The following is a 56,263-nucleotide window of genomic DNA, read 5'->3' as shown; positions in this document are numbered from 1 at the left end:
GGGACGCTGTCGTTTCTCGAGGTGAACACCCGGCTGCAAGTCGAACATCCCGTGAGCGAGGAAGTGACCGGGCTCGATCTGGTACGGGAGATGTTCCGGATCGCCCGCGGTGAACCGCTGGGCTACGACGATCCACCGGCGCGCGGCCACGCGGTGGAGTTCCGCATCAACGCCGAGGACCCGGGGCGCGGCTTCCTGCCCGCGCCGGGCACGGTCACGAAGTTCACCGCGCCCTCGGGTCCGGGGGTGCGGGTCGACACCGGCGTGGAGCAGGGATCGGTGATCGGCCCCGCATGGGACTCGTTGCTGGCCAAGGTGATCGTCACCGGCGCCGACCGTGATCAAGCGCTGGCGCGGTCGCGCCGGGTGCTCGCCGAGCTCGCCGTGGACGGGGTCGCGACGACGCTGCCGTTCCACCGCGCGGTACTCGACGACCCGGCCTTCACCGGCGCGCCGTTCACCGTGCACACCCGCTGGATCGAGACCGACTTCGACAACCGGATCCCCGCGCAGGACATCGCGGGGGAAACCTCGCCCGAACCCCAGCGCGAGACCGTGGTCGTGGAGATCAGCGGCCGGCGGGTCGAGGTGTCGCTGCCCGCGCCCGACCGGATCGGAACCGGTCTCGTGGCGCCGCGACGGAGCACCCGCGCCGGACGCGGTGGACGTGGCGGTGCCACCTCGGACGCGCTGGTGGCGCCGATGCAGGGAACTGTCGTGAAAATCGCTGTGGCAGAGGGGCAATGGGTCGATTCCGGTGACCTCGTCGCCGTCATCGAGGCCATGAAGATGGAACAGCCGCTCACCGCGCACCGCGCGGGCATCGTGCGCGAACTGACCGCCACCGTCGGCACGACGGTGAGCTCCGGCACCACTGTGTGCCGTCTCGACGACTCCGGAAGTCATGCGGCATGAACGGGATTCAGGAGGTAACCATGAACGCTGCTGTCATCGTGGCAGGCGCGGGACCGACCGGGCTGACACTGGCCGGGGAACTGCGACTGGCGGGCGTCGACGTGATCGTCGTCGACCGGCTGCCCGCGCGCACCGGGGAATCGCGCGGTATCGGGTTGACCCTGCGCACCACCGAAGTGCTCGACCAGCGTGGACTGCTCGGCCGCTTCGGCGCGGTGGAGACCGGTTCGGCGGGGCATTTCGGCGGTATCCCGCTCGACCTCACGGTCCTCGGCGCACCGCTGCAAGCGCCACGCGTCGTGCCCCAGTCGAGGACCGAAGCGGTGTTGGAGGGCTGGGCGCGTGAGCTGGGCGCCGACATCCGGCGCGGACACGAAGTCGTCGGGCTCGACAGCGACGCCGACGGCGTCACCGTGCACTTCGCGGAGCACGCGCCGTTGCGTGCCGGCTATCTCGTCGGTGCCGACGGCGGCCGCAGCGTGGTGCGCAAGGCCGCCGGGTTCGACTTCCCCGGCACCCCGGCCACCACCGAACTGCTGCTCGCCGACGTCCGCGGGGTGGAGATCGCGCCGCGCATGATCGGCCAGCAGGTATCCGGCGGCATGGTGATGAGTGCCCCGCTGCCCGGCGGCGCCTACCGGATCATCGTCGGCGAACGCGGCGCCGCACCCCGGCGGCGCACCGGCCCACCGGATTTCGCCGAGGTCGCCGACGTGTGGAAGCGGCTGACCGACGTCGACATCTCGCACGCGGAACCGGTCTGGGTGAGCGCCTTCGGTGACGCCGCGCGTCTGGTCACCGAATACCGGAGGGGGCGGGTGCTGCTCGCGGGCGACGCGGCGCACGTGCACCTGCCCGCGGGCGGGCAGGGGATGAACACCGGCATCCAGGACGCGGTGAACCTCGGCTGGAAACTCGCCGCGGTGAGCCGCGGCAGGGCACCGGCCACCCTGCTCGACACCTACCACGGGGAACGTCACCCGGTCGGACAGCGGTTGCTGGCCAACACCAAGGCGCAGAGCCTGTTCATCCTCGGCGGCGAGGAGGTCGGGCCACTGCGTGAGGTGCTGCGCGAACTCGTCGCCTATCCAGAGGTGGAACGGCACCTCGCGGCCAGGGTGACCGGACTCGACATCCGCTACGACGTGGGCGGCGGGTCCCATCCGCTGCTGGGTGCGCGGCTGCCACGGCGCGGGGTCGCGCGCGGCGCGCACGCCACCGACACCGCCGCCCTGCTGCGGCCGGGCCGTGGCGTTCTGCTCGACCTCACCGACAACCCGGCGCTGCGCCACCGCGCCCAGCCGTGGACCGACCGCATCGACGTGGTCACCGCGACGGCGACCGAACCCATCGACGCCGACGCGCGCACCACCGCGCTGCTGGTGCGGCCCGACGGCCATGTGGCCTGGGCCGCCCCCGGCACCCACGACGACCTACCGACCGCCCTGGACCGCTGGTTCGGGCCGGCCCGATGAACATCCGAGAGAAGGGGAAGTCAATGTTCAGCACACTGATCGTGGCCCGCATGGACCTCGCGTCCGCGGGCGATGTCGCCGGACTGTTCCGGGAATTCGACACCACCGAGCTGCCGCACCGGATGGGCACGCGCCGCCGCCAGCTCTTCCACTACCGCGGCTTGTACTTCCACCTGCAGGACTTCGACGACGACAACGGCGGCGAACGGATCGAGGACGCCAAGACCGACGACCGCTTCGTGCGCATCAGCCAGGATCTCAAGCCTTTCATCGAGGCCTACGACCCGAAGACCTGGCGCTCACCGGCCGATGCGATGGCGCACCGCTTCTACGACTGGAACGCGCGATGAGCGCGCCCGAACGTCGCGTGGTGATCACCGGCGTCGGTGTGTCCGCCCCCGGCGGAGTGGGAACGAAGAGCTTCTGGGACCTGATCTCCAACGGCCGCACCGCGACCGGACGGATCTCGCTGTTCGATCCGGCGCCGTTCCGGTCCCAGGTGGCCGCCGAGATCGACTTCGACCCCGAACTACACGGCCTGACCCCGCAGGAGATCCGGCGGATGGACCGGGCGGCGCAGCTGGCGGTGGTCAGTGCCCGCGAGGCGGTCGCCGACAGCGGGCTCGAGTTCGACGATATCGACCCGTTCCGGACCGGCGTCACGATCGGCAGCGCGGTGGGCGCCACGATGGGCCTCGATGAGGAGTACCGCACCGTCAGTGATGGTGGGCGGCTGGAACTGGTCGATCACAACTACGCGGTGCCGCATCTCTACAACTACTTCGTCCCGAGTTCGTTCGCGACCGAAGTGGCCTGGGCGGTCGGCGCGCAGGGACCGTCGACCGTGGTGTCCACCGGGTGCACTTCCGGTCTGGACGCGGTCGGCTACGCCGCGGAAGTGCTGCGCGAAGGCGGCGCGGACGTGATGATCGCGGGCGCGACCGATGCCCCGATCAGCCCGATCACGGTGGCCTGCTTCGACGCGATCAAGGCGACCACCCCGCGCAACGACGATCCCGCGCACGCCTCGCGGCCCTTCGACGCCAGCCGCAACGGCTTCGTCCTCGGTGAGGGCGCGGCGGTGTTCGTGCTCGAGGAACTGGAGAGCGCGCGCACACGCGGCGCGACGATCTACGCCGAGCTGGCCGGACACGCCACCCGTTCCAATGCCTTCCACATGACCGGCTTGCGCCCGGACGGCAAGGAGATGGCCGAGGCGATCCGCACCGCCCTCGACCAGGCGCGGATCGACGGCACCGCGATCGACTACATCAACGCGCACGGCTCCGGCACCAAACAGAACGACCGGCACGAGACCGCCGCGGTCAAGCGCGTTCTCGGCGATCACGCGTACCGCACGCCGATGAGCTCGATCAAGTCGATGGTCGGGCATTCGCTCGGCGCGATCGGGTCGATCGAGATCGCCGCCTCGGTGCTGGCGCTGGTCAACAATGTGGTGCCGCCCACGGCGAACCTGCACAACCCCGATCCCGAATGCGATCTGGACTATGTCCCACTGACCGCGCGCGATCACCAGGTCGACGTGGTGCTGTCGGTGGGCAGCGGGTTCGGTGGGTTCCAGAGCGCGGTCGTGCTCGCCGATCCCTTCCGGAGCCGGCGATGACCGCCGCGGTGGTGACCGGGCTCGGCGTCGCCGCGCCGACCGGTCTGGGCCTGGAAGAGTATTGGCGTACCACGTTGGCCGGGCAATCCGGGATCCGCCGGGTCACCCGGTTCGACCCCGAGTCCTATCCCGCGCAATTGGCCGGGGAGATCACCGGATTCGAGGCCGAGGAGCATCTGCCGGGCAGGCTGTTGCCACAGACCGACCGGATGACGCGGCTGGCTCTGGTGAGCGCGGACTGGGCTTTCGCCGACGCAGGCGTGCGACCCGGCGAACTGCCCGACTACGCCGCGGGCGTGATCACCGCCAGCAGTTCGGGCGGGTTCGAGTTCGGGCAGAACGAACTACGCGCGCTGTGGAGCAAGGGCGGCGAGTACGTGAGCGCCTACCAGTCCTTCGCCTGGTTCTACGCGGTCAACAGCGGACAGATCTCCATTCGCAACGGCCTGCGCGGGCCCAGCAGCGTGGTGGTCAGCGACCAGGCCGGTGGGCTGGACGCGGTGGCCCAGGCGCGCAGGCAGATCCGGCGCGGTACCTCGCTGGTGGTGACCGGCGCGGTCGACGCCTCGATCTGCCCGTGGGGCTGGGTGGCGCAACTGGCGGGCGGCGGACTGAGCACCGTCACCGACCCGGACCGTGCCTACCTGCCGTTCGACGCGCAAGCGGGCGGCTACGTCCCCGGTGAGGGTGGCGCGCTGCTGGTCCTCGAAGACGCCGAGCACGCCAGAGGGCGCGATGCGCCGCAGATCTACGGCGAGATCGCCGGGCACGCGGCGACCGTCGACCCGCGTCCCGACGGTCCGGGTGAGCCCGGATTGCGCAGGGCGATCGAACTCGCCCTCGGCGATGCGGGGATCACGCCCGCCGAGATCGATGTCGTCTTCGCCGACGCCGCGGGGATCGCCGAACTCGACCGGATCGAGGTCGACGCCCTGGTCGCGGTGTTCGGTGCGCGCGCCGTGCCGGTGACCGCACCGAAAACCATGACGGGACGGCTCTATTCGGGTGCGGCGCCGCTGGATCTGGCCGCCGCGTTCCTGTCGATCCGCGACGGCGTGATCCCGCCGACCATCGGTACCGATCTCGCCGCCGGCTACCAGCTCGATCTGGTCACCGAGGCCAGGCCCGCACCCGTGCGGACCGCGCTCGTGCTCGCCCGCGGTGCGGGCGGGTTCAACTCCGCCATGGTCGTGCGCGGCCCCGAACACGTTCGCCCCTGAGGAAAGGAAAGCCCGTGTCGACACCGTTCACACTCGACGATCTGCGCCGCATCCTGCGAGAAGGCAGCGGCGACAGCCCCGGCCTCGACGGCGAATTCGCCGATATCGAGTTCGAAGACCTCGGCTACGAGTCGCTGGCACTGCTCGAGACCACCGGCCGGATCAAGCGCGAATTCGGCGTGACCCTCGATGACGACGCCGTCGTCGCCGTGACCACGCCGCGCGCGCTGGTCGACCTGGTCAACGAGCAACTGCTCGAAGCGCCACAGCCCAGCTGAGCGCGACACCGACTGACCGACAGGAGTACAGACATGACCAACGACGACAAGGTGGCCCTGGTCACCGGCGCCACCAGCGGCATCGGACTGGCCTCGGCCCGTCAGCTGGCCGGGCAGGGACACCGGGTGTTCCTGTGCGCACGCAACAAGGAAGCCGTCGCCGACACCGTCGCCCAATTGCGGGGCGAGGGCTTCGATGTGGACGGCACCACCGCCGATGTCCGTGCGGCCGAGGACATCTCGGCGTTCGTGCGGGCCGCGGTCGACCGGTACGGCCCGGTGGACGTGCTGGTCAACAACGCGGGCCGCTCCGGCGGCGGCGTCACCGCCGACCTCACCGAGGAACTGTGGTCCGACGTGATCGCGACCAACCTCAACAGTGTGTTCCTGGCCAGTCGCGAGGTGCTCACCACCGGCGGCATGCGAGACAAGCAGCGCGGCCGCATCATCAACATCGCCTCCACGGCGGGCAAACAGGGCGTAGTGCTCGGGGCGCCGTACTCGGCATCCAAGCACGGCGTCGTCGGGTTCACCAAGGCGCTGGGCAACGAGCTGGCACCGACCGGCATCACGGTCAACGCCGTCTGCCCCGGCTATGTGGAAACGCCGATGGCGCAACGGGTTCGGTCCGGTTACGCCGCGGCCTACGACACCACCGAGGACGCGATCCTCACCAAGTTCCAGGCCAAGATCCCGCTCGGCCGCTACTCCACCCCCGAAGAGGTGGCCGGCCTGGTCGGCTACCTGGCGTCCGATCTGGCCGCCTCCATCACCGCGCAGGCGCTCAACGTCTGCGGCGGACTCGGCAACTTCTGATTCCGGCCGACGAGCACCAGGAGACTTCCATGACGACGCAGACCACCCGCGAGGTCGAGCACACGATCACCGTGGCGGCCCCGCCGACCGAGGTGTACCGCCTCTTGGCCGAGGTGGAGAACTGGCCCCGGCTGTTCCCGCCCTCGGTGTATGTGACGCGGCTCGAACACGACGGCAACGAGGAACGCATCCAGATCTGGGCCACCGCCAACGGTGAACCCAAGACCTGGATCTCGCGCCGCGTGCTCGATCCCGAGCAGCTGCGGATCACCTTCTGGCAGGAGGTGTCCGCGCCCCCGGTGGCCCAGATGAGCGGCACCTGGATCATCGAACCGCGCGAGGAGGGCACCGAATTGCGGTTGCTGCACTCCTATCGGGCCATCGACGACGATCCCGAGGGGCTGGCGTGGATCGAGAAGGCGGTCGACGACAACAGCCGTGCGGAACTGCCCGGTCTCAAGGCCTCGGTGGAGTCGGCGGTGCGCACCGCCGACCTGACCCTGTCGTTCGTCGACTCGGTCGAGATCGCCGGTGCGGCAAGCGATGTCTACGACTTCGTCAACGAGGCGAACCGGTGGACCGAGCGGCTGCCGCACGTGGCCTCGGTGCAGCTGACCGAGAACACCCCCGGCGTGCAGGTGCTGCGCATGGACACCCTGACCAAGGACGGATCGAGCCACACCACCGAATCGGTCCGCGTCTGCTTCCCGCAGCACCGGATCGCCTACAAGCAGACCACCCTGCCCGCCCTGATGGCCCTGCACACCGGCTTCTGGGAGTTCCGGACCAACCCCGACGGCACGACCACCGCGTCCTCGCAGCACACGGTGATCATCGAAGCGTCGCGGATCGCCGAGATCCTCGGCTCCGCTGCCGGGGTGCCCGAGGCGCGGACCTTTCTCCGTGAGGCGCTCGGGGGCAACAGCCGGGCCACGCTGAACCACGCCAAGAACTATGCCGAAGCCCGTCGATGACACCGATGTCCTGATCGTCGGCGCGGGGCCGGTCGGGCTGCTGCTCGCGGGCGATCTGGCCGGCGCGGGCGTCCGCGTGACGGTGGTGGAACAGCGCAGCGCTCCCACCACCGAATCGCGGGCCTCCACCCTGCACGCCCGCACCATGGACGTGCTCGCCGAGCGGGGTGTGCTCGATCGGCTCGGCCCGCTGCCCGACGGCGGACCGGGACACTTCGGCGGACTGCGCCTGGATCTGACCGAAGCCGATCCGGCCCACCGGTTCTCGGGTCAGTGGAAGTGCCCGCAGGTCCGGCTGGAAGCGGTGTTGCAGGAACGAGCACTCGAGGCGGGCGCGGTGCTCCGGCGTGGGCACCGAGTCACCACCCTGACCGCGCAGGCGGGCGCTGTGCTGATCGACACCGTCACCCCGGACGGCGAACGGCATACCCACCGGGGCGCCTACCTCGTCGGTTGCGATGGGGAACGCGGCACCGTGCGTGAGCTGGCCGGATTCGAGCTGGCGGGTCTCGAGGCCGGGCGGGAGATGCTGCGAGCCGACGTGGCCGGAATTGATATCCCGGCCCGCCGTTTCGAACGACTCCCGCACGGGCTCGCGGTGTCCTCGCGCTGGCCCGACGGCAGCACCAGGGTGATGGTGCACGTCTACGGCGCCGCACCTCGTGCCGGGGGTGGGGAACCGGAGTTCGCCGAGATTGCCGACGCCTGGGAACGGGTGACCGGCGAGTCGATCGGACACGGAACACCGTTGTGGCGCAACGCGTTCGACGACACCAGCCTGCAGGTCACCCGGTACCGGCGCGGCCGGGTCCTGCTCGCCGGCGACGCGGCCCATCGGCAGATGCCGGTGGGCGGCCAAGCCCTCAATCTTGGCCTGCAGGACGCGGCCGACCTGTCGGGCCGGTTGATCGCCGCGATCACCGGCACCGCAGGCGAGGCCGAACTCGACGGCTATCACCGCACCCGCCACACCGTCGGCGCGCGCACCCTGACCAATATCCGGGCCCAGACCTTGCTGCTGCTGGGCGGACCGGAGGTCGAACCCGCCAGGCAGCTGTTCGCCGAGCTCCTGCGGCTCGGCGATGTCCGATCCCATCTCGCCCGCATGATCAGCGGCCTGCCCGGTCCCGGCGACCCGGCGCCCGCACCACCCGATTCCAAGGAGACACCGATGAGCCTGACGAACAAGACCGCCCTGGTCACCGGATCCAGCCGTGGCATCGGCCGCGCGACCGCCCGTCAACTCGCCGCCAAGGGCGCGCTCGTGGCCGTGCACTACGCGGACAACGAGGCCGCCGCCCGCGAGACCGTCGAGGTCATCGAGAACGACGGTGGCCGTGCGTTTCCCGTGCGTGCCGAGCTCGGCACGACAGGCGGCGTGCACGAGTTGTTCCTCGGTCTCGAACAGGGACTCAAGGAACGGACCGGGGAGACCACGCTCGACATCCTGGTCAACAACGCCGGTGTCACCACCCCGGCAGGCGTCGCCCCCGAGGACGTGACGCCCGAGGATTTCGACCGGCTCTTCGCGGTCAATGTCCGCGCGCCGTTCTTCATCGTGCAGCGCGCCCTCGGCCTGCTGCCCGAGGGCGGGCGCATCGTCAACATCTCCTCCGGCCTCACCCGATTCGCCAGCCCGGACCAGGTGGCGTACTCGATGACCAAGGGGGCGGTGGAACAGATCACGCTGCACTTCGCCCGGCACCTGGCACCGCGCGGGATCACCGTCAACAGCGTCGCGCCCGGCATCACCAACAACGGCAGCGCTGTGTTCGACATCCCGGAGGCGGTCGAACAGATGGCGCAGTTCTCGGCGTTCAAGCGGGTCGGCGAGGCGGTCGACGTCGCCGATGTCGTCACCTTCCTCGCCACCGACGAAGCCCGCTGGATCACCGGCGCGTTCATCGACGCCACCGGCGGAACGCTACTCGGCTGACAGCACGGCCGCGGCCGAGAGATACCAGGAGATCCGATGACGACAGTGCAAGAACCCACCGGGTACACCCACCGGCTCGACGAACTCGACGCGCTCAAACGCGCCGCGCGTCTGGGCCCCGACCCGGCGGCCACCGAACGCCAGCACGCCAAGGGCAAACTCACCGCCCGTGAACGCATCGACCTGTTGCTCGACCCCGGTTCGTTCGTCGAGGTCGAGCCGCTGCGCAGACACCGGGCCACCGGCTTCGGGCTGGAAGCGCGCCGACCCCACACCGACGGTGTGATCACCGGGTGGGGAACCGTCGACGCGCGGACGGTTTTCGTCTACGCCAGCGACTTCCGGATCTTCGGCGGCGCACTCGGCGAGGCGCACGCCCAGAAGATCCACAAGATCATGGACATGGCCGTCACCGCGGGCGCGCCGCTGGTCTCGCTCAACGACGGTGCGGGCGCCCGCATCCAGGAGGGTGTGACGGCGCTGGCGGGCTACGGCGGGATCTTCCGCCGCAACACCAGAGCTTCGGGCGTCATCCCGCAGATCAGCGTCATGCTCGGGCCGTGCGCCGGCGGCGCGGCGTACTCGCCGGCGCTCACCGACTTCGTCTTCGTGGTGCGCGACATCGCGCAGATGTTCATCACCGGCCCCGATGTGGTGCGCACCGTGACCGGCGAGCAGGTGACCCACGACGAACTCGGCGGCGCCGACATCCACGCGTCGGTCTCGGGAGTGGCGCATTTCGTCTACGACGACGAGCAGTCCTGCCTGTCCGATGTCCGCGCGCTGCTGTCGATGCTGCCCGCCAACAACCGGGAGCTGCCGCCGGTGGCCTTCACCGCCGATCCCGCCGACCGGCAGACCACCGCGCTGACCGAGCTGGTGCCCCTGGACGGCAACCGCCCCTACGACATTCGCGAGGTACTGGCCGAAATCGTCGACGACGGCGACTATTTCGAAGTCCAGGCAACCTGGGCGGCGAACCTGGTGTGCGCGCTGGCCCGGCTCGACGGCCACGTGGTCGGCGTGGTGGCCAGCCAGCCGATGAGCCTGGCCGGGGTACTCGACATCGACGCCAGCGAGAAGGGCGCGCGGTTCGTCCAGTTCTGCGACGCGTTCAATATTCCGTTGCTGACCCTGGTCGATGTGCCAGGGTTCCTGCCCGGCGTCGGCCAGGAACACGCGGGCATCATCCGCCGCGGCGCGAAACTGCTCTACGCCTATTGCAACGCGACGGTGCCCCGAATCTCGTTGGTACTGCGCAAGTCCTACGGCGGCGCCTACATCGTGATGGACTCGCTGTCGATCGGCACCGATCTCGCGCTCGCCTGGCCGACCAACGAGATCGCCGTCATGGGGGCCGAGGCCGCGGCCGATGTGGTGTTCCGGCGCGAGATCGCCGCCTCCGAGGATCCCGTGGCCACCAGGAACCGCAAGATCGCCGAGTACCGCGAGGAACTCGTGCACCCCTACTACGCGGCCGAGCGCGGACTCATCGACGATGTGATCGACCCGCGCGACACCCGTGGCGTGCTGATCCGGGCCTTCGCCATGCTCGCGGGCAAGGACACCGATCTGCCCCGACGCAAGCACGGGAACCCACCGCAATGAGCGCCGAGGACCCGGCGCCCTTCCTGCGCGTCGAGAAGGGCAGCGCCGACCCGGACGAACTCGGCGCGCTGCTCGTGCTGCTGCTCGCCCGGCGTCGGGCCGCCGCCGTGCCGCCTACTCTCACCAGGCCCGTCGCCCGCTGGCGCCGTCTGGAACGCCGACCCGCCTTCACCGACCCCCGCGCGTGGACCAGGTCCACCCGCTGACGAACGGAGCCACCATGGACGTCGGACTGCTCTTCGACCTGCGCAATCCCGCACAGTGGCAGCGGCCGTGGGCCGACCACTACGCCCGCACCCTCGAGTTCTGTGAGGAGGCCGACCTGCGCGGTGCCGGCGGAGTCTGGTTCACCGAGCACCATCTGTTCGAGGACGGCTATCTTCCGCAGCCGCTCACCTTCGCCGCCGCGGCGGCGGCGCGCACCAAGCGAGTGCGCATCGGCACCGCCGTCGTCCTGCCCGCGCTGCGCAAACCGGCCCAGCTCGCCGAGGAGGCCGCACTGGTCGACCTGATCAGCGGCGGCCGCCTCGAACTCGGACTCGGCGCCGGCTACCGACTGCCCGAATACCAGCTCTTCGACACCGATTTCAGCCGCCGGTTCGCCCGCACGGGCGACAACATCGCCGAGATCCAGCGACTGTGGGCCACCGGTGGGATCACTCCGGGGCCGATCCAGGATCCCGTGCCGCTGTGGGGTGGGTTCTACGGTCCGCGCGGCGCCCGCCTCGCCGGGCGGCTCGGCATCGGGTTCCTGCACATCTCGCGCCAGCTGTTCCCGCTGTACCGCGAGGGACTCATCGAGGGCGGACACGATCCCGAGTCCGCGCGGGTCTCCGATCTGCTGCCGATCCTGCTCGCCGACGATCCCGAGGCCGCGTGGGCTCGGGTGGCACCGCACCTCGCGCACCAGATGAACTCCTACCGGCAACTGTCGGTACAGGGCACCGACGCGCCGCCGCCACCGCTCCTCGAACTCGATCAGCTGCGCCAACGTCCCGAGGACGGATCCTTCGGGCTGCTCGAGATCCTCACCCCCGAACAGGCCGCCGCGCGGATCCACGAACGGGTGGCCGGTCTGCCGGTGCGGCATCTGATCTTCTGGGCCAGCATCGCCGGAATGCCCGACGACCTGGTCACCCGCCACATCGAGCTGGTGAGTGAACAGCTGCCGCCATTGCTGGACAAGCAGTTCCAGGTGAGCACCGGCGGCCCGATTTCGGCGCGCAACGGCCATGGCTGACGCGCGACCAGCGGCGCCGACCTGGGATCGGCGCCGCTGGGTCCTGCTGCTGGTGCTGTCGGGCAACATGATCCTCGACGCCATCGAGGGCTCCATCCTGGTGCCGGCGCTCGGCGTGCTGACCACCGAACTGAACCGGTCGATCGGGCAAACCCAGTGGCTGCTCAGCGGTTTCGCGGCGGGGTTCGCCGCGCTGCTCCTCGCCGGGCCCACGCTGGCCGCCCGATTCGGGCGCAGGCGCGTCTATCTCGTCGCCATGGCGCTGTTCGCTGTCGCCTCGGTGATCGGCGGGCTCACCGACGATCTGGCACTGCTCGTCGCGACCCGCGTGGTGAAGGGTGCCGCCGCCGCGCTGACCGCACCCGCCGGGCTGGCGGTGATCGCCGCTGAGTTCCCGGCCGGTCCCCAGCAGCGCCGCGCGATCTCGGTGTACGCGGTCTTCGGCGCGGCCGGATTCACCACCGGCCTACTGCTGTCGGGCTGGCTCACCGCGCTGAACTGGCACCTGCTGTTCGTGTTCCCCGCTCCGATCGCGCTCGCCCTGCTCGTCGCCGCGTGGCGGGTGATCCCCGACCCGCCAGTGGCGACACCGCCACGGCTGTCGAAACCGTTGTTGCGCAATGGTTCGCTGGCCCGGTCCGCCCTCGGCGCGGGGGCACTCAACGGCGGCTACCTCGCACTGCTGGTGGTGATCGCGGCGCAACTGCACCGGTCGCTCGGGTGGGCGCCGTGGCAGATCGCCGTCGGTCTGCTGCCCGCGAGTCTGCCACTGGCACTGTCGGTTCCGTTCGCGGGACGATTCGTGGAGCGGCACGGCACCGCGCGTCTGATCCTCGCCGGCGCGGTGGCGACGCTGGCCGGGCACCTGCTGCTGTTCGCCCGACCGGAGATCCACGACTACGCGACCGACGCGCTGCCGGTACTGCTGCTGATCGAAGCCGGGTTCGTCCTGTCGTTCGCCGCGCTGAACATGCAGTCGACCGCCACCGTGCCCGCCGAACTCCGCCCGATCGCGGTGCCGCTGTATCAAACCGGTGTCCAGTTCGGCGCGGCATCGGTGCTGCCGATCACCGTCGGGGCGGCGACGGTCTTCGATGCCTACCGTCCCGCGGCGGCGGTGATCGCGCTCGCCGGGCTTCTGGCGGTCCTCGCCGCGAGCAGTGAACTGCGCGCGTCCGATGCATCCACACCGGCGAAAGCCGTTCCATGACAGCCACACTCACCCCAAGGAGGTCCCGCTCATGACCGTCGACGTCTTCATCCGAGAACAGCCCGACCAGCTGGCGACCGGCCCCAGGACCCTGGCGCTGTTCCCCGGCCAGGGCTCCCAGCGCCCCGGCATGGCCGCGTGGATCACCGACTACCCGGTGGCCGAGGAGGTCTTCCGGCGCGCCGACGACATCCTCGGCCTCCCGCTGACCCAGCTGTGCGTCGACGGCACCGCCGAACAGCTGCGAGCCACCGATGTGGCCCAGCCCGCCATCGTCGCCACCAGCCTGGCCCTCACCGCGGTCCGCGCACAGCGGGGACTGCCGCCCGCGGCGGTCGCCGGGCACAGCCTGGGGGAGTTCACCGCGCTGGCCGTCGCCGGAGTGTTCGACGAGGACACCATCCTGAGCCTGGTCCGCCGCCGCGGCGAGCTCATGGCCGAGGTCTCACGCCGCTACGACGGTGCGATGAGCGCCGTCATCGGCCTGCCAGCCGAACAGGTCGATGCCCTGTGCGCCCGCGTCACCTCGGGCGTCGTCGGCGTGGCCAACTACAACCAGCCGACCCAGACCGTGGTCTCCGGCGCCGCCGCAGCCGTAGCCGACCTCGAGGACCTCGCCCGGACCGCCGGCGCGGCGAAAGTGGTGCGGCTCAAGGTCGCCGGAGCCTTCCATTCGCCTCTGATGGCCGACATCGCCGCCGAATTCGGCGCCGAACTCGACCGATACACCCTCCGCCCACCGGTCGTTCCGGTGCTCAGCGCGGTCACAGCCGACTATGTCACCGACCCCACCGAGATCCGTGCCCTGCTGCGCGGCCAACTGCTGGCCCCGGTCCGCTGGGTCGAGACCGTCCAGCGCGCCGCCGCCGACGGATACGACGAACTGGTCGAACTGGGCCCGGGCCAGGTGCTGACCGGTTTTTCCCGCCGCATCGTCCCCGGCGTCAGCTCGACCGCGATATCCACACCCGAAGTGCATGGTTAGCTGTTTTGATCCGGCGGCTTACACCAGGGCGATTCGACCACTGCGCACACCAACCGACCTTGCAGACGGCGTTGGTGGATGACGCGTGCGGGAGGAGAGGCTTTCGAGGTTCTCCGTGGGTAGCGGACGCAGCCCCGCACTGGCAGCACGGTAAGACGCTGGTCATCGAGACGGGTTTGGTTGTGAGCGGGCATCGGCACGATCCTTGGTCAGGTGAGCGGTGTCGGCGAGGCTCACGAGGGTCCGGTTGCGCCAGTGGTCGTCGATGCGTAGGTGGGTGATCGCTCCTGGTGTCGTTGCGAAGGACGCGAATCCGGCCGCGTCGACCGGGATCTGCATCCAGGTCGTGATGACGAACGTGAGCGCGTATCCGTGAGTGACCACAACATGATCGTGATCGATGTCGGTCATCAGCTCCTGGATGCAGGCCCCGACTCGGATGGCGACCTCGCGGCGGGTTTCAGCGCCGGGAATGGGGCCGCGGTGGTCGAGTCGGTCGTGGTCGGGCGCGGGGTCTTGCCGCTGCGCGAGCCATTCGTTCGGTCGTCCTTCGGCTTTGCCGAAGCTGATTTCTCGCAGGCGCTGATCGGCGGAGACCGCGACGGTGAGAGCCTCGCCGAGGATCTGCGCGGTTTCGGTGCATCGGGCGAGGTCAGAGGTTGTGATTCGCAGTGCCCGGGATGCGTTGTGGCGGTGTCGAAGTTCTTGGGCGAGCAGGTGCGCGTCGTGGCGGCCAGTTCGTGTCAGGTGCGAGTCATGCCAGCCGCCGACGAGACCGAGATGGGTGTGTTCGGCGTGTGGGTGGCTGCGTCGGCTTTGCGGCGAGCGGGAGGAGCCGCCGTAGCAGCGGGGAACCCTCAGATGATCGCTACCCCGCTCGTGGCCACCGTCGCGAGCTCGCGCAGCGCGATCACCGCGGTCGACGAGAACGGCAGAGGCTGTGAGGTATTCGCAGAGACAGTCACCCCGATCATGTTTCCTGCGGCCGCGATCGGACCCCTGTCGGATCCGAACACCCCAGCTGACATATTGCAGCTGGCTGTTAGGCTGCGGATTCAGACCAAGGGGAGCAAGGATCGCGCACGTGAATGTAGGGGATATCAAGGGGCGGAACCGGTCTCGACGTGGACTGATCCTTGCAATCGTGCTAGGCGTCGCCGCGATCACCGCCGTCGTTGGCCTGCTCCGATTCGGCGATGCGGGCGATGTCCAAGCCTTCACGCCAACCACGACGCAGGCTCGCAAGCCCTCGACCCTGGGGCTAGGAGTGATGTATCACTTCTCGCGAGCCAACGATGGGCGGGCTGTCGCAACCTTGATCATCTACGAGATTGTCGTGCTGCCGGCGTCGTGTCTGGAAGGGGGCGGCGAGCCTGGTCAAGAAGGTCTCGCGGTGCGCTATGAGGTCGACAATCCTGGGGTGCTGAGTTTATCGATCGAGCCGGTCTACGCCGAGATCACCACCATTGACAAGGTGGGTGCTTCTCACAGTGCGGGAAACGCCAGCTTGACGGCTGGTTGCCGTGACTACCCAGCAGCGGCCAGTGCCGCGCCAGGTCGCAAGACTGCTGGCTGGGTTGTCGTTTCAGCACAGCCCGACCAGGCCGCGGTGCGGTTCACACCAATTGTGTGGGCCGAGGACGCCACGCCGGAAACAGCCGCGCAGTCCCATGTCAAGCTGTCCCCGGCGAACGCGACGATCACTTTCCCGGATCTGCTGCCGACCCGCAGCGCAAACCCGACTTCCCCGCCCGCTGACGCCGAATCGACGACCATTGCCGCGCCGGTGCCAAGTCCGGCACCGCGCCCGCCGACGCCTGCGGCTGGGAGGGACTGCGATCCAAGTCTCGACAGATGGGTGATCGGGTCAGGTGGTGGCCAACTGAAATGCGTATACACGGACGGGTCGACGGCAAAGTGGACCCCCTCCTTGCCGTTCGCTGGCGTTAAACAGCCAGGCACCATGTGTAGGCTCGGGAGCTCCGTCGCGGAGTCGGCGGCGGGTCAGGCGCTGATTTGCGCCTACGTAGGCGATACCGCTCATCCGGAGTGGACGCCCGAACCGTGATAGACGAAAGCCGCCAATCTCGCCGGTATGGTGCTTCGAGTAGCTCGGATGAGTGCGCGGGTGCCCCGCAGCGAGCGTTATGACCGCCTGGTGAGGCTCAGCTATGAGGTCACCGAACTCCTCGGTGCCGCGACCGAGCGTATGCGGATCGCTGCGAACGTCGACCGGGTCAAGCAGGAGCCAGAGGCCTACGACGCAACGTACCCTCCTGCGCGCGCCGGGGATCCACTACTTCTCTCCTGTCGTAGACCATCATCGCCAGCATGAACTTCGCACTTGATGGGTTCGGCGGATTCGTGCCCTTCTCCCGTTTGCCCGACACGGACGTGCCCGCTGAACCTGGTGTGTACGTGGTGGTCCGGCGCACGGAGACCACTCCGATCTTTCTGCCGTCCAGCCCTGCCGGGTGGTTCAAGGGCAAAGACCCCACGTTGCCGGTGGCCGAGCTCCACTCGGCGTGGGTGCCGGGCGAGCCGGTGCTCTACATCGGCAAGGCCGCAGCCGGCCAGTCAGAAAAACGCGGGCTGCGCAAACGACTCGACGAATACCGCCGACATGGTGCCGGTCAGCCGGTCGGCCACTGGGGCGGGCGGATGATCTGGCAACTGGCCGACAGCGCTGAGCTGCTGGTGGGCTGGCAGACCACCGACGACGCGCGCGCCACGGAGAAGATCATGATCGCCGACTTCGTCGCGATGTATGGCAAACGGCCATTTGCCAACCGGACCGGATAAGAAGCCATACGCCGACCACCGCTGCGGCACTCGCACTGGCCTACGCCGCCCGAAGGTTTGGACAGCCATCACCGGATCCGGCCCCTGATCAACAGCCATATCGACGGGCGGTGGTTGTTGGGGAACGGCCAGGGTTGTTAGCCCGATCTATCGGCTACCCACTGTGCGAACTCGCTCCACGTGATGGGGACGGGTGTGTGACCGTACTTCGCTCGCCATGCCAATCCGCCCTCTCGGGCCGGTCCCGCCACGGCATCCCCGTCCGCAACCGGAACAACATCCCCTCCACGACCTGTCGATTGTTGGAGAAGTTACCGACCTCCCTCTTCCGGAGGGTGCCTGATGACCACGACGTCGCCGCAGCGCGTGCTGAGTGTCGGAAGCCAGTCACCGCACGATGAGGGCCGGCTCGCCGCGAGCTGGTCCTTCACGGATCTTGGCGTATGCCGCATTGGGGCGAGCCGGCCGTCTCGGTCGACAGCACCACGTCCGCGACCGTCGTCAAATGTGGACGGCCGCCGTCGGTGCTCACCTGCTCCAGCACGAGGCGGCTGGTCCGACCGCGCAGATGCAGCGTCGCTATCTGGTTGCCGAAGAAGGGGCCGGTGACCCGACTCCACTCGACTGGCACCGGGGGAACGGTGGACACCCGGTCCAGGAGGAAACGCGTCACCCGTTCGGCGGCCCGACTCCACGAGACCCGGAAAACCACCTTCATGGCGGTCGGAACGTAGTTGTGCATCGGCGAACAGGTCAGCTGGTAGACCCGGGACCTCACGGCGCCGGGGAACTGCGCTTGCGCGGCATAGGCGTGGTGAACGTCGCCGGACAGCACGCAGATCGTGGCGGGCGCCTGTCCTCCCGGGCCGCTGCACTGTCCGCGCCCGACGCGGGCGATGAGCCGGGCGAGCCGGTCGAATGAATCTCGGAAGGCGGCCCAATGTTCCAGATCCGCTGAGCGCCGCAATCTTTCGGACCATCCGGCCACCCGTCGGCCCCGCACCCCTGAGGTCATGCGCTCATTCCACGACTCCAGGTCGTGGAGGGCGCGCGGCAGCAGCCACGGGAGCGAGCTCCCCACCAGCAGGTGGTTGTAGTCGCCCTCGGTCTGTCGTTCGATCCACGAGAACTCGGGCTCGGAGACCATCGACCGCGTGCCGCCGCCGAGTATGCGTCCGCACCGTGAGTCGATGACGAGCAGCCGGGTGGTGCCGAGATCGCGGCGATACGACCATTGCGCTCCCTTGGCGCCGTCGGCTTCTTCGTCCGCTGCGGATGCGAAATCGCGGAGCAACTCCGCGCTGTCGCCGCCCTCGGATCGGATCCGCTGGTAGAGCTCGTCGTCGGCCAGGGCTGCGGGCGAGAGGTTGCCCAGGTGCTGGTAGATCCAGTACGACGACAACGCGCCCACGATGCGTTCCTCCCACCAATCGGTGGCCTCGATCTCGTCACGCCACGATTTCGAGGTGTTCCAGTCGTCGATGACGTCGTGGTCGTCGAAGATCATCGACGACGGAACCGTGGACAGCAGCCAGCGCACCTGCGGGTCGGACCATGACTCGGAATAGAGCCACGTGTACTCCTCGAAGTTGCGGATCTGGGCGCCCGGCGGTTGGTCGAGGTCGTGCAATTCGTCGATGTGATGGAGGATCTCCGGGGACAGCTCATCGGCGTAAACCTGGTCGCCGAGTAATAACAATGCGTCGGGCAGATCTTCGGGTGGGCCTTCCATGGCTCGCCGCGCATAGGAGTCGAGAGCGTCGGCGTCGAAGTGGTCGTTGTCCTGGGTCGCCGTCGGTGTGGCGAATCGGCACGAGCCGAAGGCGAGGGTCAGGTCGGCGTCGCCTCTGAGCGTGCGAATGACGGACGGGGACGTGGCGTCGGGCAGCGGCCAGACGCGCTCCCCATCGAGACTGACCTCGTACCGCGTGACGGAACCGGCCGCCAGTCCCGCAATCAGGACGAGAGCGTAGTGGTGTCCGGCGACGGTCCAGGTGGGTTCGTGGTGGCCGAGGACCTCGACAGTGCACGGTGCCGACGTCTCGACCCAGACGGTGGCGTCGGATTCGCCGACGTGACGCAGCAACGGACCCAGAACCAGCTCGGTCCTACTTCCCCGCAGTCGTGCCATCAGTCCAGACTATGTCGTGAACCCGCTGGGGCGAGCGTCACCGGGTAGTGCGGCAGCGGCGGCGTGGCGGTCCTGCCCGTCGAGGGTGCGCACGGCTGGCGGTCGACGTCGGCATGTGGACCGGTGACGTCGCCTAGCCGATGTGTCGGTCCGGCGGCTTACGCCAGACCGACACGTGGTTCTCGCTGTCGTTGGTGAACGGAGTTCCGAGCCAGTCCGCGCTGCGCCGCTCCAGTGACAACCCGGCCAACTGGGCCATCAGATCGCACTCCGCGGGCCAGACGTAGCGAAAGTGGCTGACGCCGTAGGTCACCGTGCCATCGGGTCGGTGCCGGTAGTGATGCGAGGTGCCCTGCTGGGTGCTCAGGTCGTAGGTGTCGAATCCGGTGTGGTGGCTGCCCACATGGAACGGCACCGCCGCTTGGCCGGGCGGAAACCGGCGGATGCCGGGAACCCACAGCTCGACGACGAACCTGCCGCCGGGTGCGAGATGCCGTGCGGCATTGCGGAAGCACTCGACCTGTTCGGCTTGGGTTCGCAGATTCCCGAGGCTGTTCCACACCAGGTACACCAGGGAGAATTCGCCCGGCACCCGGCTCGAGGCCATGTCGCCGACGACCACCGGCACCCCGGGGCGCTTGCGGTGCAGCTGGTCGACCATGGGCGCGGACAGCTCTATTCCACTCACTTCGATGCCCTGCTCGATCAGCGCAAGAGCGACGCGGCCGGTGCCGATGGCGAATTCCAGCGCGGCACCGCCGTCTGCCGCGTCGGACAGGAACCGCACCGTCGGATCGAGCACTTCGGGCGTGTACATGAAGGCCGAATCGCGGTCGTATCGTTCGGCCTGCGCGGCATCCCACACATCGCTGCTCACCACGCAGGTGACCTTGCCCTCGGGAACCGTTTGCCGCCACTCATTTTCGAGCTTCGTGCCGCGCGGCGGACTGTCCTCAGAGGTCTACCTCGAGGACGGGGGAGTGCGCTCGTGACGAGCACGTGGTGAACATGCCGTCGGCGCGTTCGGCGTCGGTGAGGACGTCGTCGCGATGGTCGGGTTCGCCGGCGAGTACCCGCACGACACATTCCCCGCAGATGCCCTGCTGGCACGAGAAGGGCGCGTCGACACCGTTATCCAGGAGGACATCGAGCACGGTCTGGTCCTCGGTGACACCGTATTCGGTGCCGGTGGAGGCCACACGGACGACGAATCCGGTCGGTTCCGGCCCGGTCGGTGCGGTGCGGTCGGTGCCGAATCGTTCGGTGTGCAGGGCTCGGCGCGGCCAGCCGAGCGCCTCGGCCTTGCTCAGGACGTAGTCCATGAACCCGTCCGGTCCGCAGACGTAGACCGCCGTTTCCGCCTGCGGCTCGCCCAGATCGCGGGCCACATCGAGCCCGATGTGCTGGTCGTCGAAGTGGAAGCTGACGCGGGGGTTCGCCGACAGCTCGTCCAGGAAGGCGGCGTGGAAGCGGCTCCGGGCACTGTAGTGCAGCACGTACTCGGCGCCCGCCCGCTCGAGCTCGGTCAGCATGGCGAGCAAGGGCGTGATCCCGATCCCGCCCGCGATCAGCACATGACGGTGCGTCGTGACCAGCGGAAAGTGGTTGCGCGGGGCGGAGATCCGCACCCGATCGCCCACCGCGAGCGCGTGCATCGCCTGGGATCCGCCGCGCGAGTTCGCCACGTTCAGCACGGCCAGCCGATACCGTCCCGGCCCGGGCGTTCCGCACAGCGAGTACTGGCGGACCATCCCGGGACCGAGCTGGACGTCGATATGGGATCCGGCGGTGTAGGACGGGAATTCGGCACCGTCGACCGCGGCGAGGTCGAGCAACACGATGTCAGAGGTCGCCAGGGTGCGGGCGCGGACTTGCGCGTCGATCCAGGTCATGGCGTGCCCCGGTCAGACGCCGGCTACCGGTACCGCCGCCGCGCTCTCGTCCGCCGTGGCCTCGGCGAGAGTGAAGAGGCCGGCTTGGGTGCGGCGCACCGGTTCCCCGACCAGGTTCACCCCCTGCGGATCGCGGCCGGCTTCCACGTCGTCGATCATCGTCCGCAGCAACCGGCGCAGCAGCACCACGCCGCGGTCCGTGGTCGCCAGAGTTTCCTCGGAATGCAGCGCGACCGGACCCTGCGAGGTCATCACTTCGCCGTCACCGGGGAAGCGCTGACGTTCCTGGTCGGTCAGCTCCCACGCGTTCTTACCGTCCTGGGTGATGCCGAACAGGAACCGTTGCAGCCGTGCGGGATCGCTCGCCCGGATGGAGAAGAACGCCCGGTGACGGGTGTCGTCGATCGGGACCGCCCAGATCACCATGTCGGCCTTGGTATCCGGGGTCAGTTCGACCCAGTCCGGCAGCACCGTCGCATTGGGCAGGTGCAACTCGGCGCCCCAGACCCGCTCGGTCCGGACCCCGTCGCGTTCCTTGTCCAGGAACCGGACACCGTACTTCGCCCCGAAATCGGTGCGGTCGTAGCTGACCCGGCCGGGCAGGGTGTAGGGATCGAAGAAGTCCTCGGGGAAGCCGGTGGTGCCGGTGCCGAGGAACTGGTAGCCGCTGTGCTGGGAGTGCAGCCAATTGATGTGCACCGGGTCGATCGTGTTCTCGTAGATCAGCAGCCAGTGGAAGTCCTGCTCGGCGCCGGTCACCGACAACCCGGGGAACGGCCATTCGGCGAAGTACTGCTCGCCCTCGGCGAGGTCCTCGAGCACGTCGTAGCGCGGCAGCACGGGCTTGCGGTCGGGCGGGCCCATGTAGACGAACACCAGCCCGTAGCGTTCCTCGACCGGGTACCACGGCTGACGCGCGGCATCGCGGCGCTTGCCACGATCGGGTTCACAGGCCTGCTCCAAGCATCGCCCCTGCACGTCGTACTTCCAGCCGTGATAGCCACAGCGCAGCCCGTCGTCCTCGATCCGGCCGAAGAACAGACTCGCGCCGCGGTGTGCGCACCGCTCGAAAACCACACCAGCGCGGCCGCTTCCGTCCCGGAAGACGACCAGGTCCTCGCCGAGGACGCGGGTGCGATGCGGTGCCTCGGCGGTGAGGGTGGCCGAGGTGGCGATCGGATGCCAGTACCGTCGCAGCGCCTCACCCATCGGGGTGCCGGGGCCGACCTCGGTCAGCCGGGCGTCGTAGGACGGGGCCTTGCGGCCGTACCCGGTGCCGGTGTCCGCCGTGGATCGTTCGGTCATGTCGGTCTCCTCCGCGTGCGAAAGACGGTGTGCTGCCCTGTTATCGGAGCGCCTGGATGATCGGGGCGAAAGCCTCCATCTCGGGTTCGAGCACGGTGTAGTAGGTCAGGCCGAGGGTTTTGCGCCGTTCGCGCAGGGTGTCGGCGTTCTCCTCGGGGGTGCCGAACAGCAGCGACGGTAGTTCGGCGAGCTCGTCGGGGGTGAGGTCGAGGCGGTTCTGCCAGACGTCGGTCACGCCGTCGGTCGCGCCCTTGGGCAGCACTTTGTGGATGGGAATGTTGAACTCCACCTGGTCGATCCGGTCGCCGAGCAGTCCGCGTACGTAGTCGATCCGGTCGGTGACCTCGGTGATTCCACCCAGCTTCAGCCCGTCGCCGTCGCGCACCTCGGTGGTGCCGGTGAACGCGATGATGTCGGCGTGGGCAGCCGCGAGCCGCAGGACCCGTGCGCCGCGACCGGCGATCAGGATCGGCGGGCCGCCGGGCTGTTCGAACCGGGCGTACTGGTCGAGCGCGGACTTCGGCTTGCGGAACTCGGCGACCGTGCGCTCGAGCTGGGAAACCCGTTCGCCCGCAGTGGGAAACGGGATTCCGGCCGCATCGAACTGCGCGCGGTCGTAGCCTGCGCCGAGCCCGAGTTCCACCCGGCCGCCGGAGTACCGGTCGACCGTGGCGAGGTCGCGGGCCAGCACCGTTGGATGGTAGAAGGCCGTGTTGAACACCAGCGTGCCGATGCGGATCCGCTCGGTCGCCTCGGCGGCCAGCAACAGGGTCGGAATCGGCGCGGGCATGCCGAGGTGGTCCGACACCGAGATGACGTCGTAGCCCAGTTCCTCGGCCTTGCGTACCTTGGCGATCCATTCGGCCCTGGTGGACGGGGTGAACAGGCAGAGACCGAAGCGGAACGGTCGGTCGTACAGGGAAGTCATGACGCTCCTCGCGAGCTCATTCGGTGGCGATGTTGTCGGCGATCTTGGCCAGGACCGCGTTCGCGGCGAGGAATTCCTCCTCGGTGATGCCACGCAGCGATTCGTCGGCGTGGGCGTTCACCAGAGCTTCGGCGCGCTCGTGCGCCGTCTCGCCCGCGGCGGTGAGTCGCAGCGTCGCGCCGGAGATCTCGACCCAGCCGCGGCCGACGAAGTCGTCGACGATCGGTTCGTAGGTCCGCGCGCCGTCTGCAACCAGGAACGGCGCGAACGCCGCGTCGAGTTCGGCGACGCTGCCCACACCGATCTGCAGGGCGTGCAGAATCTGCCAGTCCCGGCGGGTGAGCTTCTGCTCGTGCAGCAGTGCGCCGGTGGCGACGTCGAACTGCTGGTGCAGGTGCAGCAGCCAGTACCCGATGCGCTTGGTCGTGTTCTTCTGGAGCATGACAAGCCTCTCTGTTGTCGAACGTCGGCTACTGCTGCCAGCCGCGCGAGTACGGGATGACCCAGTACAGGTCGAGGGCGATCCGGGCGAACCGCCACCGGCCGCCCTCACGGACGTACTCGTCGGTGAACTTGCCTGCCACGAACGAGCTTTCGGTGTCGAAGACGACCTTCTCCTCGAAGAACGACACTCCGGTGGCTCGATCGCCGAGGATCTCCACGTCGTGGCCGTGCAGGAACTGCTTGACCAGCACCTGACCCGCCGGGCTGTTGTCTTCGATGAGCTGTGGCAGCCCGGCGAAGTACGCCTGGATGGCGGCTCGACCGTCGGCTTGGCCCAGATGGCGGTAGTCGAGATAGGCGTCGGCGCTGAACAGTTCGCCGACCTGGTCCCATCTGCCCTCGTTGATGTAGCGGGGTAGGTCGTGGCGCAAGGTGTTCAGCGCGCGGACGGCCTCGAGCGTCTCGAGTCGTTCGGTGAGCTGCTCGACCTGCCCGACCAGGTCCAGGACTTCTGACATCGCTGTGACACCTCTCGTTCCGTACACGTACCGGAGCGGACTCCGGGAAAACCGCGGCCACCGTGTTTCTCCGGCCGGGCTGGAATCACCTTTGCACGCGATATTCAGAGGTCACAAGATCGCGTGGGAAACCCTGCGGTTCGACCGTAGGTTTCGACTGTCACGCCCGCAGGGTCCGAATATCGCCTGGACGGTCGCGCACGTGTTGTGGGGACATCGGTGACATTTCGATCATGGCGTCGGAAATCGACAGGCTGAATTGTTTCCCAAGTCACCGGAACATATTGTCACCGATGTCTCCGAACAATTCGTCGAACCATTGCGGGTGAAGTCCTGTGTACGCGAGATCGGGCCGGACTCGTCGCCGAGTCCGGCCCGATCTCCGGCGGTGGGTAACGGTGATATTCAGCCCGGGCCGTGGCCCGCGGCGACCCGGCCCGCGACATGCCGCACATCCCGGTGCGAGATGAGCCATTCACCCTCGTACTGCTCGAACTCGTCCTGGACCAGCCCGATGACGACCCAGTCGGCCGGTCGGCCCACGTCGGTGGCGGCAGTGCTGGAGAACCAGTGCCACACGGTCGCATACGCGGTGAGCAGGGGTTTGTCGCCGTTCCACTCGATGGTGGCCTGCCCGATGACATGGGCGACCAGGGAGCGTTGCGACTTGGGTACCCGGCTCATGTGATCGGTGAACTCGTCACGGCCGTGGAACAGCACCGGCGGGCCGGGCATGATCCGGTACTCGATCAACGCGTCGGGGGTGAAGCACTCGCTGAACCGCTCGCTCTCCTGGGTGTCGGCGATCCGGAAGAATTTGTAGAACGTTCGGAAGATCGCCCGCTCCGCTTCGATCGTGGCGAGCAGATTGTCATGTACAGCGGTCACGTCGGTCCTTTCTCTGCCGGACGACAACACATCGCGCGGCGCGTCGTTCGATTATCGACACGGTGCGAAGCTAGCACGGTGCCGGACACCGCCCGATGGCGTACCGCACTATTCGGTGCGACGATGTATTCCGAGCGAGGTGATCCGAATCGTTGACCGGGTATTTCGAGATGTGAAATGTTTCGTCCTGTCGCCCGCCGTGAGTCCCACGTGAATCCGGGCAGTAGACAGAGGAATTCTGGCGTGAGCAGTGTTGTGCGTTCGAAGTCGATTCGCTGTGCCGTGGTGTCGGCGGCGGTGGTCACCCTGTTCACCGGTGCCTGTGGCACCGGTGGCGAGCAGGGCGGCGATGCCGGCCCACCGAGATCCGGTGGCACGCTGAGGTTCTCGGTCGCCTCCGACGCGGGCTGCGTCGATCCACAGCAGGTCGGCAGCAGCGACACCCTGTATTCGCTGCGCGAGACGGTCGATTCGCTGACCGACCAGGATCCCGCCACCGGCCGGACGGTGCCATGGTTGGCGCAGAGCTGGGAGGTGAGTCCCGACGCCAAGTCGTTCACGTTCCGGCTGCGGTCCGACGTCACCTTCAGTGACGGCACCCCGCTGAACGCGCACGTGGTGAAGGCGAACTTCGACACGATCCCGAAGCTGGGCGCACTCGCCATCCTGCCCAAGGGCTACATCACCGGGTACGTGGGCACCGAGGTGATCGACGAGCACACCGCCAAGATCACCTTCGAACAACCCAACGCGCAGTTTCTGCAAGCGACCTCGACCGCCGCGCTCGGCCTGATCGCGACGGCCGACACGGCCAAGACGCCCCAGCAGCGGTGCAGCGACGGCGTGATCGGCTCCGGCCCCTTCGCCCTGTCGAAATACGTTCCCAACCAGTCGATCACGATCACCAAGCGGGTCGGCTACGGGTGGGGCTCGCCGTTGTGGACCAAGCAGGGCGAGGCCTACCTCGACTCCATCGAGTTCACGGTCATCCCCGAATCCGGGGTGCGCGCGGGCAGTGTGCAGTCCGGGCAGCTCGATGTCGCCACCGGCCTCGGCCGAGCCGACGAAGCCGGGTTGAAGGCGTCGGGCATCTCCCTGCTCACCCGATCGCACCCGGGCGCGGTGTTCAACCTCGGCCTCAACAACTCTCGGCCGATCCTGCGCGACGTTCAGGTGCGCAAGGCGATTCAGGCCGCGGTGAACCGGCGCCAGATCGTGGAGGCGGTTTTCGCCAGCGGAACTGTGCCCGCCACAGGCATTCTCTCGCACACGACCCCCGGCTACACCGATCTGTCGGCGGATCTGGCTCTGGACGTCGCCCGGTCCAAGTCGCTGCTGGACGCGGCCGGTTGGCAGGCGGGCGGTGACGGCATCCGGCGCAAGGACGGCGCCCGGCTGAGCTTGACCGTGGTGTGGTTCAACAACTCCCAGAACACCCGGGCGGCGCTGGAACTGGTCCAGCAGCAGCTCAAGGTGGTCGGGGTGGAGTTGCAGCTCCAGGAGCTGCAGGTCACTCAGTTCCCGCAGCTGATCGGCTCCGGCGACTTCGACGGACTGTGGGGCGGCGACCTGAGCCGGGCCGACCCCGACTGCCTGCGCACGCTGTACTCGACCCAGCAGGTCAACGCCTACCGGTTGCCGCCGACCGAGCTCGACGGACTGCTCACCGCCCAGGCGGCCGAGGCCGATCCGGCCAAGCGTCAGCCGCTCGTGGAGCAGGCCCAGCAGCTGGTGGTGCGCAACGCGTATGTGATCCCGGTGGTCGAACTCGAGACGGTGCTCGCGGCGGCGCCGACCGTGCACGGCCTGACCTTCGAGTCGTCGAGCCGGACCCGGTTGCACGACACCTGGCGGAGCTGAACCGGCGTGGGACGGTACGTGTTACGCCGCCTCGCTCAGGCGGTCGGAGTGTTGTGGGCGGCGTACACGGTGTCGTTCTTCGTGCTGGAATTCCTGCCGGGCGACCCGGTGTCGGCGATGGCGGGCGGCGGATTGACCTCCTCGCCGGTGGACCCGGCCGAGCTCGCCGCACTGCGGGCGCAGTACGGCTTCGACAAACCGATCGTGGTGCAGTACCTGGATTATCTGGGCCGGGCGCTGGTCGGTGACTTCGGCGATTCGGTCGCCACGGGTCGGTCGGTGACCGGCACGATCGCCGCGGCGCTGCCGCCGACCCTGCAGCTCACCGCGGCGGCGCTGGTGCTCGCCGTGCTGTTCGGCGGCGGGCTCGCCGTGGCGGCCACCTACACCTCGCGGCGCTGGCTGCGGCAGGTGCTGCTGTCGCTGCCACCGTTGGCGATCTCGATCCCCTCCTTCTGGGCGGGATTGATGCTGGTGCAGCTGCTGTCGTTTCGGATCCGGCTGTTCCCCGCGTTCGGCAACGCCGGGCTGGCCGGGTTGGTGCTGCCCGCGGTGACACTGGCCATCCCGACCGGCGCGCTGATCGCGCAAGTGCTGGCGAAGAGTCTGCTGTCCACTCTCGACGCGCCGTTCGTGCACACCGCGCGGGCCAAGGGCGCCAGCCGGATCCGGGTCCATCTCCGGCACGCGCTGCGCAGTGCGTCGCTGCCCGCGCTCACCATCGTCGGACTGCTCGTCGGGCAGCTGGTGGCCAGCGCGGTGGTGATCGAGACGGTGTTCTCGCGCAACGGACTCGGACGCGTCATGGCGGGCGCGGTGAGCGTGCAGGACATTCCGCTCGTGCAGGGCGTTGTGGTGTTCGGCGCGTTCGTCTTCGTCGTGGTGAACCTCATCGTCGACCTGATCTACCCGGTGCTCGACCCACGGATCGTGGTCGCGCGCCCGAGGAGCTACGCGTGACCGACATCGTGCTGACCGAGGCGGCCGTCACCCGAACCGTCATCGACGAATTCGACGACGAGCACCGCACCGGTTTCGACTGGCGCCGGCTGCCCGGGTTCCTGCTGTACCGACCCGGCCTGGTCCTCTCGGTGGTAGCGCTCGTGCTGGTCGTCCTGGCGGCGTTGTGGCCGACGCTGTTCACCTCCCGGGATCCGCTGTTCGGCGTGCCGTCGGAGATCTTCGCGCCACCCAGCGGGCAACACTGGTTCGGCACCGACGAACTCGGTCGCGACCTGTTCACCCGCGTCGTGCACGGCACCGCGCTCTCGCTACAGGCCACGGTGATCGCGGTGGCTGTCGCGTTCGTCGTCGGTGGCGCGATGGGCCTGATCGCCGGGTTCGTCGGCCGCTGGGTCGACGACGTGCTGATGCGCTTCGCCGATGTGCTGCTGTCGATTCCGTCGCTGTTCCTGTCCTTGGCCCTGGTGACCGCGCTCGGCTACGGCACCGTGAAGGTCGCGATCGCGGTGGGTGTCGCCAGCGTGGCAGGTTTCGCCCGGGTGATGCGCGCCGAGGTGCTGCGGTTACGGCAGGCGGTGTTCGTCGAGGCCGCGTGGTCGTCGGGGGCGCGCTGGTACACGGTGCTGGGTCGGCACGTCCTGCCGAACGCGATCGGCCCCGTGGTCGTGCTGGCCACCCTGGACCTCGGCACGGCCGTGCTGGCGGTGTCGTCGCTGAGCTTCCTCGGCTACGGCGCGGTGCCCCCGGCGCCGGAGTGGGGCTCGCTCATCTCGAGCGGGCGCAACTATCTCGCCAACGCGTGGTGGATCTCGACGATGTCGGGCCTCATGGTGGCGTTCGTCGTGCTCGCGACCAACCGGATCGCACGGGCACTCGATGGAGAGTGGGCGAATCGGCGATGACCGGAAATCTGCTGGAAGTGCGTGGCCTGTCGATCTCTTACCGCACCAGCACCGGGCGGGTGCGGGCGGTGGGCGCGGTCGATCTGGACATCGCGCCGGGCGAGATCGTCGCATTGGTCGGCGAATCCGGCTCGGGCAAGAGCTCGACCGCGCACGCCATCACCGGGTTGCTGCCCGCCGCGGGCCATATCGACGCGGGCCGGATCCGGTTCGCCGGCCGGGACCTGACGAGGGCGGGCGAGCGGGAGCTGCGCGCGATTCGCGGAGCGCAGATCGGCCTGATCCCGCAAGACCCCGGTGTCTCGCTGAATCCGGTGCAGCGCATCGGCACCCAGGTCGCCGAGGTCCTGCTCATCCACGGCCTGGCGACCCGGCGATCGGCACCGGAAGCAGTGGTGGATCTGCTCGAGCGGGCCGGGATGCCCGACCCGAAAACCCGGGCCGACCAGTATCCGCACGAACTCTCCGGCGGCATGCGCCAGCGGGCACTCATCGCGATCGCCATCGCCGCGAACCCGGCGCTGATCATCGCCGACGAGCCGACCAGCGCGCTGGATGTCACCGTGCAGCGACGCATCCTCGACCACATCACGAGCCTGACCCACACCCTCGGCACCGCGGTACTTCTCGTCACCCATGACCTCGGAGTCGCCGCCGACCGTGCCCAGCGGATCGCGGTGATGTCGCGCGGCCGGATCGTGGAGAGCGGGCCGGTCCGCGAGATACTCGACGACCCGCACGATCCGTACACCCAGCAGTTGTTGCGCAGCGTGCCCGGACGTGCCGGTGTGCGTGCCCGGCCGCACCGGTCGGGCACCGAGCCGTTGCTCGCGGTCGACAACCTGGTCAAAGAGTTCCCGCTGCCGCGCGCGAACGGCCGCGCGACCAAGACCGTGCGCGCCGTCGACGGCGTGAGCTTCTCGCTGCACCGCGGGGAGACGCTGGCACTGGTGGGGGAGTCCGGGTCGGGCAAGTCCACCACGGCCAGAATGATTCTGCGCCTGGCTCCACCGACCTCCGGGCGCATCGTGTTCGACGACGACGATGTCACGGCCGTCAAGGGCGCGCGATTGCGGGCACTGCGGCGTCGCGCCCAGGTGATCTACCAGAATCCCTACGAGTCGCTGGATCCGCGGTTCTCGATCCAGGACGTGATCAGCGAGCCACTGCGGGTTTTCGGCATCGGTGACCGCGCGTCGCGTGCGGTGCGGGCGCGCGAACTGCTCGACCGGGTCGCCCTTCCCGTGTCGACGCTGGGGCGCAGGCCCGCGGAGCTCTCCGGTGGACAGCGTCAGCGGGTCGCGATCGCCAGGGCGCTGGCGCTGTCTCCGGAGCTGGTGGTCTGTGACGAGCCGGTCTCGGCGCTGGACGTTTCGGTGCAGGCGCAGATCCTCGACCTGTTCGCCGAGCTGCAAGCCGAGACCGGCGTGGCCTACCTGTTCATCTCCCACGATCTGGCGGTGGTGCGCCAGATCGCCCATCGGGTCGCGGTCATGCGGCAGGGCCGCATCGTCGAGATCGGCACCACCGCACAGCTTTTCGACGAGCCGGCCCACGAGTACACCCGTGCGCTGCTGGCCGCCATTCCCGGCGCCGATCTGGTCGACGGCAGCTCAGGTACCTGAGAGCAGACTCACCACAGGCGCGAGTTCGTGTGCCGCGTCGTCGTCGAGAACGATGTAGGAGATGCCGAACTCGTCGCGGAGCCGGCGCAGCTGATCGGCTGCCTGCGTGGGCGATCCGGTGAGCAGTGTCGGGGCGCCGTCGGGCATCGGCGGACCGATGGTGCTCGTCGGGGTGCTGAAGCGCAGCGCCCGTTCGATACCGGAAACCCGTGGGCCCGCGGCACTGTCGAGCCAGGCGACCTGGCGGGTGAGCTGGTCGCGGGAGAACGTGCTGAACGCGACGGTGTCGGCTTCGGCCGCGGCGAGTTCGGTGGCGCGCCGCCCACCCGCGGCGAGTAGCAGCGGCACCTTGCGCGGCGGCGCGGGAACCAGTGTCGTTGCGGTGTTCGCGTAGTGGGCGCCGGTGGCCTCGACCCGCTCACCGCGAAACAGCGCGTTGAGGATGCCGGCCGACTCGGCGAGGCGCTCGAACCGAACCCGGTCGGACTCGGCGGCGATCCCGAGTTCGCCGTAGCCGATGGCGGTCTGACCGGCGCCGAGGCCGAGCTGGAAGCGGCCGCCGGACACCAGGTCCAGAGTCGCGGCCTCCCGCGCGAGGACGAACGGATTACGGAAGTCGTTGGCCAGCACCCACGTTCCGACCTGGAGCGTGTTTGTCGCCGCGGCGGCGTAGCTCAACGCTGTCAGTGGCGCGGGCACCGGTGCGGGGAGATCGGGCAGCAGCAACGCGGAGATCCCAGCGTCTTCGGCCCATCGTGCGGTCGATGTCCACGAGTTCGGGTCGGCGGGGGAAACGGTGACGAGGGCGAAGCGAAAAGGACGGTGGCTCACGAGTTCTCCGGTGTCGCGTAGGCGCGCAGGAAGGTGTCGACGGCGGCGGTGGCGACCGCGTGCATCTCGGCGGTGGCGACCTTGCGGGTGCCCAGCCGGGTGCGGCCCTCCATCGGGCCGGTGATCAGGACGAGGAACTGCTCGGCGGCGATCGCGGGATCGCTCGCGCGCAGCAGGCCCGACAGTGACAAGCGCGCCAGCCGATCCGCGAGCGCGTCGCCGAGCTGATCAGAGGTCCGGCTCACCACGACATCCATCAGATCGGGGAATTGCGCGACCTGACCGTAGGTGAGCCAGCGCAGCGATCGGGACTGCTCGGAACAGCAGGACCGGATCAGCCGGTACGCCACGTCTTCGAGGGTGGCGCGCAGATCCGCACCGGGATTGCGCAACCGCTCGATCACCGCGAGATTCTCGGCGAGCACCGCGTCGCTCACGGCGGCCAGCGTGTGCCGGAACAGCGTTTCCTTGTCGTTGAGGTGGTTGTAGATGGTCGGTTTCGCGACACCGGCGACCTCGGCGATCTCCTGCACGCCCGCCTGCGCGTACCCGCGGCGAGCGAAGACGACGAATGCCGCGTCCAGGATCGCCTGCCGCTTGTCGATCCGTCCACGCGAGGCCGACTGTCCGGTCGGCGGTGTTGCTACAGCCATCTGTGAACCATAGCGCAATCGAGGTCGAAGTTGCCTCGTGGGTTCATTTCCATATACCGAGTTGCGAGGTGTATGCGAGGACATTAAAGTGAACCAGCAAGTTCAATTGCTCTGTTCCACGTCGGGAGAAATCTATGCTGCAACCCCCAGGAGACAGGCTCGATCCGCTTGCTCGCCAGCATGTTCGGCGGGGCGGCACCCGTCCGCCGAACGAACGTGGCTCCGTGGTCGGTCTCGAGGCCGACCCGTGGCTCGAGATCCTGCGGGCGCCCGGCCGAAACGGGTTGACGGTGACCGAGGTGTGCCGGCGATACAACATCTCGCGCAAGACCTACTACAGCTATCTCGCGCGCTACCGCGAACACGGTGTGGCGGGATTGGCGCCGAGGTCGCGCCGCCCGAAGAGTTTTCCCGCCCAGACGTCGGCCGACATCGAAGCCGTGGTGGTGCGCGTCCGGCTGGACCGGCCGCAGTGGGGGGCCCGCAGAATTCGGACGCATCTGCTGCGAGCCGGATCGGTCCGTGTCCCGGCCGTGTCGACAGTGCACGCGATTCTGCGCCGCCACGGTCTGGTCGGCGACGGGTCGGACCACGTGGCGATGACGGCGTCGAGGCCGGAGCAATTGATGACCACACACCGGACACCCAGCCGCGCAGGGAGCTACAGCTGATGAGCACATCGACTTCCACCCGAGACGACGCGACCGAAGCGGTGTATCCGCGGCGCTGGGCCGCGATGGTCGTGCTCGTCCTTGGATTCACCCTCGACCTGCTGAACGTCACCATCGTCAACGTCGGCCTGCCGGCGATCCAGGCCGACCTCGGGGGAACTCCGTCCCAGGTCGGCTGGATCGCGACGGCCTATCTGCTGGCCTTCGCGGCAGCGCTGATCACCGCCGCCCGGCTGGGCGACCTATGGGGTCGCAAACGGGTGTTCCTCGCCGGCTTGGCGCTGTTCGCGCTCTCCGGGGCCTGGTCGGCCCTCGCGAACAGCCCGAGCGAACTGATCGCCAGTCGCGCCGCCCAGGGCGCGGCCGCGGCGATCCTGGCGCCGCAGGTGCTGTCCAGCTTGTTCGTCCTGTTCCGCGGACCCGAGCGCGCCACTGTCCTGGGCATATTCGGTGTGGTCGCCGGACTCGCGCAGGCCGGGGGGCTACTGCTCGGTGGCGTGCTCGTCACCGCGGATGTCGCTGGTCTCGGCTGGCGTGCGATCTTCTGGGTCAGCGTCCCGGCGGCGGTGATCCTGCTCGGACTCGGCGCCTGGCTGGTTCCGGAGAACCGTGCCGAAGGCGCGCTGCGGCCACGATGGCTCGCCGCGGTCGGCCTGACCGCCGGCTTGGTCGCCATCGTGTTCCCGCTGCTGGAAGGCCGCACCTACGACTGGGCGCCGTGGATCTGGTTGTTGCTGGTGGCGGGCATCGCCGCGGTGGCACTTGTCGCCATCGTCGAGAATCGCGATGCCGTCGGCCGGGCCGGCGCGCTCCTGCCGCTGGAGCTGCTTCGCGCGCGCATCAGCAGTGTCGCCCTGGTCGTTCAGCTGGTCGCCTTCGCCGCCTTCAGCGGATTCTTGCTCGTCTTCGTTCTCTGGCTCCAGGAGGGCCAGGGCTACACCGCGCTGCGAGCAGGCGTCGTGACCGTCGCGTTCTCCGTCGGCGGACTGGCGGTCGCCCCGCTGGTGGGACGGCTCACCATGCAGTTCGGCCGCTACGCTGTCGTCGCCGGTACCCTTTTCGGCGCCGTCGGCACCTTGGCGGTGCTCGGCGCGGCACTGACCGCGACCACCGATGTCAACCCGTGGCTGCTCGCGCCGGGGTTGTTCGTCGTCGGCGTCGGCATCAACCTGGTGCAGCCTCCGTTGACGACCTTGTTCCTGTCGACGGTGCCGACGCGATACGCGGGGTCGGCGTCGGGAATCTGGACCACCGGCCAACAGTTCGGCGGCGCAGTGGGTGTCGCGTCCCTGAGCGCGATCTTCTTCGGGGTAGCCGCCAGTGACGGCTACCGCAGCGCTCTGACGGCGTGCGCTCTGACGATCATCGCAGCGCTGGTGGCGAGTGCGGCGCTCTGCTTCGCGTTGCCTTCGCCGCAGCCGTCGGCGGCAGCCGCCGACTGAGACCCACGCAACGGCAACCCGGTCTACTCGGCGCCGCGCACATCGACTTGCCGCTGTATCGGCAAGGGCGCTGCGCGGTCGCCGAGTAGCTCCGCACGGCGTTCGCGGACCGTGGCCCGCAGTGCCTCGACGACCGCCGCGACTTCGGGGCGGCGCAAGGTTTCGGGCCGGGCGACGAGCCAGTAGGTGAGTTGGACGCGAACCTCGTCGGGCAGGACCCGGACGAGGTCGGCGTGCCGGTCGGCCATGAAGCAAGGGAGTAGCCCGATACCCGCGGCGGCCCTGGTGGCTTCCACGTGGACGAAGACATTGGTCGAGGAGACGGATCGGCGCAGGGTGGGGGCGAAGGCGAGGGCCAGATCGAGGTCGTCGACCTGGAGGATGGATTCGATGAAGTAGACCAGCGGATGGCGGGTGAGTTCGGCGACGGTGGTTGGGACGCCGTGTTCGGCGAGGTAGTCGCGGGAGGCGTAGAGGCGAAGGCAGTAGTCGCCGAGTTCGATCGCTTCGGCGCGGTGGACCTGCGGTTTGCCGACCACCACCTCGATATCGAGGCCGGTTCGCTGGGTGGATGCTCGCCGGGTCGCGGCGATGATGTCGACGGCCACGCCCGGATGTCTGCGCTGCACGCGCACCGCCGACGGCGGAGCGAGGTAGGCGCTGAAACCGTCGGTCGCCGAAATCCGCACCACGCCCTCGAGTGTGCGTTCGCCCGCGCTCGCGCCCAGGGATCGGACGGCGGCCTCGACGGCTTCGGCCGCCGTCAGCGCCTCGCGGCCCAGATCGGTGAGCTCCCAGCCGCCGGTGACCCGGGTCAGCACCCGTCCGCCCATGGCGTGTTCGAGGGCGGCGATGCGGCGCGAGATCGTCGTGTGGTTGATGCCGAGCTCTTCGGCGGCGGTGATATAGCGCCCCGACCGGCCGACCGCGAGGAGCACCAGCAAATCATCAGCGCTCGGCCTGCGCCCCGAAGTCGACGAAGAATGACTCACATGTGCAGTTTCGCAGATTGCTGCTGCGAAACTGGCCATTGTCACCGAGATGGATCTGCACGAATACTCTCCTCACAGCTTGTGGGCCGCATCACACTGACGCCGTGATGTGACCTGGAACATCGAAGGAGTAGTGCGATGAGCGTGCGGAACGCGATACGACCGACCGGTGACGACCCGGACGAAGCCCCCAGCGGATTGCGGCGGGTGGTGGCCGCCTCGATGGCGGGCACCGTCGTCGAATGGTACGAATTCTTCCTCTACGGCACCGCCGCGACCCTGGTGTTCAGCAAGGTGTTCTTCTCCAAGGACACCAGCGACCTCGACGCGATCCTGGCCGCATTCGTCACCTACGCCGTCGGTTTCGCGGCCCGTCCACTCGGCGGCATCGTCTTCGGCTACTTCGGTGACCGATACGGCCGCAAGCAGTTGTTGCAGGTGAGTTTGGTGCTCGTCGGGGCGGCGACCTTCCTGATGGGCTGTCTGCCGACTTTCGCCCAGATCGGCTATTGGGCACCGGCGATGCTGGTGATCCTGCGCTTCGTCCAGGGCTTCGCGATCGGCGGCGAATGGGGCGGCGCGGTGCTGCTGGTCGCCGAACACAGCCCGAGCCGCAGTCGCGGATTCTGGTCGAGCTGGCCGCAGGCCGGTGTGCCCGCGGGCAATCTGCTCGCCACGATCGTGCTGCTGGTGCTGACCTCGACCCTGTCGGACGCGGCGTTCCTGAGCTGGGGCTGGCGCGTGGCGTTCTGGCTGTCGGCGGTGGTCGTGCTGGTCGGCTACTACGTGCGCACCAAAGTGACCGACGCCCCGATCTTCGTGGCCGCGCAGCAGGAGATGGACCAGGCCAAGGCCGCCGCGTTCAGCCCGTTCGAGGTGCTGCGCAAGTACCCGCGCGGCGTGTTCACCGCGATGGGTCTGCGCTTCGGCGAGAACATCATGTACTACCTGGTCGTCACGTTCTCGATCACCTATCTCAAGGTCCACGTGCACGCCGACACCACGACGATTCTGTGGTGGCTGCTGATCGCCCACGCCGTGCACATGATGGTGATTCCGGTGGCGGGCAGGCTCGGTGACCGGATCGGGCGCCGCCCGGTCTACCTGGCCGGCGCGGTCGCCGCGGCCACCTGGGGCTTCTTCGCCTTCCCGATGATGGACAGCGGCAACAGCGTGATCATCCTGTCCGCCATCATCATCGGACTGGTGTTCCACGGATTCATGTACGCCGGTCAGCCGGCCATCATGGCCGAGATGTTCCCGACCCGGATGCGCTACTCCGGTGTGTCGCTGGGCTACCAGGTCACCTCGATCGTGGCGGGCTCGCTGGCGCCGATCATCGCGGTCAAGCTGCTCGACGAGTTCGGCTCGTCGGTCCCGATCGCCTGGTACCTGGCGTTCGCGGCGGCCGTCACCGTGATCGCGGTGGTGTGTGCGAAGGAGACCCGCGGCATCGACCTCGAATCTGTCGACCTCGCCGACGCCTCTGCCACGAAAGCTGTTGCCGCATGACCGAGCTCACGGGAAGACGGGCATTGGTCACCGGCGGGGCGAGCGGCATCGGCGCCGCGTGCGCGCGGGAGCTGGCCGCGCGCGGCGCCGAGGTCACCGTCGCCGACATCGACGGCGTCGCTGCGAAGGCGGTCGCGCACGACATCGGCGGGCACGCGTGGAGTGTCGACCTCATCGAGGTCGAGGCGCTGGCCGAATTGCGGCTCGAGACCGACATCCTCGTCAACAACGCGGGCGTGCAAAGCGTGAGCCCCATCGAGGATTTCGCGCCCCACCGGTTCCGCACCATGCAGACGCTGATGGTCGAAGCGCCGTTCCTGCTCATCCGCGCTGCCCTCCCATACATGTACGCGCAGGGTTTCGGCCGGATCGTGAACATCTCCTCGGTGCACGGGATCCGCGCCTCCCCGTTCAAGGTCGCGTATGTGACGGCCAAACACGGGCTGGAAGGGCTGTCGAAGGTGACCGCGCTCGAAGGCGGCCCGCACGGGGTCACCAGCAACTGTGTCAACCCCGGCTATGTGCGAACCCCTCTGGTGGACAAGCAGATCGCCGAGCAGGCAGCCGCGCACGGGATCGATGCGCAGGAGGTGCTGGAGAAGGTGCTGCTCACCGAGAGCGCGATCAAACGGCTGATCGAGCCGCACGAGGTCGCGGCGCTGGTCGGATGGCTCGCCTCCGACGCCGCGGGCATGGTCACCGGCTCGTCCTACGTCATGGACGGCGGGTGGAGCGCCCGATGACCGCGGTGGCAGCGGCACCGCAGTGGGTGCCCGACGACAACGACATCGCCCGAGCTCGGATCACCGATTTCGCGCGGTTCGTGGCCGAGCGGCACACCGTCGCGGTGCCCGACTACCACGCGCTGTGGCAGTGGTCGGTCGATGATCTGGACGGATTCTGGGGTTCGGTGTGGGACTACTTCGCACTCGGTGACCGCCCCGGTGCGGTGCTGACCTCCTCGGAAATGCCGGGGGCGCGATGGTTTCCCGAGGTTCGGCTGAACTATGTCGACCAGGTGATCCGGCAGGCCCGTCCCGATCGTCCCGCGATCGTGTCGGTGGCGGAGGACGGGTCGGTCAGCGAGTTGTCGTGGGACCAGCTGCTGAACCAGGTGGCGGCATTCGCGCACACGCTGCGCGGCTTGGGTGTTCGGTCAGGAGACCGGGTCGCCGGTTACCTGCCGAACATCTCCGAGGCGGTGATCGCCTTCCTGGCGACCGCCTGCATCGGCGCTGTGTGGAGCGCGTGCGGGCAGGACTACTCGGCGAAGGCGGCGCTGGACCGGCTCGGGCAGCTCGAGCCGGTGGTGCTGGTGACGTGTGCCGGTTACCGCTACGCAGGCAAGCACCACCGGCGATCCGACGAGATCGCCGAACTGCGTGCCGGTCTGCCGACGGTGGTGGCGACCGTCGTGGTCTCGCAGGAGCGCCTTCCCGGCACGCTGAGCTGGGCCGATGTCACTGCTGGTGGCGATCGATCCACGCTCTCGACGGTCGAGGTGGGATTCGATCATCCGCTGTGGGTGCTGTACTCGTCGGGTACGACAGGTCTGCCCAAGGGCATCGTCCACGGTCACGGCGGGGTGCTTGTCGAGCACCTGAAAGCGATGGCGCTGCAGTCCGATATCGGTGCCGACGACACCTTTCTCTGGTACACCAGCCCGAGTTGGATGATGTGGAACTTCCAGGTCGCCGGTCTCCTGGTCGGCGCGACCATCGTCTGCTACGCGGGCAGCCCGAGCTATCCGGCCCCGGATGCGCTGTGGGACATCGCCGCTCGAGTCGGCGCGACAGTTCTCGGCACCAGCCCCGGCTATGTGCAGGCCTGCGCGAAGGCCGGTGTGGTGCCGCGGTGCGACCACGACCTGACGGCCTTGCGCCTGATCGGTGTCACCGGGTCAGCGCTGCCCCCGTCGTCATCGATCTGGTTGCGCGACAACGTCGGTGCGCACATTCCGGTCGCGTCGATCAGCGGCGGTACCGACGTGGTCTCGGCCTTCGCGGGTGGTGCGCGAACCGTCCCGGTCCGTCCCGGTGAGCTGTCCGCCCCTTACCTGGGTGTTGCCCTCGAAGCCTGGGACGAACAGGGCAACCCGGTGCACGGCGAGGTCGGCGAACTCGTCATCACCGAGCCCATGCCCTCCATGCCCGTGGGCTTCTGGGGCGATCCGGACGGAACGCGGTACCACGCGGCCTATTTCGACACCTTCCCCGGTGTGTGGCGCCACGGCGACTGGATCACCCGTACCGAGCACGGCAGCGTGATCGTCCACGGTCGCTCCGACTCCACCCTCAACCGCCACGGCATCCGGATGGGCAGCGCCGACATCTGCCAAGCGGTGGAACAGCTCCCGGACGTCGCCGACTCCCTGGTGATCGGCGCGGAGCAACCCGATGGCGGCTACTGGATGCCCCTGTTCGTCGTTCTCGCCGAGGGCGTCACCCTCACCGACGACCTGACCGCCCGAATCCGCGCGATCATCCGCACCCGGACTTCCCCGCGCCACGTCCCGGACGACATCATCGCCGCCCCCGGCATCCCCCGAACCCGCACCGGCAAGAAGCTGGAAGTCCCGATCAAGAAGCTCCTCCAGGGCGCCGATCCCACGACCGTCGTGGATCCCGGCGCCGTCGACGACCCGGCCCTAGTCGCTTGGTACGCCCGATTCGCCAGAACACAGCTTCCGGGCGACGCGCGCTGAAATCCGATGGGTCAGTGGAAGAGAGCGGTGAGGTCGACGGTGGCTGCCATCGCCGCAGCGCCCGCGTCGTTGAGGTGCATGCCGTCACCGCTGTCGAACTCGGGGCGGATGTAGTCGGGACGGTGGGGGTCGGCCACGGCGCGATCGACGTCGAAGACCGAATCGAAGACGTCGGCGGTGCGCAGCCATTCGTTGACGGCGTGGCGTGTCGGCTGGGTTTCCAGCAGGGGCATGCCGGGGTAGACGCAGCCGGCGTAGGGGCCGATGGTGGCGGCGTGGATGCGCAATCCGGCGGCGTGGGCGCGATCGGCCAGGTCGGTGAAACCGGCGATCAATTCCTCGGTGGTCGCCGACCGCTGGCCGCCCATCGCGCCGAGGATGAGGTCGTTGATCCCGAAATTGACGAGGATGTCGGTGACACCGGGGACGCGCAGGGCGTCGGCGTCGAAACGGCGTACACCGGATTCGCCGATCTCCTCGGCCGTGAGGCGATTGCCGGCGATGCCGTTGTTGACCACCCACCCCTCGGTGAGGCGGGCGTTGAGAACGTCGACCGAGCGGCGATTGGCGCTCAGCGTGGTGCCGACGCCTTCGAACCAGGAATCGCCGAACGCGACGGCGACCGGTGCCGGATCGGCGACGAGCACGTCGATCCCGGTGACGAAGAAGCGGAACGGAACCTCGTGCGCACCGAGGAGTTCCACGTCCGCGGTGTGGTCGCCGGTGACGATGTAGGCGATCTCACCGGGTTGATGAGAGAAGGTGGCAAGGCCGGTCGGCCCCGGGATGTACAGGCTGAGCAGCAGGTCTTCGCCCGCGTCGACCGCCAGATCGATCGGATCGCTCACGAGGTCGGCGCCGGCGTCGATGGTGACGTCCGCCGCGCCGCCGAAGGTGACCTCGCGATCCGTGCCGATCGCCGAACCGGTCTTGCGCCGGGCGAGCCGGGTGGCGCCGATCCGCACAGGTCCGGCGCCGTAGCGGTTGGTCAACCGCACGCGCACCGCCTGGCCGCCGCCTGCCAGGCGCAGGACGTGGCGCACGGTCTCGTTACTGAACTCGCGTGATTCGGCGAGCTTGATCTGCTCGTTCGGGTCGATGACACCGGTCCGGAAGCCGGCTACCCACGTGGTGTTCTGCATGATCTCTCCGATATTTGCTGTGCGGAATAATGTCTACGCATAGGTTTACTCGTAGGTATTCCTCATGTCAACTATCCGCGTGGCAAATATCAGCTATGCTGGCGTTATGTCCGTGCGCGAGCTGTTCGACGACCCCCGCTTCACCATCTCCGGCCTGCTCTTCGAGGCGCACAACGGCCTCATCGCCAAACTTGAGCCGACCTGGAAAGCGCACGGCCTGTCCGGCCTCGACCTCAATGCCCTACTGCGGCTGAGTCGCTCGCCGGATTGTCGCCTGCGGATGTCGGATCTGGCCACCCAAACCGAGCTCTCGACCAGTGGCGTCACCCGTCTGGTCGACCGGCTGGCCACCGCGGGGCTGGTCGAGCGTCAACTCGACCCGGCTGATCGGCGCAGTGCCTACGCGGCCTTGACCGATTCGGGCATCCGCCGCCTCGAGGAGGTCCTGCCCGACTATCTCGCCGCCCTCGAACAATGGCTCACCGGTCAGCTGACCCCCACTCAACTCGACGGTCTGATCACCGGCCTGCGCGTGATCCGCGATGCCACCAACCCGGCCGCCACCTCCGATGGGCGCCGGTGAAAAGCAGGCGGGTCGGCTTCAGGGGAGTGAATGGTACCGGTTATACCGTGCCGACCCGCCTGTACTCCATTCGTCACCGGCGTCGGCACGGATGGGGGTTTGCGAGCTGGATAGCTAAGTCCTGCAGCGTAACTCGCAGAGACGAGTACCGCGGACCCGGTGAGCGCCGGGCCCGCGGTGGGGTTCAGGGCAGCGGAACCCAGGTGCCGAAGAACCAGAAGCCGTGCTGCGGCGCTTGGTCGCGGTGCTGCTCCGGCTGTTGCTGCGGCCGGTGTTCCTGACCCTGCTCGGGTCGCTGCTGGTCGTGCCCACCCGGATCCGCGCTCGCCACACCCGCCGTGGCACCCAGTACCCCGAGAGCGAGAGTGCCCGCCACCGCGGTCTTGGCCACTGTCGACTTCATTCTCATGCGCGTTCCTCCTGATTTCGATCTCACCGAGATCGCCGGTCGGCCGAAGTGCTCGGCCGATAGCTGAATCTTCGCGACGTAACCGTCGAGCCCGGTGGGACCGAGCTGGGAGTCGGCTGTGGATCGGACCCGGCGCCGCGCTCGAGCACCGGCGCCGACTCCTCGATAGAACCGGCGTTGCTACAGTTCACCAGCCGTGGTGTTCGGGAAACCGGTGGAGAACCGGTGCGGCCCTCGCCACTGTGATCGGGAGTTGTGAATCGATCCGGACGACGTCTGTCATCCGGAGCCACTGGGGCACCTGCCCTGGGAAGGTGGATTCACCGCGCAGTATCCCGTCAGCCAGGAGACCGGCCACGGCTACGCAGTACCCCCGTTCCACGAGGACCTGGAAGGCCGTCTCTTGACCCGCTCTGTTTTCGCGCGCCTACGTTCTGGCGCGTTGCTCGCCTGCACGATTGTTGTCACCGGTTGTGGTGTGCAACCCGTCTCCGACGCGGATGGCGCCGCTGTTGTCACCCGCGTGAACTGTGGGATCGACGTCGGCGTCGCCGGCCCACCGCAGCGGATCTACGCGGCCTACCAGCCGTCGATCGAGATCGCGCACGCGCTCGGTGTCACCGACCGGCTGGTCGGCACCGCATTCCTGGACTCCGCCGTGCTCACGGAATACGTCGACGCGCAGGCGCGCGCACCGTACGTCGAGAAGCTGCCCAGCCGCGACGAACTGCTGGCCCAGCGACCCGACTTCGTCATGTCGGGTTTCAACGGGGTGTTCGCCTCCTCGGCGCAGAACAGCGTCGGCACCAGGGCGAGCCTGCACGAGTTGGGTGTGCGCACCTGGGTGCTGAGTCCGCTGTGCCCGAGCGCCGACGGACTCGCCGATGAGGCGATCGACCCCGATACGGTGCGCTTCGACAACGTGTACGCCGACCTGCGCGACCTCGGTGCCCTGTGGGGCGCCTCCGAGCGCGCCGAAGAAGTTGTCACGCAGCTGAGTTCGCGCATCGAGGCGGTCCGGGCGAAGGTCGGCAACGCGGCGAAGCCGCGGGTCGCGGTCGTCACTCCCAAAGACGACGGCTCCTACACTGTGGCAGGCGGCATCGACTTCATCACCCAGATCATCGAGGCCGCCGGTGGAGTGAATGCTTTCGCCGATCTCACCGCGAAGCGCAACGTGCCCGTCGGCGCGGAAGAGCTCATCGCCCGTGACCCCGACATCATCCTGACCAGCCTGTGCTGCAAGGCGACCTATACGCGCGCCGACGCTCAGCCCCAAGTCGACAAGATCGTCGGCAACCCGGCGTTCGCGAATCTGGCGGCCGTGCGGAACGCGACGGTGCACCCGTTCCTGTTCGCCGACCGGGCGGCGGGGGTGCGGATCGCGCACTCGACCGAACTGGTCGCCGCGTTGATCCATCCCGAGCTGTTCCGGCGGTGACGCGCACCGCCCGCGGCGCCGGTCCGATCCTGGCCGGCGCCGCGCTGGTGGCTGTCTGCGTCGCGTCCATCCTGATCGGTTCGCACCCGCTCACCCTCGACCAGGCCGTGGTCGCGTTCACCGATTTCCAGGGGACCGACACCGACCGGGTCGTGCGCTACATCAGACTGCCCAGAACGGTCGCGGGACTGCTCGCCGGTGCCGCGTTGGCGCTGGCGGGCGCGGTGATGCAAGGGCTCACTCGCAACCCGCTGGCCGGCCCCGGCCTGCTCGGCGTCAACGCCGGCGCGTCGCTGGCGATCGTGATCGCGATGGGTGCGCTCGGCCTCACGGCGACGGGCGGATTCATCTGGTTCGGCTTCCTCGGTGCCGCGATCGCCGCCGCGTTCGTCTACACGCTGGGCTCGTTGGGGTTCGGTGGCGCGACCCCGGTGAAACTGGCACTTGCGGGCGCTGCCTGCACCGCGCTGTGTGGGTCGATCACCACGGCGATCACCCTGCTCGACCGGGCCCTGTTCGACAATTTCCGGTTCTGGGTGGTCGGCTCGTTGGCTCGCGCCGATATCGAGTCCGTGTGGCAGACAGCACCGTTCATCGCGGTGGGGTTGGTACTGGCGGTCGTGGTGGCCCGGCCGCTGAACGCCGTCGCGATCGGTGACGACATGGCACGCACGCTCGGGACCCGGTTGGTCGCGACGCGCGCTACCGGTGCCGTGAGTGTGGTGCTGCTCGCGGGCTCGGCGGTGGCCATCGCCGGACCGATCGCCTTCATCGGCTTGGTGATCCCGCACATCGCCCGATTCTTCGCCGGACACGACTACCGGTGGATTCTGCTCTGGTGTGTGCTCCTGGGCCCGACGCTGCTGTTGGTGGCCGACATTCTCGGACGGATGCTGGCGCGGCCACAGGAAATCCAGGTCGGCATCATCACCGCCTTCGCGGGCTCGCCGTTCTTTCTCTATCTCGTGCGGAATCGAAAGGTGGCCACCCTGTGACGGGCACCGAGCGCGGCGTGCTGCCCAGCGGGACGCTGTTGCTGCGAACACCCGACCGGCGCATCGTCTTTCGGGTCGGGAAACGAGCCGCGGTCGTGACCGTGCTGATCACGGCGGCCGCGCTGGTGGTGGCGGCGTGGTCACTCACCATCGGGTACTACCCGCTCACGGTCGCCGACGTGGTGCGGGTCCTCGGTGGCGGCGGCACGCTCATCGAGTACGACGTGGTGGTGGCCGATCGGTTGCCGCGCGTGCTCACCGGGCTGTGTGTCGGCGCGGCCTTCGCGATATCGGGGGCGATCCTGCAACGGATCGCGACCAATCCGCTGGTGAGTCCCGAGATCATCGGGATCAACGCGGGCGCCTCGCTGGGCGCGTTGGTGGTGAGCGTGTTGCTCGGTGGCGCCGGACTGGGATTGGTGGGCGGTGCGGTGATCGGCGCCGCGGTGGCCATGGCGCTGATCGTGGCCGTGGCCACCAAGGACGGGCTCGACGGCTATCGGCTCGTGCTCGTCGGCATCGGCGTCACGACGATGCTGTCCTCGGCTATCGCGTTCATCCTGACCATCGCCGACAACTATCAGGCGCACACGGCTGCCATGTGGCTCACGGGCAGCTTGGCCAATCGCCAGTGGAGCCACGTCGGGTTCGCCGCGGCGGCGCTGGTGGTGGTCGTGCCCACGCTGATCGTTCTCGCTCGCTCGTTGCCGCTGCTGGAAATGGGTGACGAACTGGCGAATTCGCTGGCCGGTCGGCGCGGCCCGCACCGCATCGCGCTGATCGTCGTCGCGGCCGCCGCCGCGACCCTGGCGACGGCCGCGGCCGGGCCGATCAGTTTCGTCGCCTTGGTGGCGCCGCAGATCGCGCGCCGGCTGCTGGCCGGACGCAGTGCCGGGCTCGTGCCCGCGGCTGTCACCGGGGCACTGCTGGTGGTCGCCGCCGACCTGGCCGCCCGGCGGCTGTTCCCGGCGGAACTTCCTGTCGGGGTGGTGACCGCCATTCTCGGCGCTCCCGTTCTCGTCTACCTCCTCGCCCGTGCAACCCGGATCGGACACGCTGGATGACCGCACACCTGACCACCGAGGGGCTCACCCTCGGCTACGGCGACACCGCGATCGTCACCGACGCCACCGTCGACTTCCCGACCGGTGCGATCACCGTCATCGTCGGCCGCAACGGCTGCGGCAAATCGACCCTGCTGCGTGGCCTGGCCCGGCTGATCGCGCCGACCGCGGGCGCGGTCCTGCTCGACGGCGCCGATATCGCACCGCAGCCCGCGCGCACCGTCGCCCGCCGGCTCGGCATGTTGCCGCAACAACCCGTCGCTCCCGACAGCATCACCGTGGGTGAACTCGTCGGCCGCGGCCGTCATCCGCACCAACGCTGGTTTCGTCAATGGTCGGCACAGGACGGTGAGGCGGTGCGAAAAGCGCTGGTGGCCACCGACACTCTCGAGTTGATCGACCGATCGGTGGATCAACTCTCCGGCGGTCAGAAACAACGGGTGTGGATCGCGCTCGCGTTGGCGCAGGACCCCGAGGTGATGCTGCTCGACGAACCGACGACCTTCCTCGACCTGGCACACCAACTCGACGTGCTCGACGTCCTGCGAAACCTGTTGCCGCGCACCATCATCGTGGTCCTGCACGACCTCAACCTCGCCGCCCGCTACGCCGACCATCTCGTCGCCGTCCAGGACGGCCGCGTGGTCGCTCAAGGGTCGCCCGCCGAGATCGTGCGTCCCGAGCTGGTGTCGGAAGTCTTCGGCATCGACTGCACGGTGATCGAAGACCCGATGACGGGCACACCGCTGGTGATTCCGGCCCCGCGAACGGTGCGCACCGCATGACCCGCCGGTACGTCCTCGTCGCCCGCCCGACTCCGTCGGGCGTCGACCTCCCCGCCGTCGCGGCCCTGGCCGCGGCCTGCGGAGTCGGCTACGCGCTACTCGACCAAGAAGAGCCGACCATCCACACCGCCCTGGACGCCGCCGCCCGCGACGAATCGCCGGTCACGCTGATCCCGCTCGCCGTGCCACGCGACCGCTACCTCGAGACCTGGATCGCGCGAGCGGTAGCGAATTGGAAGGAGACGCGCGGGATCGACCTCGACGTGCGAATCACCGACGGCATCGACACCGCCGCCGGATTCGCCGATCTGGTGCGTTCCAGGATGTCCGAGGACGGCGCACCGGCGACGGCGAGCCCGCGGGCCTTCCGCAGCCCGGCCTGGTCCGAAATCCCCGACCACACCTCCCACATCCTGGTCTGTCGAGGCCCCCGCTGCACCGTGTACGGCGCGGGCGAGCTGCACCGGACTCTGCGCCACGACCACCCGGGCGCCCTGATCACCCCGACCGGCTGCCTCAACCCGTGCAATCTGGGCCCGCTCTACATCACCTACCCGGACGGCGAATGGCATACCAACGGCATCCGTGCGGGCGGGTGCATCGGCGCCGCGCGCGATAGCCTGACGGAATGATCGAGGACGGACCGACCACGATCCACCCCGCCCGGGCCGCACCGCAGCAGGTCCTCGCATGCTGATCGAGAAGCAGCGCTGGGCCGGGATCCGCAGCGGGGCGGTGACGGTGCTCTTTCGCCGGTGGCGTCACCGGCAGGCCACCGAGGGCAAGGTCTACCGCACCGGTGCGGGGCGCATCGCCGTCGACCAGCTGTCGACGGTCACCGCCGATCAGATCCGCATCGAGGACGCGCGCGCCGCAGGCTATGACGCGCCCGCCGACGTGGTCGCCGATCTCAGGGGTGCCGAGAACGACCCGATCTATCTGCTCCGGATCCGCTGTCTCACCGACGAGGATCCGCGCGATGTGCTGGCCGCCGACGACCGGATCGACGATGCCACGGCTCTGACGGCCCGCCTCGCACGCATGGACCGGACCGATGCCGAGGGCCCGTGGACCCACGACACCCTCCGAATCATCCAGCGGCGTCCCGCGACCCGGGCCCCCGATCTGGCCGAGGAACTCGGGCGCGACCCGCACCGCTTCAAACTCAACGTGCGCAAGCTGAAGAACCTCGGCCTGACCATCAGCCTGGGCACCGGCTACCGGATCTCACCCCGCGGCCTGGCCTTGCTGGCGGCCCTGGATTCGGCGCAGACAGGGGAGTGAACGTCGGCGCTGCCCGCACGGCTGAACCGTGCGGGCAGGGGAGACGTCAGCGTTGGAAACGTTCGGCGACCATCTCCTCGGACAACCCGTAGTCGGCGAGGGAATAGTGGTGGGTGGCTTTGCGGTCGCCCGTGCGGCTTTCGTGATCGAGTGTGGTGATGGCTGTTCTGGCCTCGGGGGTCAGGGTGGTGCCGGTTCGGGTGTAGATGCGGTCGACCACGCCGAGAGGGTCGGTGCGCAGGTCGTCGAAGTCGATGTCGATGAAGGTGGCCTCGGGATGGCGGGTGCGGGCGGCGGTGAACTCGGAGAGGCCACGCGCCCAGAGGTCGAGCTGGGTGCGGCCGATGGTCTCGCCGGTGAAGACCGTCGACCAGCCTCGGGTGGCGTGTTCGTTGAGGCTGCAGACCGACGGGATGATGGTGGCGGGGTCACGATGGGTCTGGATGACGATGGCATCGGGATAGGTCGCCAACAGGGCGTCCATGCAGAACAGATGGCTGGGATTCTTGAGCACCCAGCGACGGGTGTCGTTCATGCCGATCAGCTGCAGGTTGCGGCGGTGCCGTGCGTAGGCCGGCGTCCAATCCTGACCTGACAGCCATTGCGCGTAGCCCGGTACATAGGCCAGGCATTCGTAGGAATGCGACATGCCCGACTGACGCAGTAGCTGCCAGCATTCCTCCACGTCGGAGGCGCTCATGTAGTGCAGGCCCATGAACTCGGGGTTCTGCACCTGATGCTGTCGCAGGCCCGCGTCGATCTGCTGGTAGGCGGGATTGTCGTCCCAGGTCTCGCGCGGTGGTCGCGGCTGCGGGAAGTCGGTCAGCCACATCTGCAGCCCCTGGTTGGCCGGATCGGCGGCCAGCAGCCGGTGCAGCGCGGTGGTGCCGGTCCGGGGCAGGCCGGTGACGAAAATCGGCCGGGTGACCGGTGTTTCGACATAGCCGGGATTCGCCGCCCACGCCGCTTCGCTCAGCGCACGGGCGACCAGCGTTCCCCGCAGGAAGAAGCGCGACATCTTGGAGCCGAGCTCGGTGAGCCCGGCCTCGTCGCGATACGAGTCGAGCAGCACCTGCAACGCCTCGGTGTAGTCGTCGGCCCCGAAATCGGTGAGACCGGTGAGTTTGGTGGCTGAGGCGTGCAGGTCGGCCACGGTGCCGACATCGGTGCGCACAGTCATCTTGTACAAGCTCCTAGTTGTGGTATTCGCCGCAGTTGACGTCGAGGGTCTGACCGGTGATCGCCGACGACCAGTCGGAGGCGAGAAACACGACGGCACGGGCGATTTCGTCGGGTTCGGGCAACCGCTTCAGATCGGATTTCGACGCGGTCTGCTCGTAGACCTGCTCGACGGTGATGCCGTACTTCTCGGCGACCTGACCGAAATACCACTTCAGCTGATCGGTCCAGATGTAGCCGGGCAGCACGCTGTTGACCCGCACGCCCTTGCCGCCGAGTTCGGTGGCCAAGGTCTGCGACATGGCCAGCAGCGCGGCCTTGGTGAGTTTGTAGCTGCCATAGCGCGGCTCGGAATGGCGCACGACCATCGAATTGATCATCACCACAGCGCCTTTGGCCTCGGCGAGCGCTGGCGCGAACCCCTGCGTCATCCGCAGACCGCCGAGCACCGTCATATCCAGGCTCGACCGGATGTGGTCGAAATCGGTGCGGTCGAGGGGCTTCATCGAGGGCACCGAGAACGCGTTGTTCACGAGCGCGTCGACCCGGCCGAAGGTGTCGACCGTACGTGCGACGAGATTCTGTACCGCGGCCTCGTCGGTGATGTCGGTGGGCACGCTCAACGTGGCGCCCCCGGCGGCCTCGATCTCGGCGGCGACCTCGAGCAGGCGGGATTCGGTGCGGGCCGCGAGCACGACCGTCGCTCCTGCCGCGGCCGCCTCCAGACAGATCGACCGGCCCAGTCCCGGACCGACGCCGGAAACGACGACGACTTTGCCGTCCAACAGTGCCCCGCTCATCCGAGCATCCTTTCGCCGAAGGCCCGCTGCCGGGCCGAGATCCGGTCGCGCCAGCCCGCGGCGTCGATCCGGTTGTGTTCGAAGTGCGGAAGGTGTTGTGCGACTGCGTCGATCGGCACGACCTCGACCGCCGGGCCATCGGCCTCGGTCATCGGCCGATCGGTGCGCTGCCACCGGAACTGCAGAATGCCGCGGGTGCGACCGGTCGTCTCGATCCAGTTCGCGATGCCCGGGTCCTGCTTGCTCACCACCATCCGGATCAGACCATCCGAATCCACCTGGGCCTGAGCGTGATTGAGGCTGGTCTGGTGGTTGACGTAGTCCAGCGAGATGTACCAGAGACTGCCCAGTTGAAAGCCCTGATACGGCGCATCGGATTTCGGGACGGTGATCACCAGTGCCTGATCGTCGGCCAGATCGAAATGGCCCACGGAGGAATACTGGGTGCTCAGTCCACCGGGTGTGAGCCGGGGCGCGGTGAGGGTGTTCACCGGCAGATCGAGGTAGAACCACTTCGGGAAGTTGAACCAGGTGTGCACGCGGGTGAGCAGCATCTTCGCCGCCGCGCCGTACCGTTTGCGCAGCCGGGCCAGGTCCGGTTCGACCGGTGCGGTGCCGATGGTGTCGACGCGCTCGATCCGGATCGAGCCCTTGCGCTCGGTCCAGTCGCTGTAGACCTCGCGCACGGCCAGCATGGACGCGCCTTCCCCGAGCGGGAAGTAGTCCGGCCCGGCATCGGCTTTCGGCGGTCCGAAGCGAAGCGAGAAGCTGCCGTCGGCGGCGATCGGAACGCGCCGGTCGTCGAAAGCGTCGGCGCCGCCGGGCACGTCGGTCGCGGTGTAGTCACCCTTGAGGACCTGGAAACTCAGGTCGACGGTGCTGCCGCGCACCCCGCTCACCAGGTACTCGGCGGTCGGCTCGATCGTGGCGTGATAGTAGAGCGTGTCCGGGTTGTCCAACCCCATTTTGGCGTACGGGCCGGTCGAGGACACGAAGTAGGGATGCGACGTACCGTGGGCGCCCGACAGGCGCAGGCAGGCAGCGACGCTGGCGGCGAGATAGTCGTAGCCCTCGGCGAGGTCCTGATCGCTGCGGACGAATTCCGCTCCGGCGATCAGTGTTTCGGCCTGGGCCACCGCGGCGAGGAAGGGCGCGGTGAGCGGTTCCGGTGGCGCGCTGCTACCGGATTCGGTGGCGGTACTGGAGTGGGTCAACGGTCTGCGATTCCTAGCTCTCGGAGGATGTGGGCGGCGATCTCGGCAGGTGAGCCGAGTTCGGGAGTGATGACCAGGTCAGCATGGTCGGGTCGTTCGTAAGGGGAGCCGATTCCGGTGAAACCGGGCAGTTCGCCCGCACGGGCTTTCGCGTAGAGGCCCTTGGAGTCGCGGCGCTCGCACTCCGAGAGCGGGGTGTCGACGAAGATTTCGTGGAACGGCAGTTCGCGGTCGGCATGGGTGGTCCGGGCAGCGGCACGCTGCGCGGCGAACGGGCTGATCACCGACACGATCGCCACCGCGCCCGAATCAGCGAACAGAGCGGCGACTTCGGCGACGCGGCGAACGTTCTCGTCCCGGTCGGCGGGGGAGAAGCCCAGGCCCGCGTTGAGACCGTGCCGCAGATTGTCGCCGTCGAGCAGGTAGGCGGGACGCCCGGCCGCGACCAGTTGTCGCTCGAGTTCGACGGCCAGAGTGGACTTCCCCGACCCGGACAGGCCGGTCAACCACACCGTCGCGCCCGCTTGCCCGCGCTCGGAGCGACTGACCGCCGACCGATGCCAGACCACGGCCGGGGCCGCGCGTTCGCTGTCGCCGGTCGCGGTCCCGGATTCCCGGCCGGTCACCATTCCCGCGGCGACCGTTTGGTCGGTCACCGGATCGATCAGGATGAAGCTGCCCGTGCGCCGATTCTCCCGATACGGGTCCGACAGCAGCGGGTGGCGGCTGCGCAAACGGATGCGCGCGATGTCGTTGAGCGTCAACCTGGTGACATCTTCGACCCGGTGCAGGGTGTTCACGTCGAGTCGGTAGTCGATGGCCGTGACCTGCGCGGACGAGGTCTGCGCCGCGGTGCGCACCAAATACTGGGCACCCTCGCGCAACTGGGCGCTCTCGGAGAACCAGCACACCATCGCGTCCAGGTCGGTGCCGATGTGGGGACGGTTGCCCGGCCGGGCGAGCAGGTCCCCGCGACCGACATCGATGTCGTCGTCCAGCGTCAGCGAGACCGCCATGCCGGTGAACGCCTCGTCGACCTTCGTGCCACCCGGACCCCAGATCTCCTTGACACGGGAGGACCGCCCGGCGGGCAGCACCACCACTTCGTCGCCCGGCTTGAAGATGCCGCCCGCGATGGTGCCCGCGTAACTGCGGTGGTCGAGGCCTTCCTGCGCCCGGATGACGTACTGGATCGGCAGCCGGGCATCGATGAGGTTGCGGTCCGAGGCGATGTGCACGTCCTCGAGATGGCGCAGCAACGGCGGCCCCGGATACCAGTCCATGTGCGCCGAACCGTCGACCACGTTATCGCCGAGCAGCGCCGACACCGGCACGAAACTCAGATCGCCCACCGTCAATTTGGCGGCGAACGTGGCGAATTCGGTGCGGATCTCCTCGAAACGCTCCTGCGACCAGTCGACCAGGTCCATCTTGTTCACGCACACCACCAGGTGCGGAACGCCGAGCAGCGTCGCCAGGAACGCGTGCCTGCGGGTCTGCTCGGAAACGCCGGTGCGGGCGTCGACCAGGATCAACGCGAGGTCCGCGGTGGAGGCCCCGGTCACCATGTTGCGGGTGTACTGCACGTGCCCGGGGGTGTCGGCGATGACGAACTTGCGACGTGGTGTGGTCACGTAGCGGTAGGCGACGTCGATGGTGATGCCCTGCTCGCGTTCGGCGCGCAGACCATCGGTGACCAACGCGAGATCGGCCGCCGCGCCGCCGCGTTCGGTGCTGACCCGTTCGATAGCGGCGAGTTGATCGTCGAACAGGGCTTTGGAGTCGTAGAGCAGCCGGCCGATGAGGGTGGATTTGCCGTCGTCGACGCTGCCCGCGGTCGCCAGTCGTAACAGGTTGCGGCGCATCAGAAATAGCCCTCTCGCTTGCGGTCTTCCATGCCGGTCTCGGAGATCCGGTCGTCGGCCCGGGTGGCGCCGCGTTCGGTGAGCCGGGTGGCGGCGGTCTCGGCGATCACCTTCGCCGCGGTGTCGGCGGTGCTCTCGACGCAGCCGGTGCAGGTGGCGTCGCCGACCGTGCGGAATCGGACGGTCGCTTCGAACGTGTGCTCACCGGCCGCCGGCGTGATGAATCGGGTGGCCGACAACAGCATTCCGTCGCGTTCGATGACCTGACGCCGGTGCGCGTAGTACAGCGACGGCAGCTCGACGGCTTCGCGGTCGATGTACTCCCAGATGTCGAGTTCGGTCCAGTTCGACAGCGGGAACACCCGGATGTGTTCGCCGGGCTGATGGCGGCCGTTGTAGAGGTTCCACACCTCGGGCCGCTGTGCTCGCGGGTCCCATTCGCCGAAGCTGTTGCGGAAGCTGAACACTCGTTCCTTCGCGCGCGCCTTCTCCTCGTCACGGCGAGCGCCGCCGAACGCCGCGTCGAACCGGTGCTCACCGATCGCGCGCAGCAAGGTGGTGGTCTGCAAGGGGTTGCGGGTGCCGCCGGGGCGTTCCACCGCGCGACCCGCGTCGATGTCGTCCTGGACCCGGGCGATCTCGAGGCGCGCACCGGTGCGTTCGGCGGTGCGGTCGCGGAACTCGATCACCTCGTCGAAGTTGTGGCCGGTATCCACGTGCAGCAGCGGAAACGGCAGCGGCGCGGGCCAGAAGGCGCGTCGCGCCAGGTGCAGCAGCACCGCGGAATCCTTGCCGCCGGAAAAGAGCAGGGCCGGTCGCGCGAGCGTGGCCGCGACCTCCCGGAAGATGTGCACCGACTCGGCCTCCAAGGCCGCCAGATGCGATAACTCGTACCCCGCCTGCACTGTTCACCCACTTCGTTCGCGCAGTCGCCGGGAAACTTGCCCCGGCGGGTTGCAATGTCGAATATTCGACGCTATTGTTCGGTATTGTGACACCGACGATAAGCCGGGCCGAGCGTGCCGGTCAAGAGGTGACCCCGGATTCGATGGGCGATGCCGAGATTCCCGGCGCCGCGTCGCCGCCGACACAGCGCGTGGTGAAAGTGCTCGAGCTGCTGTCACGACATCCCACCGACCATCTGTCGCTGGCTCGGATCGTGCGCGAAGCGGGGCTGTCGCGCGCCACCGCGCACGCCGTCCTCGCCCAGCTCACCGCCGATGGCTGGACGGTGCGCGACAACGACGGCTGCTACGGCATCGGGCTGCGGCTGCTGACGGTGGCCAGGCGTGCCGAAGCGGCGTTCCCGCTGCGCCGCACCGCGGTGCCACACCTGCGAGACCTGTCCGAGCAGAGGGGTGTACCGGTGTTCCTCGCCGAGCGCGCCGGGGACAGCATCGTGGTCACCGAGGTGATCGGGCATCCATCGGCCGGCTGGATCCGTCCGGGCAGACGCCTGCCGCTCGCACCGCCCGTCTGCCGCGAATTCATCGCCTGGGCAACCGAACCCGTCCAGCAAGCCTGGCTCGCCACCGCCGATCCCGCGCACCGCGACCGCCTCGCCCGCGTACTCGCCGAGATCCGGACCCGCGGCTACTCCGTCGAACGACTGGTCGACGATTCGACACCGATGCTGGAAGTGCTGGCGGGCCTGCGTGATTCGCCGATCACGGCCGCGTTGCGCGCCCAACTCGGTTCCGTCATCACCGAGCTGATCACCATCGACTACCTTCCCGACGAACTCGGCCCCGAGAACGCCGTCGTCACGCTGTCCGCCCCGATCCGCGACCGCACCGGTGCGGTCGTCGCCGCGGTCGTGAGCTGCCCCGATAGTCGGTTGTCTGCCCAGGCCGTGAGCGAGCTCGGCGCGGCGACAGTGAGCGCCGCCGATCGAATCACCGCAGGCGGGTCGGGGGACTGACCCCGCGGTCGCGCTCCCGCCGGACCGAACGCCACGTGAACACTCGATTCGAGTTCTCGGCGGCGACGGTTCGCCATTACTCTGAGAGGGGATCTGACCGGATACGACCCGCTCGACGGTCGTGGAGGCAGATGGCGAGGAAGGACGGGCCGTGGCAAACGACAGTGATCGGTGGTGGGAGGCGCCCGGAATGTCAGGCCCCACCCCTGACCCCGCCGCACAAGCCCCCGCCGACCCCACCATCCTGCGCTCGCCCGGCAACTCGGCCGAGCAGTCGGCCCCCCGACCGCAAGACGGCCCGCAGCCGGGACCGAATCACCCCGGGAGCGGACAGCACCCGATCGCGCCGCCCACCGTGTTCGGGCAGTCGTTCGCTCCACCGGGAACGGGCGAGCAGCCGTACGGGCAGCAACACGGGACCGGGCAGCAGTGGCAGCAGCCCGGAGCGGGACAGCCGGGAAGCGGGCAGCATCCGTTCGCGCCGCCGACCGTGGTCGGACAGCCGTGGACCGGGCAGCAGACCTATGGGCAGCCACCCGGGGCGAGCCAGGATCCGTATGCTGCCCAGCCAGGTAGCGGGCAGCCCGCGTATGGGCAGCAATCCGGAGCGAATCACCCGTATGCGGCGCAGTCCGGTGGTGGGCAGCCCTACGCATCCCAGCCCGGGATCGGCCAGCCGCCGTACGGGTCGGGGCAGTTCCCCCCACAGCCGGGTTACGGCCAGCAGCCTTACGGGTATGCGCCTGCGCCCCAGCAATATTCGCCGCCGCCGCGGCGCGGTGGTGGTTCGGGTGTGATCATCGCGGTGATAGCGGTGGTCGTCGTGCTGGTGATCGGGGTCGCCGTCGCTGTCGGGATCGCCGCCAGCTCCTCGGACGAGTCCGCCACCGCGGCGAGCACGTCCGCCACCACGACGAAATCGGGACCCCTGTCGGGCACCAGTACCGCACCGCTCGCGCCGGGCTCGAAGGGCGTGCTCATCGCCGGCTATCGCGTCGCCTACGACGTGCCGACGGCGTGGACGGTCCACTCCGAGAGCGACACCATGTCGTTCTCCAACGCGACCGGCGCGATCGACGGTCGCGGCCAGGCGACCGAGGGAGCCGACTACTGCCCCGGCTCGGTGTATCGCGCCATGGCCGCGGTGACCTCCACGACCGAGACCGAACTGGGGGCTGCCGCCAAGAGCGTCGCGAAAATAGCGGCGGCAGGCGGGTATTCGGATCCGACCGGCGGAAAGATCAGCGCGCCGACGTCGCTGAAGACCCAGAGCGGAATCAGCGGCCAATTCGTCGAGACCTCGGGCCCGTGGACCCCACAGGTCCCGGGTTGTACCGCGAATGCCTACTCCGTCTACACCTTCGGCTTCCGCAACGCCATCAATACCACCCTCGTCCTGACCATCCTCGTCGACCGCGGTACCTCCGGCGAACTCACCGCCGATCAGGCCAAGAAGATGATCGACAGCCTGCGCCTGGTCTAGCGGCAACGGCGCCGCCCGGGTCGCTGTTCGTAGACTCGACTCATGACGGCAGCCGCATCGAAGTCGACCGACCTCCCGGCGAGTCTGGTGGAGATGACCGCTGAGCACGTGCGCGCGCAGGTCCTCAGCGGTGCGTTGGCGCCGGGGGAGCGGGTAGGCGAGGAAGCCCTGTGCGCACGGCTCGGCATCAGCCGCGCGCCGGTGCGGGAGGCGCTGCGGCGCCTGGCCGAGCAGGGTCTCGTCGAGCATCTGCCGCGGCGTGGGTACCGGGTGGTGGTGTGGTCGGCGCGCGACATCGTCCAGCTGTTCGAGGTGCGGCGGGCGCTGGAACAGCACGCGTTGACCGCCGCGCTCCCGAGCGCGGACCTGCGGCTGGGGCGGGTGCGCGCGGCACTCGCGGAACTGACCGCGGCGGACCGGCGCAAGGACTGGGTCGCCCGTGACGACGCACACCGGCGCTTCCACGTCGAAATCGTTGCGCTGGCGGGCAATCGGCAGCTGGACCTCGTGTACGAACAGATCCTGGTGAAGTTGCAGCTCGCGATGGCACGCAATCTGCGCGAAGAAACCGAGGTGGGCGCCCGTCGCGAAGGTGTGCGCCGGCATCAGGACCTGCTCGCCGCTCTGGAGACCAACGACCCGCTCCGGGCAGAGACCGCGCTACGCAGGCACGGCGAGCAAACATACTTGAAACTCGGTATCTGCTAACACATCCGATACAGAGCGATCTCCCTGTCGTCACACTTTCTGTCGA

54 protein-coding genes, 1 pseudogene and 1 riboswitch (1 of these 56 running past the window's edge) are annotated in these 56,263 nt (G+C 68.5%); of the genes and pseudogenes, 35 read left to right on the top strand and 20 right to left on the bottom strand.

Annotated features, from left to right (window positions below; genetic code table 11):
• The 14 genes in view from ACFWFP_RS08910 to fabD are tightly spaced (at most 36 nt apart) and all read left to right on the top strand, a layout consistent with a single transcriptional unit that may run on beyond the window.
• Nucleotides 1–915, top strand: the 3' portion of a protein-coding gene (locus ACFWFP_RS08910) for an acetyl/propionyl/methylcrotonyl-CoA carboxylase subunit alpha (RefSeq protein WP_379295110.1). It extends 840 nt beyond the left edge of the window; the window shows 915 of its 1,755 coding nt (coding positions 841–1,755); the start codon falls outside the window, past its left edge; it ends in the stop codon at nt 913–915.
• A gap of 20 nt (nt 916–935) precedes the next feature.
• Nucleotides 936–2,390 (top strand): FAD-dependent monooxygenase, encoded by a 1,455-nt coding sequence (locus tag ACFWFP_RS08905; RefSeq protein ID WP_379294149.1) that lies wholly within the window; start codon nt 936–938, stop codon nt 2,388–2,390.
• A 23-nt stretch (nt 2,391–2,413) separates the two neighbouring features.
• Nucleotides 2,414–2,740: a TcmI family type II polyketide cyclase gene (locus tag ACFWFP_RS08900; protein ID WP_379294148.1), complete on the top strand. Its 327-nt coding sequence runs from the start codon at nt 2,414–2,416 to the stop codon at nt 2,738–2,740.
• Nucleotides 2,737–4,014, top strand: a complete 1,278-nt coding sequence (locus ACFWFP_RS08895; RefSeq protein ID WP_379294146.1) for a beta-ketoacyl-[acyl-carrier-protein] synthase family protein — start codon at nt 2,737–2,739, stop codon at nt 4,012–4,014. The genes ACFWFP_RS08900 and ACFWFP_RS08895 overlap by 4 nt, the downstream gene beginning before the upstream one ends.
• Nucleotides 4,011–5,234 carry a ketosynthase chain-length factor gene (locus ACFWFP_RS08890; RefSeq protein ID WP_379294145.1) on the top strand — a complete coding sequence of 408 codons (1,224 nt, stop codon included), beginning with the start codon at nt 4,011–4,013 and terminating at the stop codon, nt 5,232–5,234. Before ACFWFP_RS08895 ends, ACFWFP_RS08890 begins: the two co-directional genes overlap by 4 nt.
• 14 nt (nt 5,235–5,248) lie before the next feature.
• Nucleotides 5,249–5,512 (top strand): acyl carrier protein, encoded by a 264-nt coding sequence (locus tag ACFWFP_RS08885; RefSeq protein ID WP_101469008.1) that lies wholly within the window; start codon nt 5,249–5,251, stop codon nt 5,510–5,512.
• A 33-nt stretch (nt 5,513–5,545) separates the two neighbouring features.
• Nucleotides 5,546–6,328 carry a 3-oxoacyl-ACP reductase FabG gene (fabG, locus tag ACFWFP_RS08880; protein ID WP_378629504.1) on the top strand — a complete coding sequence of 261 codons (783 nt, stop codon included), beginning with the start codon at nt 5,546–5,548 and terminating at the stop codon, nt 6,326–6,328.
• Nucleotides 6,329–6,357: 29 nt separating this feature from the next.
• Entirely contained in the window at nt 6,358–7,302 is a 945-nt protein-coding gene (locus ACFWFP_RS08875) for an aromatase/cyclase (protein ID WP_379294142.1), read from the top strand.
• Nucleotides 7,283–9,238, top strand: coding sequence for an SDR family oxidoreductase (locus ACFWFP_RS08870; protein WP_379294140.1), 1,956 nt, complete (start codon nt 7,283–7,285; stop codon nt 9,236–9,238). Before ACFWFP_RS08875 ends, ACFWFP_RS08870 begins: the two co-directional genes overlap by 20 nt.
• A gap of 36 nt (nt 9,239–9,274) precedes the next feature.
• Nucleotides 9,275–10,846: an acyl-CoA carboxylase subunit beta gene (locus ACFWFP_RS08865; protein WP_379294139.1), complete on the top strand. Its 1,572-nt coding sequence runs from the start codon at nt 9,275–9,277 to the stop codon at nt 10,844–10,846.
• On the top strand, nt 10,843–11,052 hold the full coding sequence (locus tag ACFWFP_RS08860; RefSeq protein ID WP_379294138.1) for an acyl-CoA carboxylase epsilon subunit: 210 nt from the start codon (nt 10,843–10,845) through the stop codon (nt 11,050–11,052). The genes ACFWFP_RS08865 and ACFWFP_RS08860 overlap by 4 nt, the downstream gene beginning before the upstream one ends.
• Nucleotides 11,053–11,066: 14 nt before the next feature.
• Nucleotides 11,067–12,086 carry an LLM class flavin-dependent oxidoreductase gene (locus tag ACFWFP_RS08855; protein ID WP_379294137.1) on the top strand — a complete coding sequence of 340 codons (1,020 nt, stop codon included), beginning with the start codon at nt 11,067–11,069 and terminating at the stop codon, nt 12,084–12,086.
• On the top strand, nt 12,079–13,296 hold the full coding sequence (locus ACFWFP_RS08850; protein WP_379294136.1) for an MFS transporter: 1,218 nt from the start codon (nt 12,079–12,081) through the stop codon (nt 13,294–13,296). The genes ACFWFP_RS08855 and ACFWFP_RS08850 overlap by 8 nt, the downstream gene beginning before the upstream one ends.
• Nucleotides 13,297–13,327: 31 nt before the next feature.
• On the top strand, nt 13,328–14,281 hold the full coding sequence (gene fabD, locus ACFWFP_RS08845) for an ACP S-malonyltransferase (protein WP_379294134.1): 954 nt from the start codon (nt 13,328–13,330) through the stop codon (nt 14,279–14,281).
• A gap of 162 nt (nt 14,282–14,443) precedes the next feature.
• On the opposite strand, the gene ACFWFP_RS08840 is transcribed toward fabD, so the two are convergent.
• Complete coding sequence (locus ACFWFP_RS08840) at nt 14,444–15,448, bottom strand: histidine phosphatase family protein (RefSeq protein ID WP_379294133.1); 1,005 nt, start codon at nt 15,446–15,448, stop codon at nt 14,444–14,446.
• On the opposite strand from ACFWFP_RS08840, the gene ACFWFP_RS08835 reads away from it, so the two are divergent.
• Nucleotides 15,426–16,349 carry a hypothetical protein gene (locus ACFWFP_RS08835; RefSeq protein ID WP_379294132.1) on the top strand — a complete coding sequence of 308 codons (924 nt, stop codon included), beginning with the start codon at nt 15,426–15,428 and terminating at the stop codon, nt 16,347–16,349. The genes ACFWFP_RS08840 and ACFWFP_RS08835 overlap by 23 nt on opposite strands.
• Nucleotides 16,350–16,612: 263 nt before the next feature.
• Nucleotides 16,613–17,083: a hypothetical protein gene (locus ACFWFP_RS08830; protein WP_379294131.1), complete on the top strand. Its 471-nt coding sequence runs from the start codon at nt 16,613–16,615 to the stop codon at nt 17,081–17,083.
• A 199-nt stretch (nt 17,084–17,282) separates the two neighbouring features.
• Here the strand turns inward: ACFWFP_RS08830 and ACFWFP_RS08825 are convergent.
• The 9 genes and pseudogenes from ACFWFP_RS08825 to ACFWFP_RS08785 all read right to left on the bottom strand — a co-directional run.
• Nucleotides 17,283–17,384: pseudogene (locus ACFWFP_RS08825) on the bottom strand (IS5/IS1182 family transposase); the annotation flags it as partial.
• 126 nt (nt 17,385–17,510) lie between these two features.
• Nucleotides 17,511–19,214, bottom strand: a complete 1,704-nt coding sequence (locus tag ACFWFP_RS08820) for an alkaline phosphatase D family protein (RefSeq protein WP_379294130.1) — start codon at nt 19,212–19,214, stop codon at nt 17,511–17,513.
• A gap of 133 nt (nt 19,215–19,347) precedes the next feature.
• Nucleotides 19,348–20,094 (bottom strand): class I SAM-dependent DNA methyltransferase, encoded by a 747-nt coding sequence (locus ACFWFP_RS08815; RefSeq protein WP_379294129.1) that lies wholly within the window; start codon nt 20,092–20,094, stop codon nt 19,348–19,350.
• A gap of 73 nt (nt 20,095–20,167) precedes the next feature.
• Nucleotides 20,168–21,106 carry a PDR/VanB family oxidoreductase gene (locus tag ACFWFP_RS08810; protein ID WP_379294128.1) on the bottom strand — a complete coding sequence of 313 codons (939 nt, stop codon included), beginning with the start codon at nt 21,104–21,106 and terminating at the stop codon, nt 20,168–20,170.
• 12 nt (nt 21,107–21,118) lie between these two features.
• Complete coding sequence (locus ACFWFP_RS08805) at nt 21,119–22,411, bottom strand: Rieske 2Fe-2S domain-containing protein (RefSeq protein WP_379294127.1); 1,293 nt, start codon at nt 22,409–22,411, stop codon at nt 21,119–21,121.
• Between the two features lie 40 nt (nt 22,412–22,451).
• Nucleotides 22,452–23,339: a TIGR03621 family F420-dependent LLM class oxidoreductase gene (locus ACFWFP_RS08800; RefSeq protein ID WP_379294126.1), complete on the bottom strand. Its 888-nt coding sequence runs from the start codon at nt 23,337–23,339 to the stop codon at nt 22,452–22,454.
• A gap of 16 nt (nt 23,340–23,355) precedes the next feature.
• Nucleotides 23,356–23,781 (bottom strand): MarR family winged helix-turn-helix transcriptional regulator, encoded by a 426-nt coding sequence (locus ACFWFP_RS08795; RefSeq protein WP_379294125.1) that lies wholly within the window; start codon nt 23,779–23,781, stop codon nt 23,356–23,358.
• Between the two features lie 28 nt (nt 23,782–23,809).
• Nucleotides 23,810–24,301: a nuclear transport factor 2 family protein gene (locus ACFWFP_RS08790; RefSeq protein WP_379294124.1), complete on the bottom strand. Its 492-nt coding sequence runs from the start codon at nt 24,299–24,301 to the stop codon at nt 23,810–23,812.
• Between the two features lie 405 nt (nt 24,302–24,706).
• On the bottom strand, nt 24,707–25,189 hold the full coding sequence (locus ACFWFP_RS08785) for a nuclear transport factor 2 family protein (RefSeq protein WP_301907190.1): 483 nt from the start codon (nt 25,187–25,189) through the stop codon (nt 24,707–24,709).
• Nucleotides 25,190–25,432: 243 nt separating this feature from the next.
• Here ACFWFP_RS08785 and ACFWFP_RS08780 point away from each other — a divergent pair, with 243 nt between their 5' ends.
• The 4 genes from ACFWFP_RS08780 (at nt 25,433) to ACFWFP_RS08765 (ending at nt 30,539) form a co-directional block, all read left to right on the top strand.
• Nucleotides 25,433–27,049, top strand: a complete 1,617-nt coding sequence (locus ACFWFP_RS08780) for an ABC transporter substrate-binding protein (protein WP_379294123.1) — start codon at nt 25,433–25,435, stop codon at nt 27,047–27,049.
• Nucleotides 27,050–27,055: 6 nt separating this feature from the next.
• Nucleotides 27,056–28,009 (top strand): ABC transporter permease, encoded by a 954-nt coding sequence (locus tag ACFWFP_RS08775; RefSeq protein WP_379294122.1) that lies wholly within the window; start codon nt 27,056–27,058, stop codon nt 28,007–28,009.
• An 89-nt stretch (nt 28,010–28,098) separates the two neighbouring features.
• Nucleotides 28,099–28,914: an ABC transporter permease gene (locus tag ACFWFP_RS08770; protein ID WP_379295109.1), complete on the top strand. Its 816-nt coding sequence runs from the start codon at nt 28,099–28,101 to the stop codon at nt 28,912–28,914.
• Entirely contained in the window at nt 28,911–30,539 is a 1,629-nt protein-coding gene (locus tag ACFWFP_RS08765) for a dipeptide ABC transporter ATP-binding protein (protein ID WP_379294121.1), read from the top strand. Before ACFWFP_RS08770 ends, ACFWFP_RS08765 begins: the two co-directional genes overlap by 4 nt.
• Here ACFWFP_RS08765 and ACFWFP_RS08760 read toward each other — a convergent pair.
• Together ACFWFP_RS08760 and ACFWFP_RS08755 are read right to left on the bottom strand one after the other, a co-directional pair.
• The gene (locus ACFWFP_RS08760; RefSeq protein WP_379294120.1) at nt 30,528–31,370 is read right to left on the bottom strand and encodes an LLM class flavin-dependent oxidoreductase; all 843 of its coding nucleotides are present in this window, start codon (nt 31,368–31,370) and stop codon (nt 30,528–30,530) included. The genes ACFWFP_RS08765 and ACFWFP_RS08760 overlap by 12 nt on opposite strands.
• The gene (locus ACFWFP_RS08755) at nt 31,367–32,023 is read right to left on the bottom strand and encodes a TetR/AcrR family transcriptional regulator (RefSeq protein ID WP_379294119.1); all 657 of its coding nucleotides are present in this window, start codon (nt 32,021–32,023) and stop codon (nt 31,367–31,369) included. Before ACFWFP_RS08755 ends, ACFWFP_RS08760 begins: the two co-directional genes overlap by 4 nt.
• 224 nt (nt 32,024–32,247) lie before the next feature.
• Between ACFWFP_RS08755 and ACFWFP_RS08750 the strand changes: the two genes are divergently transcribed.
• Together ACFWFP_RS08750 and ACFWFP_RS08745 are read left to right on the top strand one after the other, a co-directional pair.
• Nucleotides 32,248–32,694 (top strand): helix-turn-helix domain-containing protein, encoded by a 447-nt coding sequence (locus tag ACFWFP_RS08750; protein WP_379294118.1) that lies wholly within the window; start codon nt 32,248–32,250, stop codon nt 32,692–32,694.
• Nucleotides 32,694–34,136, top strand: coding sequence for an MFS transporter (locus ACFWFP_RS08745; RefSeq protein WP_379294117.1), 1,443 nt, complete (start codon nt 32,694–32,696; stop codon nt 34,134–34,136). The genes ACFWFP_RS08750 and ACFWFP_RS08745 overlap by 1 nt, the downstream gene beginning before the upstream one ends.
• Nucleotides 34,137–34,159: 23 nt before the next feature.
• Here ACFWFP_RS08745 and ACFWFP_RS08740 read toward each other — a convergent pair whose 3' ends face one another.
• Complete coding sequence (locus ACFWFP_RS08740) at nt 34,160–35,167, bottom strand: LysR family transcriptional regulator (protein WP_379294116.1); 1,008 nt, start codon at nt 35,165–35,167, stop codon at nt 34,160–34,162.
• A gap of 99 nt (nt 35,168–35,266) precedes the next feature.
• Between ACFWFP_RS08740 and ACFWFP_RS08735 the strand changes: the two genes are divergently transcribed.
• From ACFWFP_RS08735 to ACFWFP_RS08725, 3 genes are read left to right on the top strand one after another with little or no spacing between them, the layout of a single operon-like run.
• Entirely contained in the window at nt 35,267–36,640 is a 1,374-nt protein-coding gene (locus ACFWFP_RS08735) for an MFS transporter (RefSeq protein WP_379294115.1), read from the top strand.
• The gene (locus tag ACFWFP_RS08730) at nt 36,637–37,383 is read left to right on the top strand and encodes a 3-hydroxybutyrate dehydrogenase (protein WP_379294114.1); all 747 of its coding nucleotides are present in this window, start codon (nt 36,637–36,639) and stop codon (nt 37,381–37,383) included. Before ACFWFP_RS08735 ends, ACFWFP_RS08730 begins: the two co-directional genes overlap by 4 nt.
• Complete coding sequence (locus ACFWFP_RS08725) at nt 37,380–39,344, top strand: acetoacetate--CoA ligase (protein WP_379294113.1); 1,965 nt, start codon at nt 37,380–37,382, stop codon at nt 39,342–39,344. The genes ACFWFP_RS08730 and ACFWFP_RS08725 overlap by 4 nt, the downstream gene beginning before the upstream one ends.
• An 11-nt stretch (nt 39,345–39,355) precedes the next feature.
• Here the strand turns inward: ACFWFP_RS08725 and ACFWFP_RS08720 are convergent, their stop codons facing one another.
• Complete coding sequence (locus ACFWFP_RS08720; protein ID WP_379294112.1) at nt 39,356–40,486, bottom strand: GDSL-type esterase/lipase family protein; 1,131 nt, start codon at nt 40,484–40,486, stop codon at nt 39,356–39,358.
• A gap of 106 nt (nt 40,487–40,592) precedes the next feature.
• On the opposite strand from ACFWFP_RS08720, the gene ACFWFP_RS08715 reads away from it, so the two are divergent.
• The gene (locus ACFWFP_RS08715) at nt 40,593–41,069 is read left to right on the top strand and encodes a MarR family winged helix-turn-helix transcriptional regulator (RefSeq protein ID WP_379294111.1); all 477 of its coding nucleotides are present in this window, start codon (nt 40,593–40,595) and stop codon (nt 41,067–41,069) included.
• 184 nt (nt 41,070–41,253) lie between these two features.
• Here ACFWFP_RS08715 and ACFWFP_RS08710 read toward each other — a convergent pair whose 3' ends face one another.
• Nucleotides 41,254–41,478, bottom strand: a complete 225-nt coding sequence (locus ACFWFP_RS08710) for a hypothetical protein (protein WP_379294110.1) — start codon at nt 41,476–41,478, stop codon at nt 41,254–41,256.
• Between the two features lie 180 nt (nt 41,479–41,658).
• Nucleotides 41,659–41,852, top strand: a riboswitch (cobalamin riboswitch).
• 104 nt (nt 41,853–41,956) lie between these two features.
• On the opposite strand from ACFWFP_RS08710, the gene ACFWFP_RS08705 reads away from it, so the two are divergent.
• From ACFWFP_RS08705 to ACFWFP_RS08680, 6 genes are read left to right on the top strand one after another with little or no spacing between them, the layout of a single operon-like run.
• Complete coding sequence (locus ACFWFP_RS08705; protein WP_379294109.1) at nt 41,957–42,919, top strand: ABC transporter substrate-binding protein; 963 nt, start codon at nt 41,957–41,959, stop codon at nt 42,917–42,919.
• A complete protein-coding gene (locus ACFWFP_RS08700) occupies nt 42,916–43,914 on the top strand; it encodes a FecCD family ABC transporter permease (protein ID WP_379294108.1) in 999 nt (332 codons plus the stop codon). The genes ACFWFP_RS08705 and ACFWFP_RS08700 overlap by 4 nt, the downstream gene beginning before the upstream one ends.
• The gene (locus ACFWFP_RS08695) at nt 43,911–44,978 is read left to right on the top strand and encodes a FecCD family ABC transporter permease (protein WP_379294107.1); all 1,068 of its coding nucleotides are present in this window, start codon (nt 43,911–43,913) and stop codon (nt 44,976–44,978) included. The genes ACFWFP_RS08700 and ACFWFP_RS08695 overlap by 4 nt, the downstream gene beginning before the upstream one ends.
• Complete coding sequence (locus ACFWFP_RS08690) at nt 44,975–45,763, top strand: ABC transporter ATP-binding protein (RefSeq protein ID WP_364400003.1); 789 nt, start codon at nt 44,975–44,977, stop codon at nt 45,761–45,763. Before ACFWFP_RS08695 ends, ACFWFP_RS08690 begins: the two co-directional genes overlap by 4 nt.
• Nucleotides 45,760–46,395, top strand: a complete 636-nt coding sequence (locus ACFWFP_RS08685) for a (2Fe-2S) ferredoxin domain-containing protein (protein ID WP_379294106.1) — start codon at nt 45,760–45,762, stop codon at nt 46,393–46,395. The genes ACFWFP_RS08690 and ACFWFP_RS08685 overlap by 4 nt, the downstream gene beginning before the upstream one ends.
• Nucleotides 46,396–46,453: 58 nt before the next feature.
• Nucleotides 46,454–47,047: a hypothetical protein gene (locus tag ACFWFP_RS08680; RefSeq protein WP_379294105.1), complete on the top strand. Its 594-nt coding sequence runs from the start codon at nt 46,454–46,456 to the stop codon at nt 47,045–47,047.
• A gap of 46 nt (nt 47,048–47,093) precedes the next feature.
• Here ACFWFP_RS08680 and ACFWFP_RS08675 read toward each other — a convergent pair whose 3' ends face one another.
• From ACFWFP_RS08675 to cysD, 5 genes are read right to left on the bottom strand one after another with little or no spacing between them, the layout of a single operon-like run.
• Complete coding sequence (locus ACFWFP_RS08675; protein ID WP_379294103.1) at nt 47,094–48,227, bottom strand: sulfotransferase family protein; 1,134 nt, start codon at nt 48,225–48,227, stop codon at nt 47,094–47,096.
• A 13-nt stretch (nt 48,228–48,240) separates the two neighbouring features.
• A complete protein-coding gene (locus ACFWFP_RS08670; protein ID WP_379294102.1) occupies nt 48,241–49,026 on the bottom strand; it encodes an SDR family oxidoreductase in 786 nt (261 codons plus the stop codon).
• Nucleotides 49,023–50,240: a hypothetical protein gene (locus ACFWFP_RS08665; protein WP_379294101.1), complete on the bottom strand. Its 1,218-nt coding sequence runs from the start codon at nt 50,238–50,240 to the stop codon at nt 49,023–49,025. Before ACFWFP_RS08665 ends, ACFWFP_RS08670 begins: the two co-directional genes overlap by 4 nt.
• The gene (gene cysC, locus ACFWFP_RS08660; RefSeq protein ID WP_379294100.1) at nt 50,237–52,105 is read right to left on the bottom strand and encodes an adenylyl-sulfate kinase; all 1,869 of its coding nucleotides are present in this window, start codon (nt 52,103–52,105) and stop codon (nt 50,237–50,239) included. Before cysC ends, ACFWFP_RS08665 begins: the two co-directional genes overlap by 4 nt.
• A complete protein-coding gene (gene cysD, locus ACFWFP_RS08655) occupies nt 52,105–53,010 on the bottom strand; it encodes a sulfate adenylyltransferase subunit CysD (RefSeq protein ID WP_379294099.1) in 906 nt (301 codons plus the stop codon). The genes cysC and cysD overlap by 1 nt, the downstream gene beginning before the upstream one ends.
• A gap of 86 nt (nt 53,011–53,096) precedes the next feature.
• Between cysD and ACFWFP_RS08650 the strand changes: the two genes are divergently transcribed.
• From ACFWFP_RS08650 to ACFWFP_RS08640, 3 genes are all read left to right on the top strand, one after another.
• On the top strand, nt 53,097–54,026 hold the full coding sequence (locus ACFWFP_RS08650; protein WP_379294098.1) for an IclR family transcriptional regulator: 930 nt from the start codon (nt 53,097–53,099) through the stop codon (nt 54,024–54,026).
• A 151-nt stretch (nt 54,027–54,177) separates the two neighbouring features.
• Nucleotides 54,178–55,509: a hypothetical protein gene (locus ACFWFP_RS08645; RefSeq protein ID WP_379294097.1), complete on the top strand. Its 1,332-nt coding sequence runs from the start codon at nt 54,178–54,180 to the stop codon at nt 55,507–55,509.
• 42 nt (nt 55,510–55,551) lie between these two features.
• Nucleotides 55,552–56,217: a GntR family transcriptional regulator gene (locus tag ACFWFP_RS08640; protein ID WP_379294096.1), complete on the top strand. Its 666-nt coding sequence runs from the start codon at nt 55,552–55,554 to the stop codon at nt 56,215–56,217.
• The last annotated feature ends 46 nt before the right edge of the window (nt 56,218–56,263 follow it).

Origin of the sequence: Nocardia sp. NPDC060249, assembly GCF_042728755.1 — a bacterium.
Taxonomy (GTDB): domain Bacteria; phylum Actinomycetota; class Actinomycetes; order Mycobacteriales; family Mycobacteriaceae; genus Nocardia.
The sequence above is the reverse complement of the archived record's forward strand: the minus strand, read 5'-3'. Positions and strand labels throughout refer to the sequence as shown.

What these genes read in the sequence shown, in the direction of transcription:
- ACFWFP_RS08905 (WP_379294149.1), top strand. Translation starts at nt 936, where the DNA reads ATGAACGCTGCTGTCATCGTGGCAGGCGCGGGACCGACCGGGCTGACA.
- ACFWFP_RS08900 (WP_379294148.1), top strand. Translation starts at nt 2,414, where the DNA reads ATGTTCAGCACACTGATCGTGGCCCGCATGGACCTCGCGTCCGCGGGC.
- ACFWFP_RS08895 (WP_379294146.1), top strand. Translation starts at nt 2,737, where the DNA reads ATGAGCGCGCCCGAACGTCGCGTGGTGATCACCGGCGTCGGTGTGTCC.
- ACFWFP_RS08890 (WP_379294145.1), top strand. Translation starts at nt 4,011, where the DNA reads ATGACCGCCGCGGTGGTGACCGGGCTCGGCGTCGCCGCGCCGACCGGT.
- fabG (WP_378629504.1), top strand. Translation starts at nt 5,546, where the DNA reads ATGACCAACGACGACAAGGTGGCCCTGGTCACCGGCGCCACCAGCGGC.
- ACFWFP_RS08875 (WP_379294142.1), top strand. Translation starts at nt 6,358, where the DNA reads ATGACGACGCAGACCACCCGCGAGGTCGAGCACACGATCACCGTGGCG.
- ACFWFP_RS08870 (WP_379294140.1), top strand. Translation starts at nt 7,283, where the DNA reads ATGCCGAAGCCCGTCGATGACACCGATGTCCTGATCGTCGGCGCGGGG.
- ACFWFP_RS08865 (WP_379294139.1), top strand. Translation starts at nt 9,275, where the DNA reads ATGACGACAGTGCAAGAACCCACCGGGTACACCCACCGGCTCGACGAA.
- ACFWFP_RS08860 (WP_379294138.1), top strand. Translation starts at nt 10,843, where the DNA reads ATGAGCGCCGAGGACCCGGCGCCCTTCCTGCGCGTCGAGAAGGGCAGC.
- ACFWFP_RS08855 (WP_379294137.1), top strand. Translation starts at nt 11,067, where the DNA reads ATGGACGTCGGACTGCTCTTCGACCTGCGCAATCCCGCACAGTGGCAG.
- ACFWFP_RS08850 (WP_379294136.1), top strand. Translation starts at nt 12,079, where the DNA reads ATGGCTGACGCGCGACCAGCGGCGCCGACCTGGGATCGGCGCCGCTGG.
- fabD (WP_379294134.1), top strand. Translation starts at nt 13,328, where the DNA reads ATGACCGTCGACGTCTTCATCCGAGAACAGCCCGACCAGCTGGCGACC.
- ACFWFP_RS08830 (WP_379294131.1), top strand. Translation starts at nt 16,613, where the DNA reads ATGAACTTCGCACTTGATGGGTTCGGCGGATTCGTGCCCTTCTCCCGT.
- ACFWFP_RS08820 (WP_379294130.1), bottom strand. Translation starts at nt 19,214, where the DNA reads ATGGCACGACTGCGGGGAAGTAGGACCGAGCTGGTTCTGGGTCCGTTG.
- ACFWFP_RS08810 (WP_379294128.1), bottom strand. Translation starts at nt 21,106, where the DNA reads ATGACCTGGATCGACGCGCAAGTCCGCGCCCGCACCCTGGCGACCTCT.
- ACFWFP_RS08805 (WP_379294127.1), bottom strand. Translation starts at nt 22,411, where the DNA reads ATGACCGAACGATCCACGGCGGACACCGGCACCGGGTACGGCCGCAAG.
- ACFWFP_RS08800 (WP_379294126.1), bottom strand. Translation starts at nt 23,339, where the DNA reads ATGACTTCCCTGTACGACCGACCGTTCCGCTTCGGTCTCTGCCTGTTC.
- ACFWFP_RS08795 (WP_379294125.1), bottom strand. Translation starts at nt 23,781, where the DNA reads ATGCTCCAGAAGAACACGACCAAGCGCATCGGGTACTGGCTGCTGCAC.
- ACFWFP_RS08790 (WP_379294124.1), bottom strand. Translation starts at nt 24,301, where the DNA reads ATGTCAGAAGTCCTGGACCTGGTCGGGCAGGTCGAGCAGCTCACCGAA.
- ACFWFP_RS08765 (WP_379294121.1), top strand. Translation starts at nt 28,911, where the DNA reads ATGACCGGAAATCTGCTGGAAGTGCGTGGCCTGTCGATCTCTTACCGC.
- ACFWFP_RS08755 (WP_379294119.1), bottom strand. Translation starts at nt 32,023, where the DNA reads ATGGCTGTAGCAACACCGCCGACCGGACAGTCGGCCTCGCGTGGACGG.
- ACFWFP_RS08745 (WP_379294117.1), top strand. Translation starts at nt 32,694, where the DNA reads ATGAGCACATCGACTTCCACCCGAGACGACGCGACCGAAGCGGTGTAT.
- ACFWFP_RS08740 (WP_379294116.1), bottom strand. Translation starts at nt 35,167, where the DNA reads ATGGCCAGTTTCGCAGCAGCAATCTGCGAAACTGCACATGTGAGTCAT.
- ACFWFP_RS08735 (WP_379294115.1), top strand. Translation starts at nt 35,267, where the DNA reads ATGAGCGTGCGGAACGCGATACGACCGACCGGTGACGACCCGGACGAA.
- ACFWFP_RS08730 (WP_379294114.1), top strand. Translation starts at nt 36,637, where the DNA reads ATGACCGAGCTCACGGGAAGACGGGCATTGGTCACCGGCGGGGCGAGC.
- ACFWFP_RS08725 (WP_379294113.1), top strand. Translation starts at nt 37,380, where the DNA reads ATGACCGCGGTGGCAGCGGCACCGCAGTGGGTGCCCGACGACAACGAC.
- ACFWFP_RS08720 (WP_379294112.1), bottom strand. Translation starts at nt 40,486, where the DNA reads ATGCAGAACACCACGTGGGTAGCCGGCTTCCGGACCGGTGTCATCGAC.
- ACFWFP_RS08715 (WP_379294111.1), top strand. Translation starts at nt 40,593, where the DNA reads ATGTCCGTGCGCGAGCTGTTCGACGACCCCCGCTTCACCATCTCCGGC.
- ACFWFP_RS08710 (WP_379294110.1), bottom strand. Translation starts at nt 41,478, where the DNA reads ATGAGAATGAAGTCGACAGTGGCCAAGACCGCGGTGGCGGGCACTCTC.
- ACFWFP_RS08690 (WP_364400003.1), top strand. Translation starts at nt 44,975, where the DNA reads ATGACCGCACACCTGACCACCGAGGGGCTCACCCTCGGCTACGGCGAC.
- ACFWFP_RS08685 (WP_379294106.1), top strand. Translation starts at nt 45,760, where the DNA reads ATGACCCGCCGGTACGTCCTCGTCGCCCGCCCGACTCCGTCGGGCGTC.
- ACFWFP_RS08680 (WP_379294105.1), top strand. Translation starts at nt 46,454, where the DNA reads ATGCTGATCGAGAAGCAGCGCTGGGCCGGGATCCGCAGCGGGGCGGTG.
- ACFWFP_RS08675 (WP_379294103.1), bottom strand. Translation starts at nt 48,227, where the DNA reads ATGACTGTGCGCACCGATGTCGGCACCGTGGCCGACCTGCACGCCTCA.
- ACFWFP_RS08670 (WP_379294102.1), bottom strand. Translation starts at nt 49,026, where the DNA reads ATGAGCGGGGCACTGTTGGACGGCAAAGTCGTCGTCGTTTCCGGCGTC.
- cysC (WP_379294100.1), bottom strand. Translation starts at nt 52,105, where the DNA reads ATGCGCCGCAACCTGTTACGACTGGCGACCGCGGGCAGCGTCGACGAC.
- ACFWFP_RS08640 (WP_379294096.1), top strand. Translation starts at nt 55,552, where the DNA reads ATGACGGCAGCCGCATCGAAGTCGACCGACCTCCCGGCGAGTCTGGTG.